Here is a 53989-nt window from a genome sequence, read left to right on the forward strand (position 1 = left end):
GCCGGGCTGCTGGTCCTGGCCACGGCGGGCGCCGGCCACCCCCGGCTGCTGCCGCTGTGCTACCTCCCGCTGATCGTGCTCGCCACCGCCCTGGCCGCCCGGCGGATGGACAACCTGCCCACCCGCGGCGAACGCGTGCGGCTGCGCGAGGTGGCCGGTGACCGGCACACCTGGCTGCTGTGCCTGCTCTATCTGGGCACCTTCGGCTCGTTCATCGGCTTCTCTTTCGCCTTCGGCCAGGTGCTCCAGGTGCAGTTCCACGACCGGTTCGACACCCCGGTCAAGGTGGCCTGCCTCAGCTTCCTCGGCCCGCTGCTGGGCTCCCTGGTACGGCCCCTGGGCGGCGCCTGGGCCGACCGGTTCGGCGGCGCCCGGGTGACCGCCTGCGCCTTCGCCGCCATGGCCGCCGCCGCCGGCCTGATCCTGGCCACCGCCCGCGCCCAGCTGCCGGCCGCCTTCTTCGCAGGCTTCCTCGCCCTGTTCGTCCTCAGCGGCATCGGCAACGGCTCCACCTACCGCATGATCCCCGCCCTGCAACGGGCCGGCACCCTGGCCGCCATCCGGGCCGGCGCCGACCCGCACACCGCCGAGGCCACCGAACGCCGCCGTACCAACGCCCTGATCGGCCTGGCCGGCGCGGTCGGCGCACTCGGCGGCGTACTGATCAACCTCGCCTTCCGGCAGTCCTTCCTCACCAGCGGCAACGGCGACGGAGCCTATGCGGCGTTCCTGGCGCTCTATCTGCTCTGCGCCCTGCTCACGGTCACGGTCTACCGGGAGGGCCGCCTGGCGGCGCGGGTCTAGCGAGGCGATGGTGCGGCGGTGTGCAGCGGGCACTTGACCATGACACCGTGTGAGGCCCTCAACTCGGAGACACCATGTTCACCATCGGAGACTTCGCACGACACGGCCGGGTCTCGGTCCGCATGCTGCGCCATTACGACGCCATCGGACTGCTGCGCCCCGCCCATGTCGACCCGGCCAGCGCCTACCGCTTCTACCAGGCCGACCAACTCGCCCGGCTCAACCGCATCATTGCCCTCAAAGACCTCGGCTTTACCTTGCAGCAGGTCCGGGTGATTCTGGACGAGAAGGTCGGCGCCGAGGAACTGCGCGGCATGCTGCGGCTGCGGCGGGCGGAACTGGAGGCGGCGATGACGGCGGCCGCGGCCCGGCTCGCCCAGGTCGAGGCGAGGCTCCGGACGATCGAGAGTGAGGGACGCATGAGCACCGACGATGTGGTGGTCAAGCACATTCCGGCGGTCCGGGTGGCCGAACTGAGCGGACCGGCCGCCGGCTATCGCCCCGAGGACATCGGCCCGGTCATCACGCCGATGTTCCAGGAGCTGTGCCGCCGGCTGGACGAAGCGGGAGTGACCCCGACCGGCCCGGCCATCGCCTACTACGAGGACTCCCCGGAGGGCGGCGAGACCATCGTGGTGCACGCCGCCATGCCGGTCGCCACCGGCGCTGTCACCGGCCCGTCCGTCACGGTCGTGGACCTGCCCGCGATCGACCGGGCCGCCACCATCGTGCACCGGGGCCCGATGGACCAGGTGCTGACCACCGCCCAGAGCCTGGCCCGCTGGATCGCCACCAGCGGTCACCACTCCACCGGCTACGCCCGGGAGTTGTATCTGGAGTGCCCGGATGACCCCGCGGGCTGGGTGACGGAGCTGCAGGAGCCGATCGCCGCGGACTGACCGCCGGTCCGCCCGTTCCCGCCCGTGTTTCCATTGCGCAATGAAGAATGGGAACTGGGGAGTTGCGGGCGGACGGGCGGACCGCCCGGTCCGCGTCCGGACCGATGATGATGTACCGGAGTGTGTGCGGGTCCTCGCCGAGGTGCACCGAGGTGACGGCTATCCGGTGAACTGGCCGGACCGGCCCGAGGAGTGGCTGGCACCGCCCGCCGCGCTGGGGGCATGGGTCGCCGGACTCGACGGCCGGCTCGTGGGGCATATCAGCCTGTCCCGCGGCGGGGACGGTGACCTCGCCCCCGGGCTGTGGTGCGCGCGCAACGGTATGGAGCGGGAACGGACCGCCGTGGTCAGCCGGTTGTTCGTCGCCCCCCGGGCCAGGGGTTATGGCATCGGCGCCCTGCTGATGGCCCAGGCGGTGCGCGAGGCCGGGCTGCGCGGCCTGCATCCGGTGCTCGATGTGGTGGCCTCCGACACCGCCGCCGCGGCCCTCTACGAACGGCTGGGATGGGAGCGGCTGGCCACCGTCGAGCAGCGGTGGAGCCCGCGGCAGACGGTGGCCATCCACTGCTATGCGGCGGCGGGGAGCCCCTCATGACCGCGGCCCCCATCGACCTCACCGGTCGCACCGCCCTTGTCACCGGGGCGGGCAGCGGCATCGGCCGGGCCATCGCCCTTCGCCTGGCGGAGGCCGGAGCACATATACGCGCACTCGACCTCAATACCGAGGCGGCGGCCGAGGTCGCCGCCCGCACCGGCGGTGAGGCGATCGTCGCCGACCTGTCCGACCTCCCCCGGCTGGACGGGCTGGACCTCACCGCCGACATCGTGGTCAACAACGCGGGCCTCCAACATGTCAGCCCGCTGCCGGAGTTCGAGCCCGAGCGGTTCTCGCTGCTGCTGCGGGTGATGCTGGAAGCCCCGTTCCGGATCATCCGGGCCGCGCTGCCGGGCATGTACGCCAAGGGCTGGGGCCGGATCGTCAATATCTCCTCGGTGCACGGGCTGCGGGCCTCCGCCTACAAGAGCGCCTATGTCGCGGCCAAGCACGGCCTGGAGGGGCTGTCCAAGGTGGTCGCGCTGGAGGGCGGGCCGCACGGGGTCACCTCCAACTGCGTCGATCCCGGCTATGTGCGCACCCCGCTGGTCGAGGGCCAGCTCGCCGATCAGGCCCGGGTCCACGGCATCGGCGAGGACCAGGTCCTGGCGGAGGTGCTGCTGGCGGGGACGGCCGTCAAGCGGCTGGTGGAGCCCGAAGAGGTCGCCGAGACGGTGGTCTTCCTGTGCGGCCCGCACACCGCGGCCATGACCGGCACCTCCCTGGTCATCGACGGCGGCCGTACCGCGGGCTGAACGGCGCCGGAGAGCCGGTCCGTCCGACACAAATTGCGGGTGAATATGCGGCCATTTACGCTCAAAATGCAATTCATGTGACATTAAGGAGCGAGTCATGGGAAAACGGGCGATTATTGCTGACCGTCGAGCGCTGCCCCGGTTCGAGGACGCGGAGGGTCTGGGCCCCCAGGACGGACCGTTTGTGCGCGATCTCGTCGCCGTACTGGAGAAGCACGGAAACCTCGACCGGTTCGGCCTGTGCCTGCTGCACGACCACTTCCCCGTCGCCTCCGACGAGGTGCTGGTGGAGACCCATGACATCGAAGCCCGCACGCTCCGGATACAGGTCGAGAAGGCGGCGACCACCCGGCACACCCGGCCCTCGCAGTGGCGCTTCGCCAAGGCCCGTCCCGGGGCGGCCGGCGAGGCGGCGGAAAGCCACGCCTACCAGGTGATCCTGCAGTGCAGCCCGGTCAGCGGATGCCCAGCCGGCGGAGGCACCTCGCGGTGAGGACGCCCGGTGGACCGCCCCATGACGACGACCGTGCCCAGGGCCGTCCAGGGGCCCACCCACGGTAGCGGCCGCCGCGGCGCATCGGACCTGATGCGCCGCGGCGGCCGTGCGCCCGTACTCGCCGGTCTCCTCCTGCTGTTGCTGGGCCTGGCCTGGTGGGCCCCGGGCTCCGCCCGGGCAGCGGCAAGCGCCGTCGAGGACTGCCACACCGGCCGGCTCGCCGCCGCCCGCGCGGAGGCCGAACTCCACCTGGACAACCATGCCCACTCGGTGGCCAGGGCCGCGAGCACCCTCACCATCCGGACGCCCGTCAACTGGCCTTACGCCAGTGACCTGTTGCTCAGCGCGAGATCCCCCGACTACCAGCGCGCGATGCGCTGTCTGCTGCGGGGGCCGCGGGTTGCCCTGCGCACCGATGAGTGGCGGGAACAGAGTCCGCGGGTGACCGCCGAGGGCTCCTGGGTGAAGGTGCGGTATGACACGCTCTTCTGGTTCCGGCAGGGCGGACAGTACCCCTTCGGACCATGGACGGCCGATGTACGCGGCGACTACTGGAGCCTGTCGCTCACCCCGGCACCCGCTCTGGGCGGCGCCCATTGGGACCGTGTCCAGATCGACCTGGGCGGGCTGGACGCCACCAAGGTGACTCCCCGGCCCAGCAAGGACATTGCGGGACAACTGATCTGGGAGCCCCTCACCCACTCCCGCGGTCCGGGGCAGCCGGTTCGGGTGCAACTGATTCCGCCGTGGCAGCGTGTCTGGACGGTGACCAGTTCCAGCAGTGAGTCATGGCTGCTCACCAACGCGGCCGGCATGACCACCTGGTGGGTGGGCGGATCGGCGGTGGTGGTGTTCGCCGCCCTTCGAGCCCGCCGGCAGCCAGTCGGCCTCGAGGCCACCCCACTGGAACTGAGCAGCAGCACCGCCCTGCTGCGCTGGGGCGTGCTCAAGGCCGCGCTCGGTGTGCTGGTCCTGCTGCTGTACAAGGCGGTTCTGGACCTCACCAAGGCCATGACGGCCGCACCGGACTGGCTGGAGTACACCTTCCGCTGGCCCATCCTGCTGGGGGTGCTGGTGGGCTGGGCCCTGGTGTGGACCGCCCGGCCGAGACGGCCGGTGCTGCTGGCCGCGTCCCTGGTGGCGGTGACCGGCGGGCTGGTGGCCGCCGTGCCCGGACTGTTCGGCCTCCCCCCGCAACTCGCCGCCCCCCAGGGGCCCTTCGACATCACCGCGCTGGCGCTGCTGGCCATGGCGCTGCTGTGGCTCTGGCTGATGGGCCTGATGCAGTGGGGCTGGCTGCTGGCCCATGACGGCGGACTGCTCCGGGCGCCGGCGGCCCCCTGGCGGCTGCGCGGCGCCGGCGCCTGGCTGGCCGCGATCGCCCTGCTGTACCTGGGCTGGGCCCTGTGGGCCGTACAACGCGCCTGGAAACGGGTCAGCTGGCTGAGCGACCAAGGCGTCCCGGCCTACCACACCCAGTACCTGGCCTTTGTGAGCAGGTCCCTGGCCTCCTTCGCCTATCAGCTGCCGACCTGGTTCTACGCCCACACCTGGGTGCTGACCGGCATCGGGATCGTGGCGGTGGTCCGGGCCAGGGACCTGGCGCTGCGGGTGCCCTATGCCAGCCCCACCCCGCTGGACCGGCTGCTGCTCGCGGTGTTCTTCGCCCTGGTGGTGGCCTGGCGCCAGGGCGCCTACGCGGGCAGCCAGCTGCTGGCCGTCATCTGGCTGGTGCTGGACATCGCGGCACTGTACGGACTGCTGGCGGTGGGACAGCGCAGGGCGGTGCTGACCCTGCACTTCGAGGGCGCCCATGGCAATCCGGCGCTCTCCGAGTCGATCACCGACGCGGGCCGCGAGATCCTCATTGCCCGCGCCCGCCGCTACCGGGAGCTGATCTGCCTGCTGCACGGCACGGACCAGACCCATGCCGAGGGCGCCGCCGGCCGGCACGCGCTGGAGAAGGAACTCAGCCGGCTGCACCGCTGGCGGCCGGCGGGCGGGGGCGGCGCAGCCGGTGCCACCCGGGCCTGGCTGCCCAACGAGGTGACGGTGGTGGACGTCGCCCTCAGCTGGGGCCCGCACGCCAAGTGGTGGGACAACGCCCGCCGCGCCGCCGTGCTGGCCGCCGGATTCGGCCTGCCCGCCAGCCTGATCTTCGTCTGGCTGTCCTACTCGCCGGCGGATGTGTGGATGCGTCAGGAGCAGTACTTCTTCGGCCTGCCCGACATGCTGTGGACCTTTGTCTCCTGGGAACTCACCTGGGCGGGCGCGGGCCTGGTGCTGGGCGCGCTCTGGCGCCTGCTGCCCGGCCGGCGCGGCCCGGCGCGCGCCCTGAGCCTGGTGGCCGCCTACGCCCTGCTGATCGGGCTGGGCATCCTGGGTAACCTCCTGACCGACCAGGGCATCGGCAATGTGGCCATCGGAATCTCCCTGATGCTGCTGGTGCTCACCCTCACCAGCCTGGCCATGGACGCGGACACCTTCCGCTCGGAACGGCGCTTCTGGCCCAACCGCGTCGGTCTGCTGCTGTCCATCTACCAGATCAGAAGCTTCTCCGCGCAGATCGCCTACATCCTGGTCCAACTGGTGGCGGTGCTCACCGTCTTGAAGTTCTTCTCCGAACCCAATCTGCGGGGGCTGAAACCCTGACGCCCGGGATCGGGCCGCGGTGGTAGGTCCAGCGACGGGCCACGGCCCCCGACCAAGGTCCGAGGAGTGTTACGGGTGGGGCGTGAGAGCGTGTTCCCATGACCGACTTCGACAGCTGGCCGGCCCATCTCGCCGTGGGCGCCGTGCGGTTCGCCCGGCCCACCGCCAACTACCGGGACATCCTGGCCTTCTACCGCGATGACCTCGGACTGCCCGTGCTCGCCGCCTGGCAGGGCCATGCGGGATACGACGGGGTGGTGTTCGGGCTGCCCGGCGCGCCGGTGCAGATGGAGATCACCCAGCACGGCCGGCCGCCCGCCATCCCCGAACCGCACCCGGAGAACCAACTGGTGCTCTACCTCAGGGATGCGGAGGCCAGGGATGTGGTGGTGCGGCGGCTGGCGGACCGCGGCCACCGGCCGGTGAAGGCGGCCAATCCGTACTGGCCGGAGCGGGGCGCCGTGCTCTTCGAGGACCCGGACGGCTGGCTGGTGGTGCTGGCGCCCTGGGTGTTCGGCAAGGACCCGGTGCCCGCGCCCCGCCCCGTCCAGCCGTGATGTGGCGGCCGGGGCGGGGGCGAGGCGGTGGTCAGCCGGGGATGGTGAGGTCCGGGCGGAGCCGGTTCCAGACCGCGTTGCGCAACTGGCGGCCAGTGGTCCAGCCGGTGTAGGTGATCTCGGCGACCAGCCGGGGCTCCACCCAGTGCGCGTCCGCCGCGCCCACCGGCGAGGCGAAGGGGGAGTCGGCCCGGGGCAGGGCGGAGAGATAGCCGGCCAGCAGGCGGCGTTCCTCCTCGGAGAAACCGGTGCCCACGGCCCCGACATAGCGCAGGCCGTTGCTCTCCGGGATGCCCGCCAGGATGGCGCCGGGCAGGCCGGCGAGCGCCCCATGGCCCTCCGTCCAGCCGCCGATGAGCACCTCAAGGGTGAGCAGGTGCTTGACCTTCCGCCAGCGGGGCGAGCGGACGCCCGGGATATAGAGGGAGGACAGCTCCTTGCAGACCACACCCTCGAAGCCATGACGCAAGGTGGCATCCCAGGCCTGCCGGGCGTGCCCCTCCAGATGGGCGGGAGTGGACCAGTTGGGGCCGTTGAGGTCCAGCGAGGACAGGATGGCCCGGCGCTCCCGGTAGGGGACGGTCAGCAGCGACTCCCCGTCGAGGAACATGATGTCGAAGAGCATCAGATGGCATGGATACCGCATCGCCAGGTGAGCGGTACGGCGCGGGTTGAAGATGCCGATGCGCTGCTGGAGCAGGCCGAAGTCGGGCCGTCCCTGCTCGTCCAGGACCACCACCTCGCCGTCCAGGACCGCCGGCCGGCCCCGCAACCGCTCGCCCAGGGCGGCCAGTTCGGGGTAGGTGACGGTCACCTCGTGCCCGCCCCGGTTGAGGATCCGCAGGCTGCCGTCGCCCGGTGCGTTGAGCACGCACCGGGCACCGTCCCACTTGACCTCGAAGCCCCACTCCGCCTCGCTGTCCACCGGCAGCGGGCCGGGGGTGGCCAGCATGGGCCGGAGGTCCGGCAGAGCGGCGTGCGAGCGCGCGGTGGACCAGGACATGGTGCCCGCGGTCAGCGGGGATCCCGGAGTCTCATCAGGCCCACACCCCGCTGCCGCCGCCCCGCCACTCGATGATCGAGTGATTGTCAACATCCATATCCTCCAGCCCAGCCCGGCGCAGGAACTCCACCAGATCGTCCAGGCCGCGGGCCTTGCCCACCGACTGGTCGTGGATCTTCACCAGCCGCTTCCCTTCCACCAGGGGGTGCACAACGACCGGCGGTTGCTGTTTGTCCATGGCACCAGGCTCCGGGCTGCGGCCCCGGCGCGCACTCCGGGACGGGCGGAAGGGGGCATGGAACCGGCGGGAGGCGTAGGCGGCAGGGCCATCTGGCGGGCATCGCCGACGGCCCGGGCGGTCCACCGCCGCGCGGTCCTCCGCCGGGCCGGTTCAGGGAACGGGGTCGAGGAACTCGTCGAAGCTGTGCGGCAGCCGCTCCCAGGCGCCGCGGCCGGCCCGGTATTCGGCGTCGCTGAGCAGACAGGAGTCCAGCAGCCCGGTCAGCCGGTCGCGGTCCAGACCGGGGGCGGTGAAGCTGAGGTGCTGGCAGCGGTCGCCGTGGGCCGGATGCCAGTCCAGCGCGGCGGCCAGCCGGCGCTCCGGCGGGACCAGCTCCCAGGCGGCATCCGGCAGCGCGGCCAGCCATGGGCCCGCGGACTCCACACACAGCGCGCCGCCCGCCGCCTCCCAGGACAGCAGGGTGTCGGGCCGGTCGGCGAGCCAGAACCGGCCCCGGCTTCGGGTGGCCGCACAGGCCAGGTGCTCCACGGCCGCGCGCAGCCGCTCCGGATGGAAGGGCCGGTCCCGGCACCAGGCGAGGGTGACCACCCCGTGTTCGTCGGCGCTCTGGGGCAGCAGCGCACAGGAAGGATGCTGACGGGCCGCCGCCGCGGCCAGGTTGAACCCGGTCAGCAGGGCCCGGCCCAGGGACGCCTCACCGACCCACGACAGCCGCGCCGCCGGGGTGAGCCGACCGAGCAGGGCCAGATCGGTCCGATCGGCCCGGGTCTCACCTTCGGCCAGCGCGATGACCGTGGGGTACTCGAGCTGCCGGGCGAAGGTGTCGGCCACGGTGCGCCGGTCGGTGGGCGCCGCGGCCAGGCCCACGTCGGCCAGGTCGTCGCCATTGGCCAGACAGGGCAGGACCAGGGCGGGATCCACCGCGGTGGCCACCCCGGTCAGCCGCAGCGACCGGTGCTCGGCGGCGATCACGGCGGCCATGATCTGGGGCTCCACCGAGTCCCACAGCTCGACCACGGCCAGGCGGTGGGTTCCCGCCGAGGCCAGCCGCAGCAGCTCGGGCACCAGATCCTCGCGCAGGGCACAGCAGGCGCAGTTGTTGACCAGCGGGGTGTCGCCGCTGTCCAGCGTTCCGCGCCGGTCGCGGATGGTGCGGCGCACCGAGCCTCCGGCGGCGCCGGAGAGATCGTGGTGCAGGACGATGGCGCCGGGCACGGTGCACAGGATCTCCGCCACCGCCGCCCGCCGTGCGTCGGCGCACAGCCCGCCGACCAGTGCCACAGGCAGCCGTTTCACCGTTCCCTCCGTCCATAGCGGCGTTCGAAGCGCTCCACGCGTCCGGCGGTGTCCAGGACCCGGCGGGTGCCGGTGTAGAAGGGGTGGCTGGCAGAGGAGATCTCCACGTCGATGACGGGGTAGGTGTTGCCGTCCTCCCACTCGACGGTCCGGTCACTGGTCGCGGTGGACCGGGTGAGGAAGGCGAAGCCCGCGGCGCGGTCACGGAAGACCACATGCCGGTATGCGGGGTGGATGCCGGGCTTCATCGCGGTCAGCGCTCCTCTCGGAAGTCGACGTGCCGGCCGGCGACCGGGTCGTACTTACGCAGCGTCAGGCGGTCCGGATTGTTGCGGCGGTTTTTGCGGGTCACATAGGTGTAGCCGGTTCCGGCAGTGGACCTGAGCTTGATGATCGGGCGCAGTTCGTTACGGGCCATGGGCCACACCCTACACGCAATTGGTTTTCATTTTCATCTTGGCTATGGTTGCTGCCACACACCGAGCTCACCGAGCCCAGCGAAGGGAACACCGTGTCAGCCCACTGCCAACTCACCGGGAGCAAGCCCGGCTTCGGCCACCGGATCTCGCACTCCCACCGGCGCACCAAGCGCCGCTTCGACCCCAATGTCCAGCACAAGCGCTACTGGCTGCCCTCCGAGGGGCGGTATGTGCGCCTCACCCTGAGTGCCAGGGCGGTCAAGACGGTGGACAAGATCGGCATCGAAGCCGCAGTGGCCCGCATCCGGGCCCGGGGGGAGCGGGTCTGATGGCCAGGAAGAGCAAGACCGTCAAGAACGAGCAGCGGCGGATGACCGTGGCCCGCTACGCCGTGCGCCGGGCCGCTCTCAAGGCCGTCGTGGCCCACTCGCGCACGCCGGACGGCCAACGCGCGGACGCACTGCGCGCGTTGTGCCGCCAGCCCCGGGACGCCAGCGCCACCCGGGTGCGCAACCGGGACGCCGTGGACGGCCGCCCGCGCGGCTGCTTCCGGGCCTTCGGCCTGTCCCGTATCCGGCTGCGCGAGCTGGCCCACGCCGGGGAACTGCCCGGCGTCCGTAGGCGCGGCCGGTAGCCGGCCGGCCACCCGCCGGTGTGCTCAGTGCTTCTTCTTCCCGTTCTGCCGGGCGAAGGCGGCCTGTGCCACCGGGTGGTTCTCCGCGAGAATCAGCGCATCACCCTTGGCCTGTGCCTGCTCCAACTTCGGCCGGAGCGCGGACTGTTCGGGGGCGTAGAGCACCTGAACGCGCCCGTCCCCGGAACCCCGCTTGCCCACCGGAGCGACGGCCACCTGCTGCCCCGAATCCTCGGTGACCCATAGATCGAAATCCGCCTGCTTGAAGAAACCGATCTCGGTGATGGGACTCGGATAGTGGTGGACCCCGCCGCCGGTGGGCAGTTCGGCGCTGTGGTCCTTACGCTCCAGGGGAACGCTCGCATTGCAGATGGAATCGGTCCAGCGGGCCACCCCGTCGGCGTCCGTGATGGGAGTGTCCAGCAGTTCACGGATACCGAGTTCCTCGACCGCATCGGGAAAAGCGGCGTAGAGGCGGCGGGCGTTCTGGCGCAGCAGGTCGACCCGCTGCGGGTCGGCACAGAATTGCGCGGACCACTCGATGCCGGCGAGGTTGCGGACCATGAACCACCCCTGTGCGTCCTTCAGCCACAGCCCGCCGCCATGGTGGTCCTCGATGGGCTCCGGGCCGTAGAAGGGGTCGTCCAGGGTGGCCATCAGCTCATGCAGGCGTTTCCGGGACTGCACATACTCGGGTGAGTCGGCGCGGGGCGGATGATCCTTGACCCGGATCGTCCAGGGCAGGTTCTCCGACTCGGTATGCGTTTGCGTGGCGTCTGTTCCCGTGCCGTTGTCCGAAGCCATTGTGCATCCCTGCCCTGTGGCGACTCGTCTGGATTTTCAGTCTCGGCCGGGCGCCGAGGGCAGTCAAACGGAGGCTTTTCACAGCCCCCGAACGGGGGACTCCGACCGAGGCGGAGGCTGTCCGGCATTGACGGAACCGGTCTGTTGAATACCCCGCGTCGCCCATCCACCGCTTCGGTCAACGTCATTACCCGGGCCGGGCGTCTACTTCGAGTGCTCCGAGGCCGCCTTGGCGCTGTCCGATGCGAGGAGCTGACGGGCCCGGGTGAGGGCGGAGTCCTGGTGCCGGTTCAGCTCTTCCTCGGTGAAGACCGGAGTGCGCAGGTGCGGCGGGATGCCGGTGCCGTCATAGGTTTTGCCGTACCGGTCGTGGTACTCCTCGTTCGGCAGTCCGACCAGCCATTTCTCCGGGTCGTTGGCCAGTACGCGGAACAGCACATCGGAGAAGACCCCCTGGGTGTTCTCGCCGATCCGGGTCACCTGAGGGGACCGGCCCATCAGTGCCTGGGTGAAGCTTTCCCCCGCGCTGACGGTGCTGCCGCCGGTGAGAAGGGCGACCGGCCCGGTCCAGCGGCGGGCGTTGGTCGCCGGGTGGACGGTGATCGGCTGGGGCCGGGTGAAGCGGCGTGGATCGGCGGGGTCGTTCCGGGCCACCTTGGTGTAGGCGAGGTAGGGGCGGTCGGTGAGGCGGGCGGCGATGCGCAGGCCGAGGGCGTCGGAACCGCCGCTGTTGAGGCGGTTGTCCACGACCAGGCCGCGCATGCCTGTTCCGGCCTGGCTGAAGAGGGCGTCCAGAGCCCGGTCGAGCTCGGCCTGCTCCGCTGCGTAACTGCCGTTGTCCACATACTCCCTGAAGGAGGTGATCCGCAGGTAGCCGATCTTGTCGGGGAGTTCACCGACCGTGATCCTGCCGTTGGCGAACTCCCGTCCGGGGCCGGTCAGCTGTCCGGCGATGACCGGTGTTGAACGATCCATCAGATAGGGACATGGCAACAGGGTTCCGGGACGCCACCCGTTGAAGACGGGATCTCCGTGGTACAGCAGGGCGATATGGGCGTCATTGAGCGGCCGGAGCATCTCGGTGAAGATCTGCTGGAGCTGCTGATCGCTGGTGTCCGGTGTGATGGCGGGCCGGTAACGGTCCCGTACGGCCTGCCAGTCGATGCCCTTGGCCGCGAAGAAGGGGTAGTTCTCGTTGAAGTTCGCCCAGAAGCGGTCGAAGATGGTGAGCGGGTCGTCCGGGGCCGGTCGTCGGCAGGGCTCGGGGAGTGCGGATATGCGGGTCAGATGGCGGGTGCTGACCGAGCCGTCCGGCTGGAGGTCCGCATGTCCACGGCCTTCCGGAGTGACGGTCAGCCAGGCCACCCCGTCGTTTCCAAAGCGGGTGGCGCCGCCGCGTTCCGGGCCGCCGAGCCGGCCGGCATGGGTCCGGCCGGGTAAGCAGCCGACGCGGGTGGTGTCATAGGCGGTGAGCCGGCCGTGGTGGATGGTCAGGACGGTGCCATAGCCGTTCATCCGCCATACGCCGTCCAGCCGCCCGCCCTCGTGCCGTTCCGCCGTGGCCGGCGAGGCCAGGCCGAGGGCGGCCGCCAGGCCACTCCGGCCGTCAGCCATCTGTGCCGGGTTTTCCGCGCACGGTCCATCGGTTCCTCCTTGATCATCGGTCCATGGGGCCCGGACAGTAGATCAAGGAGATCGGGAATTTTCCGGGTGACACTCGGATGGGTGCCGGAAACCCTGATCGCCGGGGCAATTCCGGCTGAAATCCGCCGTATTGGCTGGTGGGGATACCCTCAGCCCAGCGCATCCGTGAAGGCGATCGGCCTGGCCCGGGTCCGGTGATGGTCGAAGATCACGATCTCGTTGTGACCGCGGCGCAGCCAGGGCGCGGGGCAGTAGAGGCGGTGCTGCGGGCCGATCTCCCAGTAACGGCCGAGGTTGTGGCCGTTGACCCAGACGACCCCCTTGCTCCACTGGGACATGTCCACATAGGTGTCGCCGGTGCGCTTCAGGGTCACATCGCAGTGGAAGAAGAGTCCGGGGCGGTCGGGGTCGGTGATGCGGTGGCGCAGCGCGCGGATGTATTCCTCGTCCATAGGCAGCAGGAACACCTCCCAGCCGGTCAGCCGGCCGGACGGAGTTCCCGGGCCGGTGAGTGCGACCGACTCCAGAATGCCCTTGCGATCGGCCATCGCATGGCCGTAGTTGGTGCGGCCCATGCCTTCGACGAGTATGTCCAGTTGGCAGGATTCGGCGGCCGGTGCCGGGTGCAGGATGAGCGGTTCGTTGTTGTTGGTGACATTGAGCCGCCCGGCCAGCGGGAGCGGAATGTACTGGCGGGAAAAGCCGCCCTGATAGGCGCCGTTGACAAAGACGGTCGCGTAGTCGTGGACCCAGGCGATGTCCAGCGTGCCGCCGGTGAAGCCGGGAAGTGACTTGCGGTAGAGGATGAATCCGGAATTCTGGCCGTAGGTCTCCATGGGTCGTGGGTCCACCGTCCGGCTCCCTGGCAGGGGCGCGGGCAGGTTGTCCCAGAGGGAGGCGAAGGGTCTGGGCAGCAGCGCCGGGTCGTCGTGGCGGCTGATGGTGGGAATCGGGTCGGGCACCTTGGGCAGGGGAGCGGGCAGATAGCCCGCTATCAGGTCCCGGTAGGCGGTGTACCGGGCCGTGGCCGCGCCCTGCTCGGTGATGGGGGCGCAGTAGTCGTAGCTGGTGATGTCGGCCTGGTAACCGCCGGAGAGGTCATCGGCATTGGCCCCGGCGGAGAAGCCGAAGCTGGTTCCGCCGTGGATCATATAGAGGTTGAAGGACAGCCGGTTGTCCATGAAGCCGCGGAGCGTTGACGAGAGATCGGTGTCCTGGCCCTGGAAGGTGGCCTCTCCCCAGTGCGTGAGCCAGCCGGGATAGACCTCGCCCGCCATCACCGGTGAAGTGGGGAAGGCCGTGCGCGCGTTGGCGATCGAACCGGCGTCGCCGCCGCTGAGGCCGATCGCGCCGCCGGGCACATCGGTGTGGTTGATCTCCACCTGCCACAGCCCGTCCTCGGTGTAGAAAGGGCCCGGCACACCGCCGTCGACCCAGAGCCGCCGGAGCTCCTCCAGGTAGGCGCGGTCGTTTCCATAGGAGCCGTATTCGTTCTCGATCTGGACCATCAGCACGGGCCCGCCGTGGGTGACCATCAGCGGCCTGATCCGGGGGACCAGCTGCCGGTAGTAGCGGGTGACGGCGGCCATATAGCGCGGGTCGACGGCCGAGCCGACGCGCAGCCGGATATCCGGATCGCGCAGCAGATAGGGCGGGATGCCGCCCAGGTCCCATTCACCGCATACATAGGGACCCGGGCGCAGCAGCACCCACATGCCTTCCGTCTGGCAGAGCCGGATGAACGCCTCGATATCACGGCGGCCGGTGCGGAAGTCGAAGACGCCCGGCCGTTCCTCGATGTGGTTCCACATGATGTAGAGGGAGATGGTGTTCATGCCCATGGCCCTGGCCATCCGGATCCGGTGCCGCCAGTACTCCACCGGGATCCGGGCCGGGTGCATTTCGCCGCTGCGGATCTGGAACGGCTTGCCGTCCAGCAGGAACGCGCTGCCGTCCGAGGCGAAGCCGAATCGGTGCCTGCCCGGGGGGCGTTGGTCCCCGGCGGGTATGGCGAACGCCGGGTTTCCGGTGGCGAGTGCGGCCGCCGCCGGGGTCAATGCGCTGAGGGTGAGGAAACGGCGCCTGTCCATATCGACTCTCCTGGGAGGGCGAGGGAACCCGGCTGGTGCTCTCGCGCATCCTTGAGCCGTTACCGACGGAAGTCAACAGTGCTGACCGTTCAGGTCTGTTGGAGGTTGGTGAGTTGAACCCCTGCCCCCTCCGTCCGGTCAGCGTGGCGCCAGCCCGATGCGGCCGCCGCCCAGGTCGTAGAGCACATCGACCTTGGTGAAGGCGGGCAGCCCGGCCAGGATCAGCGGCTGCGGCTGGACGCCATAGCTGAGCAGCGGGGTGTTGAGCGCGTTGAGCGGATCGCCGAGGGCGCTCTTCTGCGGCATCCGGTACGACCACGTCCAGTTGGCTGATGGCACCGCCAATGACACCTGCCGGCCAAAGGTGTTGACGATATCGTCCTCGATCATCGCCCCCGGAGCCGGGCCGGAGCGCCGGGGGGCCTGCAGGGACAGGGTGGGGGTGCCGGTGTCGAACACCACCGGGGCGCAGGTGGTGCCCAGTACCGAGGCGACGGACAGACACCCCCGCAGCGGCGCCGGATCCCACAGGGTGACGGAGGTCGGTGACGCACCGGGTGCCGTCGCCATGGTCACCGAACGCCGCAGGCTCACCGTATGGAAGCGCTCCAGGGTCTTGCGGTCCGGATTGAGCAGCAGCCGGGGCTGACGCTGGTCGAAGTGGACGATATACGAGCCGTTCTTGCTGAGACCCGCCAGCGGATTGGTGCAGCAGCCGGGCCCGCTCTGCCTGCGGTCGGCCAGGCCGATGCCCAGGATGCCGTCGAAGACCCCGCCGAACTCCTCCGGCGCCCTGCCATGGGCGGCCTCGCAGTGCGGGGTGTCGGCGGTACAGCCCAGCGAGTCGACCAGCAGGATGTTCTCCTCCCAGGCACTGGCACGGCCCAGCCCCACCCTGGCCTGCGCCTCCCGCCCGCTGATCTTGAGGCCGCTGAGGAAGCTGGTGCTCGCGGTGGCACCGGTGGGGGTCGCATTGCCCTTGCCCACCGCCGAGGCCAGCACCTTCAGCCCGGTGGAGCCGGTGTCCACCAGCACATTGAGCTGCTGCGAGCCAATGCGGACGGTGGCCTGCAGCCGGGGCTCGCCCAGCTTGCCCCCCTCACTGCCGGCCGGCAGATAGGTCAGGGGCACCGTCAGCTGCGCACTGCCACCCGAGGGTGTGCTCGTTCCGCCACCGCCGCAGCCGGCCGGCAGCACCGCGGCCAGCAGGGCCCCGACGGCCATCCACCACCGCCATCGGCGACGGCGTACGGGCGGGCCAGGACGCGGCATGGGGCTCACGGAGGGCTCCGGGTCGGGAGACGGCTGCACTGTGCCGCCAGGATCCGGTGCCCACGGCCGGTGCGCCCGCCGGCCACGGCCATCCGGGTCCCGCTACCGGACCCGCGCCCCGCCTGGCCCAGCCGCACAGGCGGCACCGCGCGCCGCGCAGTAGGAAGGAAGGACAACGATCGCGCGACGGGAGGAGCGGCCGGCATGCGGGTCGTCGTCGACCTCAACCGCTGTCAGGGCTACGCCCAGTGCGCCTTCCTGGCCCCCCGGGTCTTCGAACTGCACGGCGAGGAAGCCCTGCTCTACACCCCGGCCGTCCCCGACGGCCAGCGGGAGCGGGTACTGCAGGCGGTGGCCGCCTGCCCGGTGCAGGCCATCATGGCGGGCGAACAGGCCGGCGCCGGTGAACTCTGAACCGAAGGACGGACGGATCGTCATCGTCGGCGCCTCACTGGCCGGGCTGCGCGCCGCGGAAACCCTGCGCGACAAGGGCTTCACCGGCTCGATCACCCTGGTGGGCGAGGAGCCCCAACTGCCCTATGACCGGCCGCCGCTGTCCAAGGCGGTACTCCTGGGCCGGGCGGGCGCCAAGGACTGCGGACTGCCGGGTCGCCGCCCACTGGACGCCCAATGGCGGCTCGGTGTCCGTGCCACCGGGCTCGACGGCGACGCCAAACGGGTCCTGCTCGCCGACGGCGGTCAACTGCCCTATGACCGGCTGCTGATCGCCACCGGAACCCGGGCCCGTCCCTGGCCCAACCCCCAGGAAGCCGCCCTGGAAGGCGTGTTGACGCTGCGCACCAGCGAGGATGCCGGGCGGCTGGCCGGACTGCTGGATGCCGGACCACAGCGGGTACTGGTGATCGGCGCCGGGTTCACCGGCTCGGAGATCGCCTCCGCCTGCCGGGAACGCGGGCTGGAGGTCACCGTCGTCGAACGCGGCCGGGCACCCCTGATCGGCGCCCTGGGCGGCACCGTCGGCACCTGGGCCACCCGGCTGCAACGCGCCCATGGTGTGGACCTGCGCTGCGGAGTGACGGTCACCGCCCTCCACGGCCGCGGCGGACGCCTCACCGGAGCCGAACTCTCCGACGGCAGCCGGGTCGACGCCGAGGTGGCGGTGGTCTGCCTGGGCGCGGTCCGCAACACCGAATGGCTGGCCGACTCCGGCCTGGCCGCCGGCCCTCGCGGGGTGGCCTGCGACGCGGGCTGCCGGGTGTTCAACATGTACGGCATCGTCACCGATGACATCTTCGTCGCCGGTGATGTGGCCCGCTTCCCGCACCCGCTCTTCGAGTACCAGCTGATCGCCCTGGAACACTGGGGCAACGCCATCGCCCAGGCCGAGGTGGCCGCCCACAACATGGTCAGCCCCGGGCCGCGCCGCCGCCCCCACCTGGCGGTGCCCTCCTTCTGGTCCAGCCAGTTCGGCCTCAACATCAAGTCGGTCGGGGTGCCCACCTTCTCCGACCGGGTGGTGCTGGCCCAGGGCGTACCCGAGGAACGCCGCCTGGTGGCGGTCTACGGCTACCGGGGCCGCATCACCGCCGCGGTCACCGTCAACCGCGCCAAATGGCTGGAGCACTACCGGCACCTGATCGAGACCGCCGCCCCCTTCCCACCCGGCCCCGGCGCCGCCGACCACCTCACCGACCAGGAGCCCGTCCCCTCCGACGTCCCGGACCCCAGGGTGCTCTCCCACGGCCCCACCGTCGCCCTCACCGGCCACCTGCCCGACCTGCGACTGACCCTGCTGAAGCCCGCCGGCTGACCCGCACCCCACCAGGAGCCCGCCGATGTCCACGGACACCCTCTTCCGGCGCATCAACGACTACGCCAGCCGCCCCGACCCCTACCCGCTCTACGCCGAGCTCCGGGAGAACGGCGTGGCACGCCAGGAGGACGGCTCCTATCTGATCGGCACCTACGACGAGATCACCGCACTGCTGCACGACCCCCGGATCAGCTCCGATGTCCGCCACCGGGACAACGCGGACGAACTGCTGGCGGGGGAGGAGGCGGCGACCCGGTCCTTCATCGCCCTGGACGACCCCGAACACGACCGGCTCCGCCGCCTGGCCATGCGGCAGTTCGGGCCGCCGCACACCCCCGGCCGGATCGACGCCCTGCGCCAGGAGATCACCGAGATCGCCGAGGACCTGGCCCGGCGACTGCCGGAGAAGGACCGCATCGACATCGTCGACGACTTCGCCTTCCCCCTGCCCGTCACCGTGATCTGCCGCCTGCTGGGCGTCCCGGAGGAAGACGTACCGCAGGTGCACACCTGGGCCGACACCGTTGTCGCCGGATTCGACTTCACCCCCGGCGAGGACTCCGGGGCACGTCGCCGCGCCGCGCTGGAGGCCCGCCAGGCCATGGGAATCTACCTGGGCGAACTCGCCCGGACCCGGCGGGAGAAGCCCACCGGGGACATGCTCTCCCAACTCGCCAACGATCAGGGACCGGACGGACGGCTCACCGACCAGGAGCTGATGACCTCCGCCACCCTGCTGCTGATCGCCGGACACGAGACCACCGTCAACCTGATCACCAACGGGGTGCTCACCCTGGGCCGTCAGCCCGAGGCACTGCAACGCCTGGGCGCGGAGCCCGCGTTGATGCCGAGCGCGGTGGAGGAACTGCTGCGCTATGAACCACCCGTTCAGTTCCTGCCCCAGCGCACCCCGCTGGCCGACATCGACGTGGGCGGCGTCACCATCCCCAAGGGCTCCCCGCTGATCCTGGTACTGGCCGCCGGCAGCCGCGACCCCCTGCGCTTCCCCGACCCCGACCGCTTCCTGCCCGACCGCGAGGACAACCAGCACCTGGGCTTCGGCAGCGGCGTCCACAGCTGCTTCGGCGCACCGCTGGCCCGGCTGGAGACCCAGATCGCGCTCACTGTCCTGCTGCGCCACCTGGGCTCCTGGCGGCTGCTCGCCGACCCGCCCGAGTACCGGCGCAGCCCGGTACTGCGCGGGCCGCGCCACCTTCCGGTCGAGCGGGCGACGCCGCGGTAGAAGACGTCAACGCGCCTTGAACGGACGCGGAGTCGGGGGAGCCGGGGGAGGGTGCGTGCCCGGGCAGGGTCTGGGATATGCCTGCATCATGAACATCCATGAGCGCCGGCCCGTGGTGCCGACGAGATACGGCCAGGTACGAGGCGTGCGGACGGAGCGCGGGGGGACGGCCTTCCGTGGAATCCCCTATGCGGCCTCTCCGGTGGGCGAGGCGCGCCTCGCCCCGCCCCGCCCGCACCCCGGCTGGGACGGCGTCCGGGACGCCGCCCGCCCCGGCCCGGCGGTGCCCCAGGGACCCTCGCGGCTGGAGGCGGTGATGGGCGCCCGCACCCCGGACTGGGACGAGGACGGCTGTCTCACCGTCAATATCTGGACGCCGCCCGGCGGTTCGGCCGCCCGTCCGGTGCTGCTGTGGTTCCACGGCGGCGGCTTCACCAGCGGCTGCGGCGGCTGGGACTGGTACGACGGCCAACGCCTCGCGGAACTCGGCGGCATCGTGGTGGTCACCGCCAACTACCGCCTGGGCCCGCTGGGTTATCTGTACCTGCCGGAGGTTGGCGCGGTGAACCTCGGCTGCCGGGACCAGGCCGCCGTGCTGCGCTGGGTGGGCGACAATATCGCGGCCTTCGGCGGCGACCCCCGGCAGGTCACGGTCGGCGGACAGTCCGCCGGCGCGTTCTCCGCGCTGGCCCTGGCGGTGGACCCGGCCACCGGCGGCCTGGTCCACCGGGTGCTCGCCCAGTCCGGCCCCTGGGGCATCGAGCCCCAGGACCCCGCCGACGCGGCCGCGACGGCCACCGCCTATCTGCGGGTGCTCGGCCTCGACCGGGAGACCGAGGCCGGCCGTGCGCTGCGGGCCCAGCCCATCGAGGACCTGCTGGCCGCCTACGCCCGGACGGCCGCCGAGCACGCCCCGGCCGGCGGTATCGCGCCGCCCATGCTGCCCGTGCTCGGCGGCCCCGGCATACCCCGCGGCCTGCGGCGCGCGGTGGCGGACGGTGCGCTGGCCGGCAAGGCGATCCTGCTGGGCAGCACCGATGACGAGATGACGGCTTTCGCCGCGCACCGCGCGGCGGACCGGGAGGCGGACCTGATGTTCCACGACGGTGTGGACGAGATCGCCGGACACTGCGCCGCCTCCGGCACTCCGGCCCATGTCTACCGCTTCACCCGCCGCCCATACCCGGACCCCGGTGGCCTGAGTGCCACCCACTGCGCGGACCTGCCCTTCGCCTTCGGAAACCTCGACGCCTATCCCGAGGCACCCATGCTCGGGCCCGTCACCACCGCCGACCGCGCGCTGGCCCGGGCCTTCGGCGGGGCCCTCGCCGCCTTCGCCGCCACCGGAACTCCTGAGGGCGAGGGCCTGACGCCCTGGCGTACACCGGTGATGCACTTCTGATTCGTTCGTACGTTCTATTTATGGCGTACGGTAGGGGCATGGTGCTCCAGCTTCAGGGTTCGCTCTTCGATACGGCGGATGACGTCGGACCGCTGCGTCCGCTGGACGAGGCGCGCCGCACCACGCTGGCCCATGGCGCCTGGATCGACCTGCTGCCCGGCTGGCTCGGCGGCTCTGATGCGCTGTTCGAGGCGCTGGCCGGGACGGTGCCCTGGCGCGCCGAGCGCCGGCAGATGTACGACAGCATGGTCCGGGTGCCCAGGCTGCTCGCCCACTACGGGGAGGACGACGAGCTGCCGCACCCGGTACTGGCGGCGGCCCGCGCCGCGCTCAGCGCGCACTACGCCGAAGAGCTGGGCGAACCCTTCGGCACCCTGGGCCTGTGCTTCTACCGCGACGGCCGGGACAGCGTGGCCTGGCACGGCGACCGCATCGGCCGGGGCGAGCGGGAGAACACTATGGTCGCCATCCTCTCCATCGGTGCGCCCCGGCCGCTGATGCTCCGCCCGCGCGGCGGCGGGACCGCCATCCGGCGGCCGGTGGGCCATGGCGACCTGATGGTCATGGGCGGCACCTGCCAGCGCACCTGGGACCACTGCGTGCCCAAGACCAGCAGGCCGGTGGGCCCCCGGATCAGCATCCAGTTCCGCCCGCGCGGCGTCGCCTGAGCGTCCGGCCCCGCCCTCGGTAGCCGCTGCCGGCGCAGCGCCTCCGGCCCGGCCTCACTGTGCCGGCGGGCCGGGTTCGCCAGGCGCCGCCCCCCACAGCAGGAGAACCCGGGTGGCCGCGTCGCTCTCCACGGTGGCGGTGACCTCGGCGAGCCCCGCGCAGCGGGCGGCGAAGACCGACCACAACTCGGAGCCGTACAGCGCTCGGTAGGGCAGTTCCCGGTCGAATCCCCGAGTTTCCACCGGCTCGCCCGCCATATGGGCCCGTTTCCCCTGGATTCCCTGGGACGCCCACTTCTATGACGCCCTCGATGGAATGGCCGCGAGCCCAACTTCCCTCCTCGGAAGGCCATTTCAGAGTGACGCATCGACAGTATCCGGCCCCAGGTGAATTGTCCGCCGACCGGAATGCGGCCCGGCTCTGGCCGGTTTCTGACGCCGTGCGAAGATTCCTCACCCGGTCCGGACGGACCGGTGGACCAAGGGGAGTTTTCTTTGAGACCAACAACAGTCAGATCCGCCATCGGCGTGGTGCTGTCCATCGCCGCGGCGGCCGTGGTGCTGCCCGCCTCCGCCGCCGATGCGGCCACCCGGCCCGCGACCGTGGACAAGGCGACGGCCGCCTCCTTCGGCCACGCCACCGACCTGGTGCTGGCCCGGCGTACCGCCGCCCTGCTGGACGGCGCGGCGGCCAAGCGGGCCGTGCCGTCGGCGGACCGGACCGTGCACCTGTCGGCCGGCGTCACCCGGACCGAGAACAGCGGGCTGTCCGCACTGCGGGCCCGCAAGCAGCGGCTCGCCGCGCTGGGCGAGGCGTACACGGCCGGTGACACCCGGGTCGCCGTGGACCAGGTCCAGGTCAAGGGCAAGAAGGCCACGGTGCGGGTCACCGAGACCACCACGCTGACCTACAAGAAGATCCACGGCGACGAGCCGGCCGGCACCGGCTTCAAGGCCCGTCACCAGGTGAGCTTCACCGCCACCGGTCACGGCAAGTGGGAGCTCACCGGGATCAAGTCCGCCGATGACGGCGCGGTGGCCGTCAATGCCCCGGCGGTGCCCAAGGTCCCGGCCCGGCAGAGCCTGGGCCCGACCCCCGCGGCCAAGCCGGCGGACACCTCCTGGCCCGACCGCCTCATACCCAAGCGGCAGACCCGCTCCGGGTACAACTACGCGGCCATGGCCGCCTACGCGGAGAAGTACTGGCGGAACTACAACCCCGCCTACCGGCAGTTCAACGAGGAAGGCGGTGACTGCACCAACTTCATCAGCCAGGCCCTCAAGGCCGGCGGCTGGAAGCCGGTGTCCGGCGCGGCCGCGGACTACCGCACGTGGTGGTACACCTCCTCCAGTCAGTCGCACTCCTGGGTCGGGGCCAATGAATGGTCCTGGTACGCGCAGAACTCCAAGCGCGTGACCATGCTGCCGAATGTCTTCCAGCTGGAGATCGGCGACATCCTGCAGATGGACTTCGACGGTGACGGGTCCAAGGACCACTCCATGATCACCACCTACAAGAGCAGGATGGGCATTCCCTACCTGACCTACCACTCCACCAACACCTACCGGAAGTCGCTGCTCAGCATCCTGGCGTCGTACCCGGACGCGGTCTACTACGCCTACCGCACCTGACCGCACCGCCCCGCCCCGGCCTCCGGGGCGGGGCCCCCTGTCAACTCGCCTGCGCGCCACAGGGATCCGCCCGAGACAGAACCTGGCTGCGGACGGGCCGAGCCGCCCTGTGATACTTGAGGCGGAATATGTGCTTTGGTGCCAGGGGGTACGAAGTTGTCGAAGAGGACCGTGCATAGTGCGGCTGCTCTGGCCGCCGTGGCCGCGCTGGCCCTCGGCCTGTCGGGCTGTGAGGGAAAGGACGGCGGCAAGCGGGCCGCCGCCTCGCCCGCCGGCGCACCCGCCAAGGAGCCCACCGCCCAGGCGAGTCCGTCACCCGAGGCCACCTGGGACGGCAAGGTCAAGGTGCTGGGCGACGGTTCCACCTCCTACACCGGGCCGCAGCCCCACCAGCCCAAGCCGGAAAAGCTCAAGCCCGGGCAGAAGCCACCGCAGTTCGTGGTCTTCTCCTGGGACGGCGCGCTGGAAGGCGATGACCACCAGTTCTCGCGCTTCCGTGAGGTCGCCAAGCAGAACAACGCCACCATGACGTTCTTCCTCACCGGCATGTATCTGCTGCCCAAGTCCAAGGCGGCGATGTACAAGCCGCCGCAGCACAAACCAGGTGAATCCGCCATTTCCTATGCCACGGACCAGCACATCAGGGACACCCTGGAGCAGCTCCGTGCCGCCTGGCAGGACGGCGATGAGATAGGCACCCACTTCAACGGCCACTTCTGCGGGCGCAAGGGCGGCGGCGACTGGAGCCCGGCGGAGTGGAAGAGCGAGATACAGCAGGCGTATTCGTTTGTCGAGCACTGGAAGACCAACACCGGCTACCAGGACCTGCCGCCTCTGCCCTTCGACTACCAGAAGGAACTGACCGGTGGGCGGGCGCCCTGTCTGGAAGGCCAGAAGAACCTGCTGACCGCCGCGAAGTCCTTCGGCTGGCGCTATGACGCCAGTTCGCCCGGTGACTTCCAGATCTGGCCGTCGAAGATCGACGGGATCTGGAACTTCCCGCTGCAGCTGCTGCCTTATCCGCAGAGCGAGAAGCAGGTCCTGTCCATGGACTTCAACTTCCTCTACAACCAGTCCGGTGACAACACCAAGGGTGATCCCGCGAAGTACGAGCAGTGGCGCAGACTCACCAGGGACGGGTATCTCAACGGATTTGAGCGCGTCTACAACGGCAGCCGGGCACCGCTGTTCGTGGGCAACCACTTCGAGGACTGGAACGGCGGCATATATATGTCGGCCGTCGAGGACGTGGTGAAGTCGGTGTGCAAGCGCGACGGTGTGCGCTGTGTGTCCTTCAAGCAGCTCGCCGACTGGCTGGACGCCCAGGACCCCAAGGTGCTGGAGCGGCTGCGCAAGCTGGACCCGGCGCAGTCCCCGGACTGGGCGAAGCTGGTGAAGTAGCCGGGCCGGCGCCGGGCACAACGGCCCGGCGCCCTGGGCCCGTTAGCGCCCGGTCATGTACCGGGTCCAGATGTCCAGCGGAAGTCCGCTGCCCGGCTGCTTCCTGGACGCGCCGCCCAGGCCGTCGAGCGGCTGCAGCTCCTGGCTCCTGGGGTCGATACGGGCCAGCGAGACGGCCGTGGAGAGCCGGTCGCGGTAACCGACGAACCAGGCCGAGGTGTTGTCCTGGGCGGTGCCCGTCTTGCCGGCGCTCCCCGGCCCGGCCGCCCGGGCCGCGGTCGCCGTGCCCCGCCGGACGGCCTCGTGCAGGGCGTCGTCCACGGCACCCGCCACCGAGCGGGGCAGCACCTGCCTGGCCGCCGGCTTCTCCACCGGGACATCGGCGCCATTGCGGATGAGCCGGCTGACCGAGTACGGATCGCTGTGCCGTCCCCCGGCCGCGAAGGTGGCATAGGCGTCGGCCATGCGGATGGCGCTGGGGGTGGCCGTGCCCAGGGAGAAGGACGGCAGCTTGTCGCCGAGGCTGTCCTCCAGCAGCCCGGTCCGCACGCCCATCTCGCCGGCCTTGTCCAGGCCCACATCCATGCCCAGTTGCATCATGGCGGTGTTGACGGACTTGGCCACCGCGTCCTTCAGCGTGACCTTGCCCCAGGACTTCCCGCCGTCATTGGACGCCTTGACGATCTTCCCCGAGCGGTCCCAGTACGGCCCCTCCGGGGTGAGCAGGCTGATCCGGTCGTCGCCGTTGTAGAGCGTGCCGGGGGTCACCGGCGTCCTGGGCTTGTCGCGTTCGCGCTGGACGCCCTCGTGCAGGGCGGCGGCGTAGACGAAGGGCGTGAAGGCACTGCCGGCCGGCACCACCGAGGAGTTGGCGTCGTTGAACCCCTGCTCCAGATAGTCCGGCCCGCCGTAAAGGGCCACGATGCGACCGTCGGTGGTCACCGAGGCGGCGCCGATGCGTACGTTCCGGTCGGCCGCGCGCCGCTCGGGTGCCAGCTTGGCCCGTACCGAGGTCACCGCCTTGGTCAGGGCCTGGGTCCGCCGCCGGTCGAAGGTGGTGCGGATCTGGTAGCCGCCCCGGTCGAAGTCCTTGGGCGAGACATCGGAGTGCGCGCTGACATAGGCGCGGGCCGTCTCCACCAGATAGCCGGTCTGGCCGGTGAGCCCGGCGGGCCTGGGCGGAGCCTTGGGCTCCGGGAAGCTGGTGTAGCGGGCCCGCTCCTCCTTGGAGAGCCTGCCGCCGGCCACCATCCGGTCCAGCACCCACTTCCAGCGCTCCACCGCGCGCTCATGGTTCCTGGGCCCCAGCGCCGGGTCGTACATGGCCGCGCCCTTGAGCAGCGCGGCGAGAAAGGCGCCCTCGCTGGCATTGAGCTGGGAGACGTCCTTGCCGTAGTAGGCGTGGGCGGCGCGCTGGATGCCATAGGTGCCCCGGCCGTACCAGCTGGTGTTGAGATAGCGCTCCAGGATCTCGTCCTTGCTGAGCTTGTTGTCCAGCTTGATGGCGATGAACATCTCGTTGAGCTTGCGGGAGATGGTCTGCTGCTGGTTCAGATAGGCGTTCTTCACATACTGCTGGGTGATGGTGGAGCCGCCCTGGGTGCTGCCGCCGGTGATCATTTTGCCGATGGCCCGGACCATGCCACTGGGGGAGACACCGCTGTCGGAGTAGAAGGTCTCGTTCTCCGCGGCCAGCGCGGCCCAGCGGACCTGCTCCGGCACCTTGTCGAGCGGGGTGTCCTGCCGGTTGACCTCGCCGGTGCGGGCCATCTCGGTGCCGTCGGCCCAGTAGTAGACGTTGTCCTGCTGGGTGGCGAAGGAGTTGAGGTCGGCGGGTATCCCGGTGCGTATGTACATCACCACCAGAATCCCGGTGATGACCGTGACGCAGCAGCCGAAGAGGCCCAGCGTCTGGCGCCAGGACGGCACCCATCGGGCCAAGCCCGACCGCCCCGGGCGCGGATAGGCAGGACGCAGCGAGATTTTCCGGGCAGCTGCCCCTTTTCGACGTTCGATCACTGCTCGACCCTATGGGATGCGCTCCGGTGGGTATTGCCCTGCTCTGTGCTCCGGGCTCCGAGCTCTGGCCCTGTGCGCCGTCGCCGGGCCGGCCCGCCCGGGCGGATGATGGTAGGGAGGGGCCCGCCACGGGCCCCGGCGCTGCCTGCGCGGTGAGTGGGGCGAGGGCACATGGGCGGTTCCATCTCGCTGGGGAAGCTCTTCGGCATACCGCTGCGCATCCACTGGAGTGCGCCCGTACTGATCCTCTTCCTGGGCACCGGCCTCGCCCGGGGAACGCTGCCCGCCTCGGTACCGGGGCGGTCCGCCGTGGTCTACGGCACCGCCGGGACAGCCGGGGCGGTGCTGCTGACGGCCAGTCTGCTGCTGCACGAGGCCGCGCACGCGCTCACCGCCCGCCGGTCCGGGATCCCCGTCCTGGACATCACCGTCTGGGGGCTGGGCGGGGTGACCCGGCTGGGCCAGGCCGCCTCCCCGCGCACCCAGTTCCTGGTCGCCGTGGCTGGACCGCTGACCAGCCTGGTGGTGGGCGGCCTGGGCATCGCCGCCGGCTTCGCCACCGGTCACCTGCTGCACTGGACGGTGGCCGCCGTGGTGCTGCTCTGGGCCGGCGGGGCCAATGTCCTGCTGGCGCTGTTCAACCTGCTGCCGGCCGCCCCGCTGGACGGCGGGCGGGTCCTGCAGTCACTGATCTGGTGGCGCGGTGGGGACCGCTCCCGCGCCCAGCGCGTGGCCGGCCGCTGTGGGCAGGGCGCCGGGCTGCTGATGATCCTCGCCGGCTGGTACCAGACCGTCCATGGCATGGGCTCGGGCCTATGGCTGATGCTTGTCGGCGGCTTCCTCGCCGTCTCCGCCACGGCGGAGATGCGCCAGGCCGAGGTGCTGGCGGCACTGGCCGGAGTGCGGGTATCGGAGGCGATGACCGCACCACCGCTCACGGCACCCGACTGGCACTCGGTGGCGGACTTCCTGGACACCGTGGCGGCCCGCACCCGGGAGCCCGTCATCGCCCTGCTCGACTTCCAGGGCCGCCCCAGCGGGCTCGTCGAACGGCACCGGCTGCTGATGCTCCCGGCCGCGCGCCGGGCCTCGGTACGCGTCCGCGAACTGGCCGTACCACTGGACCAGTGCGCCGTCGCCGCGCCGGACGACCTGCTGGTGGACGTCCTGGGACGCACCGCCCCGGCGGCCCGGCTGCTGATCCTGGTCCTGGACGAGGACGGCCGGCTGGCCGGCACGGTCACGGCCGAGGACATCCTGCGGGTCGCGCGCCGGCGGCTGCCGCGGGTGTGAGCCGGTGTTCCGGAGCCGGTCGGCTCCCGGCGCGGGGCAAGCCGGGGGAGTTACGGGCCCGGTCGCGCACCTACCGCGGACCGGCTCTCCTCAGTCCCGCGCTCACCGCCCGCCCGGTCCGCGTCACAGCACAGGCCAGCTGCCGCAAGTCCTCCGCCGGGTCCACTGCCGCGAACAGGGAGCCGTTGGATGCCCGGAAGGAGGTGACCTTCGGTTGGACAGCGATGTGCGTGCCCTTGAGCGGCTCACGGGCTTCCCCGGCACGGATACCAGCGCCCCCGGGTTTCGGCCCGGGGGCGGCAATGCCGGATCAGTCCGCGGCCGGGCCGCCCGGCTGGATATTCGCGGACCACTTCTCCTCGATGCGGGCGACCTTCCAGGTCACCAGCGCGACGACCCAGGTGGCGAAGAACAGCCCGACGATGACAAAGCCGACGACATTGAGGTCGAGCCCGCCGATCCAGTCCCAGAACGCGCCATGGAGGTCGAACTTGTCGGCCAGCAGGCCCAGCAGCTCGACGGTGCCGATGATCAGCGCGACGGCCACCGACAGAGCGGTGATGGTGAGGTTGTAGTAGACCTTGCGCACCGGCTTGGAGAAGGCCCAGCCATAGGCGAAGTTCATAAAGGACCCGTCGATGGTGTCCAGCAGCGACATGCCGGCCGCGAACAGGACGGGCAGGCAGAGGATCGCGTACCAGGGCAGTCCGGAGGCGGCACCGGAGCCGGCCAGGACCAGCAGGGCGACCTCGGTGGCGGTGTCGAAGCCCAGGCCGAACAGCAGACCCAGCGGGTACATCTGCCATGGCTTGGTGATCGACTTCATCACCCGGCCCAGCAACCGGTTCATCAGCCCGCGGTTGTTGAGCTGCTCCTCCAGCGCGTCCTCGTCGAAGTGACCGGCCCGCATCTGCCGGAAGACCTTCCAGATCCCGGACAGCACCACCAGGTTGAAGATCGCGATCAGGTAGAGGAAGGCGCCGGAGACGGTGGTGCCGATCCAGCCGGTGATCTGGTGGAGCTGGGAGTTGTCGTCCTGGACGGGTCCGGCCAGCGCCTTGATGCCCAGCGAGAGCAGCAGCGACAGCGCGAAGACGACGCTGGAGTGGCCGAGGGAGAACCAGAAGCCCACCGACAGCGGACGCTTGCCCTCGTGCATCAGCTTGCGGGTGGTGTTATCGATCGCCGCGATGTGGTCGGCGTCGAAGGCATGCCGCATGCCGAGTGTATAGGCGGTGACACCGATGCCGATGCCGAAGGACTTGGTGCCCAGGCTGTAGTGGTGCGGTGCCACGATCGCCACCAGGGTGAACCAGCCCACGATGTGCAGGGCCAGAATGAAGGCGGCCATTCCGCCCATACGGCGCCACTCGGCACCGGTCATCGCTCCCGATATTCGCCGCCAACCGGAGGGACGTATGTCCTGGCTGGCGGTGACAGTGGCGACCATCGAGGCCCCTTCCTGCGTGCATAAACGACGGCACACCGTAGGCGCGGGGATTTCGTAGTTGCAAGTCAGACGCAGCTGCGGGCGGATGTGAGCCGGGGCGGACGGCGCACCGGACAGCTCGCGCGCTGGGCGCTGGGTGGCGGCCGGCCCGCACCTGGGTCCCGGACCTGCCGCCCCCTCGGCAGCCGGGCCCGCACGGAGGATCATCGGTGTCGACCGGCACCGACTCCCGGCAAAGGAACGCGGTATGACGCTCACCCCGCCCCAGGGCTACGCCTACGACAACGACAGCGCACACGCCGGCGAGCAGCACTGCTGCCTGGCCGCCGCCTATGACGACTTCACCGTCCGCCGCCTGTCCCGGATCCTCACGGGGCCCGGCGGGCGCTGCCTGGAAGTGGGCGCCGGAGCCGGCAGCGTCGCCCGCTGGCTGGCCGGGCGGGTGGCCCCCACCGGCTCGGTCCTGGCCACCGACATCAAGCCGCACCATGTGCCGGCCGTCCCGGGCCTGGAGATCCTGACCCACGACATCACCGCCGACCCCCTGCCCGAGAACTCCTTCGACCTGATCCACGCACGCCTGGTGCTGCTGCACCTCCCCGAGCGCACCCAGGTGCTCCAGCGCCTGGTGACCGCGCTCAGGCCCGGCGGCTGGCTCCAGCTCGACGAGTTCGACGAGACCACCTACGGCCCGCTGATCCCCATGGGCGAGTCCTCCACCGAAGCCCAGGCCGCCTACCGCACCTACCTGGAGGCCAAACTGGCACTTCTGACCTCCGCCGGAGTCGACCTGGACTGGGGCCGTCGCCTGCCCACCGCCATGTCCCGGGCCGGACTTGTCGACATCGACGCGGAACCCCACGTCCAGCAGTGGCGGGCCCACTCTCCCGGAACCGCCCTGCAGATCCACAACATCCGCCACCTGCGCGAGCGGTTCCTGCGGACCGGCATCACCGACCAGCAGCTCGCCGCGGCCCGCCAGGCCATGTGCCACCCCGACTTCCTGGCCGCCTCCTGCCTGATGTACTCGGTCCAGGGCCGGCGGCCCTGACCCACCGCAGAGGCTTGTCGCCCCCGCGCGACAGGCGCAGGGTGGAGGTATGAGCACCGGCAGTCCCGAGACCGGGCCGCCGCCCGCCGTCACCACGGCCTGGGTCGTGGACCATCCCGCGCCGGCCGCCGCCCATCCGCTGCGCCGGGTGCAGCGTGCCCTGCCGCCCGTGGGGCCGACGGGTCTGCTGGTGGAAGTGGTGGCGTGCGGGGTGTGCCGAACCGACCTGCACCTCGCGGAGGGCGACCTGGCGCCACGGGTGCCGCAGTGCACGCCCGGACACGAGATCGTGGGCCGGGTACGGGCGGCCGGACCCGCGGCCGAGGGCTTCGCGCCGGGGGACCGGGTCGGTGCCGCCTGGCTGGCGGGCACCTGCGGGGTGTGCCGGTACTGTCGCTCGGGCCGCGAGAACCTGTGCCCGGAATCCCGCTACACCGGCTGGGACATCCACGGTGGCTATGCCGGTCACACGGTGGTCGACGCCCGCTTTGCCTACCACCTGCCGGTGGGGCCGACGGACGCGGAGCTGGCGCCACTGCTGTGCGCCGGCATCATCGGCTACCGCGCCCTGGAACGTGCCGAGTTGCCACCCGGGGGCAGGCTCGGCATCTACGGCTTCGGCGCCTCCGCACATCTGACCGCGCAGCTGGCCATCGCCAGAGGGGCCACCGTCCATGTCCTGACCCGGGCTCCGGCCGCCCGTGAACTGGCCCTGGAACTCGGCGCCGCTTCGGCCGGCGATGCCTATGACGTCCCTCCCGAGCCGCTGGATGCGGCGATCCTCTTCGCACCGGTGGGCGACCTGGTGCCGGTCGCACTGGCGGCACTGGACCGTGGCGGCACGCTGTCGGTGGCCGGTATCCACCTCACCGACATTCCATCGCTGTCGTATGCGCAACACCTCTTCCAGGAACGGAACCTGCGCAGCGTGACCTCCAACACCCGTGCCGACGGCCGCAGTTACCTCGCCGAGGTGTCCCGCTGCCGCCCCGTCGTCCACCTGCGCCGCTACCCGATGGACCGGGCGGATCGCGCCTTGGCCGATCTGGCGGCCGATCGCGTCACGGGCGTGGCGGTGCTGACCGTCTGAGGCCGGCCGGCCGTATGCCGGCCCGGCCGCTCCGGATGTGCCGACGGCATCCTGGCGCAGGCCCACGCGCCAAGGTTTGCCGGACCCGCGTCGCGGCTACACAGCAGGCGCCATGATCTGGCGGAATCTTCCTCATAGCACCAGCGCTTCGGAGGGCGCATGTCGCAGTTGGACGAGCAACGGCAACGCGAGCCGCTGGATGCCTCCGAAAATCCCCGGGTCCGTATGGGCCGCAAGCTCAGGGACTATCTGACCACCACCGATCACAAAACGATCGGCAATATGTATCTGGTCACCTCCTTCGGGTATTTCCTGGCCGGCGGCGTCATGGCCATGTTGATGCGCGCCGAGCTGGCCCGCCCGGGGCTGCAGTTCTTCAGCACCACGCAGTACAACCAGCTCTTCACCCTGCACGGCACCATCATGCTGCTGCTCTTCGCCACCCCGACGTTCACCGGACTGGCCAATGCCATCATGCCGCTGCAGATCGGTGCCCCCGATGTCGCCTTTCCCCGGCTGAACGCGCTGACGTACTGGCTGTTTCTGCTGGGGGGACTGATTGTGCTGTCCGGACTGGTGGTGCCCGGCGGCGCGGCCGCCTTTGGATGGTTCGCCTATGCCCCGTTGAACGGGTCGGTCTATTCACCCGGTGCCGGTGGCGATCTATGGGCGATGGGGCTGGTGCTGGCGGGCCTGAGCACCACCCTGGGAGCGGTGAACTTCATCGCCACCATCCTGTGCCTGCGCGCGCCCGGAATGACGATGTTCCGCATGCCCATCTTCACCTGGAACGTCCTGTTCACCTCGATCCTGGCGCTGCTGGCGTTCCCGGTGCTCACCGCGGCCCTATTGGTGCTGGAGGCCGGCCGGAAATTCGGGTCAAGGGTCTTTGACGCGGCCAATGGGGGAGCGCTGCTCTGGCAGCATCTGTTCTGGTTCTTCGGCCACCCCGAGGTCTATATCGTCGCCCTGCCGTTCTTCGGCATCGTCTCCGAGATCATCCCGGTGTTCAGCCGCAAACCGGTGTTCGGCTATGCGGGGATGGTGGGGGCCACCATCGCCATCACCATGCTCTCGGCCACCGTGTGGGCCCATCACATGTTCGCCACCGGCGCCGTCATGCTGCCCTTCTTCTCGTTTATGTCGTTCCTGATCGCGGTGCCGACCGGAATCAAGTTCTTCAACTGGATCGGGACGATGTGGAAGGGGAGCCTCTCGTTTGAGACGCCCATGGTCTGGGCGGTGGGTTTCCTGGTCACCTTCCTGCTCGGCGGCCTCAGTGGCGTCGTCATCGCATCGCCGCCGCTGGACTTCCACCTCACCGACTCCTACTTCATCGTGGCGCATCTGCACTATGTGCTGTTCGGCACCATCGTCTTCGCCATGTTCGGCGGCTTCTATTTCTGGTGGCCCAAAATGACCGGGAAGATGCTGAACGAGCGGCTGGGAAAGATCCATTTCTGGACCCTTTTCGTGGGATTCCAGGCCACGTTCCTGGTCCAGCACTGGCTCGGCGAGATGGGCATGCCCCGCCGGTATGCCGACTACCTGGCGGCGGACGGATTCACCACGCTCAACACCGTCTCGTCCATCGGCTCCTTCCTGCTCGGCCTGTCCACCCTGCCCTTTCTCTACAACGTCTGGAAGACGGCCGTGTCCGGCCGGAAGGTCGAGGTGAACGACCCCTGGGGGTTCGGGCGGTCGCTGGAGTGGGCGACTTCCTGCCCGCCGCCCCGGCACAACTTCCTGGCGCTGCCCCGTATCCGCTCCGACTCGCCCGCCTTCGACCTCAACCACCCGGAGGTTCCGTCCTTGCCGGGGAAGCGCGGCGGCACACAGCCGACACCGGACACCGTGGAAGGACAGGGCGCATGAAGCTTGAGGCCATTCTTTTCGCGGGGGTGGCCGGGTTCTTCCTGATCACCGATGTGTCGTATATCTGGGTCGCCCGGGAGCCGGCCGGAGGGGCGGCGCTCACCGTCTCCTTTGTGATGTCCTCGGTCATCGCGTTCTTCTGCGCGGTGAACTACCGGCGCAAGGGCCGCAGACCGGAGGATGTGGGGGATGCCGAAATCCGGGAGCGCGCCGGGCTGCTGGGCTTCTTCCCGCCGCACAGCGGCTACCCGCCGGTGACCGCGGCCGGCGCCGCGCTGATGAGCCTGGGCATCGTCTATGGGCTGTGGCTGTTCATCATCGGCTGCGGCATCATGCTGGCCGGGGTCTTCGGCATGGTCTTCCAGTTCCCCGATGTGGAGACCTGACCGCCGGGCGGCTAGGGCCTGTTCCGGGTTGAGATCTAGATTTTCGGATTTCGGCCCCGCGTCGTCCTCCCCGCCGGTAGACGGCTGGTGTGGCGCGGTCTGAAGTGACGGATGACGAGTGGACGTTAATCGTGCCGTTCCTGCCAATAGGCGAGTTCGGCCCGTACCCGAAGCGGCTGCGGGAGCAGTTCGAAGGGGTGGTGTGGCGGTTCCGCACCGGCAGTCCGTGGCGGGACATGCCCACCGATCACGGTGTCTGGACGACGGTTTACCACCGGTTCCTGCAGTGGCGTGACCTGGGCGTCTTCGAAGCCCTGATGAACGGCGTGATCGCCGAGGCAGCCGCGCGCGGACAGGTCGATCTCAGCCTGGTCAGCGTGGACTCCACCGTGGCCCGGGCCCACCACGACGCCGTCGGCATGGTCGTGGACGCCGAGGTCCTCACCGCGCTGGAGAAGGCGGCCGAGGAGGAGAAGGGGCGTACACGCAAGGGAGGAAAAGGGCAGGCCGGGACGGGCGTCGAAGCCGCCGGCCCGGCACGCGAAGAGCGCCGGCGGGTGCGCCGACGGCGACGGATCCGGCTGAAGGTGGCCCTGCTGGGCCGGTCGCGCGGCGGCCTGACCGGCAAGCTCCACCTCGCCGCCGATCGGCGCTGCCGTCCGCTGTCCTTCGTCCTCACTTCCGGCCAGGCCGCCGACAGCCTCCAGTTCACCACCGTCCTGGCCGGTATCAAGGTCCGCGGCCCGGTCGGCCGACCCCGGACCCGCCCGGACGCCGTCGCCGGCGACAAGGCGTACTCCTCTCGCGCCAACCGCACCCACCTGCGGAAACGTAACATCAAGGCGGTCATCCCGGAGAAGAAGGACCAGGCCTCGAACCGCAAGAAGAAGGGCTCACACGGCGGACGTCCCGTCAGCCACGACGCCGATCTGTACAAGGAGCGCAACAGCGTCGAACGCTGCATCAACAAGATCAAGGACTGGCGGGGCCTCGCCACCCGCTACGACAAGACCTCCGCCAGCTATCTCGCCGGACTCCACCTGCGTGGTTCCCTCATCTGGATCCGCAGTCTCCAGCCCCCGGGTGATCTCAAGCTAACTCAAGATCGGGCCCAACACCGGTCCACAGGCTCCCGGTTGCACTCGTCAAGGTGGCTGCTCGATCAGCGGGGGATGGTGTTATGATCCCAGTGAGCCCCGTATGGGCCTACGCATGGAGGTAGCGGCTACTCAGCCATTGCAGAGATCGGCGCGTTCCGTCTCTCGCAGCTCGTCAATCCCTGTCCTGGGATTGCTGCGCCCATCTTCACTGCGTAGGCATGCGGGGTATTTCTGTGCCGATTTCCGGTGGCATGGCCCTCCTTCGCGATCAATCGACGCGGAAAGGCACTGCATGAGCAAGGAACTGGCCGAGACCTGGGAAGCACAGGCCGAGACCTGGGCGGGCTTCGACGTCAACGAGTTCCAGCGTCAGGTCATCGCCGAGTTTCGGGCGAACAACGGGAAGATGAGCGGCATGTTCGAGGGCTGGACATTGGCCGTGCTGACGACCGTCGGAGCCAAGAGCGGCCTGCGCCGGGAGAGCATCCTGGGGTATCTCGAATTCGACGGAAAAGGGATCGTCGTCGCGTCCTCAAATGGCGCTGACAAGCACCCCGCGTGGTACCACAACATCCGCAAGAACCCGATCGTGACGGTCGAGACGGGTAGCGACACCTATCAGGCGATCGCCGGCATCCCGCCGGCCCAGGAGCGTGACAAGCTCTTCGACCGCGTGATCGCCGAGGCGCCGGGGTACGCCGACCACCAGGCCAAGACGACCCGGGAGATCCCGGTCGTCGTACTGCACCGGATCGGCCCCAAGCCCGGCGAGGAGCGGCTCAAGGGCATGGGCGACTGGATCGTTGAGGTGCACGACTGGCTACGCAAGGAGCTTGAGACGCTCCGCGCCCAGGCGGACCAGGTGATCGAGGGTGGCGCGGACACGATCGAGCGGACGCCGCCGGATCTCGCCCAGCAGATGCGTACCCACTGCCTCAACTTCTGCGGGGCGCTGAAGAAGCATCACGGCGGCGAGGGCATGGCCATGTTCCCGATGCTGGCCAAGCAGTTCCCCGCACTCGCTCCGGCGCTGGCGCAGCTCGGCGAGGAGCACAAGGTCGTGGCGCGGCTGCAGGACGACATCCAGCAGCTCGTCGACAGCTTCGTACCCGGTGAAACCGACCCCGTGCAGCTGCGCGCCGACCTGGAGCGGCTGGCGAACCAGCTGGAGTCCCACTTCAGGCACGAGGAGGAGACGATCGTGACGGCGCTCAACGCCACGACCCTGGCTCCCAACTTCGGCTGATCATCCACCAGCCCCCCGGGCCGATCCCTCCCTCGGCCCGGGGGTGTCCGCTGCGCGCCGGGCCCGGCAGGAGCATGCCGCGACCCGGAAAACCCGGTTCCGGTCGCCATCGATAGCAGGCGTTGACTTGTGCTCATGCGGGGGTTGCCCAACTGCGAAGAGGGGGCAGAAAACCGAAAATCTAGATCTCAACCCGGAACAGGCCCTAGTCCCGCTCGGCATCCGGCAGTGGGGCGATCGTCCTGCCGGTGATCTGCAGGCGCTGCTCGGGCGTCGTCGGCATCTCCACCCGGTCGCGGTAGAACCAGTTGCTCAACGCCGCCCGGAGCCGGTGCCGCCTGGGTGCCCGCTTCCCCGGGTCCGGCAGGGGCAGCGGGATGTCCCGCACCAGCAACCGGTAGCGCTGCCGGGCGCCGAGCGGCTGACTGCCCTCGCTGAAGGCACCGTAGGGGTTCTGGCTGATCAGACCGGTCTCCTCGCCCTCCGCCAGCAGCCGGCGGTCATGAGCCTGGAGCGCCAGACAGGCCCGTTTGGTGACCAGGAAGGCGACCACCGGGCCGATGACCAGGGAGATCCGGTAGATCCAGGTCAGGCTCTCCACGGAGACCCGGAAGATAAACGCCGCCACATCGTTGCCGGCCGCCGCCAGCAGCACCGCGTAGAAGACGACCGCGGCAACCCCCAGCGCGGTGCGGGTGGGCCGGTCGCGCGGCCGGTCACACAGGTGATGCTCCATCAGGTCGCCGGTGACCCACTTCTCCAGTGAGGGATACAGGTAGAGCACCAGAAACAGCAGGGCCGGCAGCACGACCGCCGGGAGGAAGACGTTCCACATCAGGGTGTGCCCGGCCACCGTGTTCTGCCAGGCGGGCATCAGCCGCAGGGCACCCTCCAGGAAGCCCACATACCAGTCGGGCTGGGCACCGGTGGACGCCTGGTCGGCACGGTAGGGGCCAAAGTTCCACACCGGGTTGATCTGGGCGAGGGCGCCGAGCACCGTGGTCACACCCGATACCGCCAGGCACAGGCCGGTCGACCGGATGGCGAACTGGGGGACCATGGGCAGTCCCACCACGTTCCGGTTGGTCCTGCCCTGATCGGACCACTGGGTGTGCTTGAGGTAGACGACCATCACCAGATGGGCGCCGATCAGTGCCAGCAACAGCCCGGGTACGAAGAGGACATGGATGATGTACAGGCGGGCGATGATGAGATGGCCGGGGAAGGAAGCTCCCCACAGCAGAAAACTCAGATAGGTGCCCACCACCGGAATGGACATCACAATGGTGTTCGCGGTGCGCAGCCCGGTGCCCGACAGCAGGTCGTCCGGCAGGGAGTAGCCGCAGAACCCCTCCAGCAGGGCGAGCATGAACAGCGTCACCCCGATCATCCAGTTCAGCTCGCGCGGGCGGCGGAACGCTCCGGTGAAGAAGATGCGCAGCAGATGCACCCCGGCCGCGGCGACGAAGATCAGCGCCGCCCAGTGGTGCATCTGACGGATCAGCAGTCCGCCGCGGACATCGAAGCTGATGTGGAGCGTCGAGGAATAGGCCTCGGTGACCAGCAGCCCGCGCAGCGGAGCGTAGCGGCCCTGGTAGACGCCCTCGGTCATGGCGGGGGTGAAGAAGAACGTCAGGAAGCTGCCGGTGAGCACCAGCAGCAGGAAGCTGTAGAGGGCGATCTCGCCCAGCAGGAACGACCAGTGGTCCGGGAATGCCTTCCTCAGCAGTTGGCGCGCCAGCTCGGAAACCGGGGCCCGTCTGTCCAGTGCGAGATATCCGGTATGGACAGCCTGCCGGGCACCGGACCTGATCCGGGCCTTCCGCCTGCGCAACAGCATGCAGCCTGCTTCCTTTCCCGCGGCCCCGCTAGCTGCTACCCGGGCGCTGCCGGACCTACCGTCCGGCTGCTCCGGACGGCCTAAGTACCCGTCAGAGCCGCGATGGGCAGTGGTGCGAAGGGGCAGGAGGGCCCTTACGGGACGCAGGACGCACCGGAGGAATCACACGTGCCACCCAAGGCCGACATCATCGGAGAGCTCACCGCCGACCATCGCGTGGCCCAGCGGCTGTTCGACCGCATCCGCTCGGCGCCGCCGGGCAGTGCCCAACGAGGGGAGCTGGTGGAGCGGGTGACGATGGAGCTGGTGGGCCACACGGCGGTCGAGAAGGAGTATCTGTACCCGGCCGTGCGCGACCACCTCCCGGACGGGGCGCGCTGGGTGGAGCGGGAGCTGGCCGGTCATGACCGGGTGGAGCGGATCCTGCGCGATCTGGAGCACCTGGAGCCGGGCGACGAGGAGTTCGCCCGGCTGCTTCCCCTGCTGGTGGCCCAGGTGACCGCCCATCTGCTGGAGCAGGAGCAGCGGCTGTTCCCCCGGCTGGGTGCCCGCTGCCCCGCACCGGTCCTGGCGGAGCTGGGGGAGAAGGTCCGCCGGAGCCGGCGGACGGCCCCCACCCGCCCCCGCCCCGATATTCCCGATCTCGCGCCGGTCACCAAGGCGGTGTCGCCGGGCCTCGGCCTGCTGGACCGGATCCGGGACCGGCTGACCGGACGCGCCCGGCGTCCGGCGGACCGATGACGGTGCCGCCGGCTACCGGGGATAACGGGAACCGGCGCGCACCCCCGCCATCCGCCAGAGGCGGATCTCCCGGACCAGCCCCGGGAACTCCTTGATCAGGAGGGCCAGCGCGGCCGCTCCGGCCACTACGGCCTGGATGATCAACAATCGCTTGGCCATGGGTATGTGCTCCTTATCGCTCGGCCACCGCTCAACCCGGCGGGAGCTTGGGCATGCTCTTCGAGAGGGCGTCATGCTTCTTCCAGTGGATGCCGGTGGAACGCCGGGCGTCCGCGGTGCCGTCCTCGTGGTGGCCGGACTGGCGCTCATAGGGGCCTTTGTTGCCCTCGCGCATGCCCCGTACATGTGTGGGAGTGTCCGGTTTGGCGTCCGGTTTGCCGGTTCTGATGCGCCCCATGACGCTCTCCTTTCCGTTCGGCGCCGACCGGCGGCGCCGGTCAGCGGCCCAGGGCGGGCCCTTCGGCGAGTTCGGCGAAGAAGTGGTCCACGGCGGGCCACACCCGGCTGCCACCGGAGAGCCCGGTCCACTCCCGGCGGACCAGGGCCACCAGCCGGAAGCAGTCGTCGATGGGCACGATCCAGTGGTGGCGATGGCCCCAGGCGGTGTCCACCAGAAGGGCCTCCACCTCGGCGGTGAGGGTGTCCAGGGGCGGGTGCCGGTCCACGGTGGCCTGCCAGGCGGCCGGGTCGACCTGCCACCGGGTGGCCCCGGCAGGGCTCGGGTAGTGGGCCATGACCCCGCCGTCCGTCCGGGGCACAAAGAAGGCCAGGCCGACCGGTACGCCCAGCTCGCGGGTCGGCACCGGCTCCAGCCGCAGCCGCCGACGGGGGATCAGCAGGCAGGTGTCCCGCCCGGCGCCGTCCTGGGTGAAGAGCAGGGCGCACGCCTGGCAAGCGCACAGCACCTCCTCGCGCGCGGTGGCGTACAGATGCCGGTGCCCGGCCTCCGTCGGGGCATCACACAGGTCACAGCGCTCACTGGCGCCGCGCCGTTCACGGGCGCCATGCCGGACGAGGCGGGCCAGGGCACCGCCGGTCATCCCGGGCCTCCGGTGGCGGCCGCCGGCCGGGCCAGCGCGCTCAGCGGTACAAAGGCGGGCGGTCCGGGGGCGTCCGGCAGCCGTCGCACTTCGGACAGCTCCGGGGCGATGGCCAGCACGGCCTCGCGTACCGCCTGCTCCAGGGCGGCCGAGGTGGAGCGGCACCCCTTGACGGTCAGCCGCACCGTGGCCACCCCCTCGGCGACACCGGCCAGTTCGACCTCCCCGCCCTGCTCCCGGACGGCCGGGCGCAGACCGTCCAGGGCTCGGGCGACCCGCCGTTCGACACCATCCGGATGGAGATCGTGCAGGACCAGCAGATGGCCGACCAGCTCGTCCTCGGCCAGCCGCCCGCCCAGCTCCGGGCCGGCCGTGTCCAGCACTCGGGCCAGTGCCTCGCCATAGACCTCGGTGAGCGTGCCAATGGCGTCCAGCGCGGCCCGGGCCATGGGACCGGGCGCTTCCTCGACGCGTTCCAGCAGGTCATCGACCCGGGCCAGGCGCCGGCCGATGGCCTGGTCGTCAAGGCGGGCGGAGCCCGGGCGGGAGGGGTCAGCCATGAGCCGTCGCTCCATAGACCGGCGAGTGGACCTTCTGCAGGACCTTGCCCTTGCCGAGGTACATATGCACCCCGCACGGCAGACAGGGGTCGAAGCTGCGCACGGTACGCATGATGTCCACGCCCTTGAAGTCTTCCGGCCCGTTCTCCTCGAAGATGGGCTGGCCCTGCACCGCGTCCTCGTACGGGCCCGGGGTGCCGTAGCTGTCGCGCGGGCTGGCGTTCCACGGGGTCGGCGGATAAGGGTGGTAGTTGGCGATCTTCCGGTCCTTGATCACCAGGTGGTGGGACAGCACACCGCGCACCGCCTCATGGAAGCCGCAGCCGATGGCCTCCTCGGGCACCTCGAAGTCGGTGAACACCTTGGTGTCGCCGGCCCGGACCATGGACATCGCCTGTTCCAGGAAGGTGAAGGCCATCGCCGCGGAGTAGGCGACGAAGTAGGCGCGGGCCCGGTCACGTTCGATGGTGTTGCTCCACCGGGGGATCTTCCACTCCAGGGTGGTCTCCGGCAGCTTCTCGCTCTTGGGCAGGGAGATCCGCACGCTGTGCCCGGTGGCTTTGACATAGGAGGTGTCGACCAGGCCGTTGAGCGCGGTGGACCACAGCCGGGCCAGCGGGCCCCCGCCGGTGTCCAGGGCGAGGTGGTCACCGCTGGCACGGTCGAACCAGCGGGGGCTCATCACCCAGCTGTAGTTGCCGTCGAAGTCGCGTTTCTGCGGGGCCGGCAGCGTGGTCTGGTTCCATGGGTGGCGGATGTCGACCGGATTGCCCAGTGGGTCATGGGTGACAAAAGGCTCCTCGTCCCGCCAGTCCTCGTAGAAGGAACTGCCCAGCAGGACCCGCAGACCCAGGTTGATCTCCACCAGGTCGTTGGTGACCAGCTTGCCGTCCACGATGACTCCGGGGGTGACAAACATGGACCGGCCCCAGTCGCCCATCGTCTGGTAACGGTAGTCGCACACGTTGTAGTCCTGCCAGGCACCCCAGCAGCCGAGCATGACCCGGCGCCGGCCCACCTCCTCATAGCCGGGCAGCGCCTCGTAGAAGAAGTCGAAGACATCGTCGTTCATGACCACCGACTGCTTGACGAAGTCCAGGATCCGCAGCAGCCGTGACTGGTAGTCGGTGAAGGTGGTGGGCTCCGGCATGGTGCCCACACCGCCGGGATACAGCGTCGAGGGGTGGACGTGCCGGCCCTCCATGGTGCAGAACATCTCCCGGGTGACCCGGCTGATGCGCAGCGCCTGCTTGTAGACCTCGCCCTCGAAAGGGTTGAACGCCCGCATGATGTCGGCGATCGTCCGGTAGCCATGGATATGACCGTTGGGGGCCGGGGTGCGCTCCGCCCTGGCCAGCACGCTGGGGTTGGTGGCCTTGACCATGGCCTCGCAGAAGTCCACGAAGACCAGGTTGTCCTGGAAGATCGTGTGGTCGAACATGTACTCGGCGGCCTCGCCGAGGTTGACGATGCTCTCGGCCAGCGGCGGCGGCTTGATGCCATAGGCCATCTGCTGGGCGTAGCCGGAGCACGTGGTGTGGTTGTCCCCGCAGATGCCGCAGATGCGCGAGGTGATGAAGCCGGCGTCACGCGGATCCTTGCCCTTGAGGAAGACCGAGTACCCGCGGAACAGCGAGGAGGTGCTGTGGCACTCGGTCACCTCCCGGTTGGCGAAGTCGATCTTTGTGTAGATGCCGAGGTTGCCGATGATCCGGGTGATCGGATCCCAGGACATCTCCACAATCTGCGGTGGCTTGCGCTCCATGGAGCGGGATCCGGCCTCGGTTGCCGTCATGGATTCCTGCCTTACTTGATCGCCGTGCGATGGGAACGGGGCCGCCGGGTGCCGCCTGCCCGGCGCCCCGGCCGCCACCGGGGGTCGTAACCGGTGGTCAGGGCAGGCCCGTTGTGATGCCACTTGGGCTCGTAGTTGACCGCCATATTGGTGATGCCGCGCAGCCGCCGGATGACCGCGCCATAGGGCCGGATGAGCGCGGAGGACAGACTGGCCCCGCTGGGCTCGTCCATAAACGGCATAAAGGCGTCCGGGAAGCCCGGCATGGTGCAGCCGATGCAGATGCCCCCGACGTTGGGACAGCCGCCCACTCCGTTCATCCAGCCCCGCTTGGGCACGTCGCAGTTGACCACCGGCCCCCAACAGCCCACCTTCACCTGGCACTTGGGGGAGTTGTAGTCCTTGGCGAAGTCGCCCTGCTCGTAGTAAGCGGCCCGGTCGCAGCCCTCGTGCACCGTCTTCCCGAACAGCCACTGCGGGCGCAGCATATGGTCCAGTGGCGGCGGGGGCGCGCTGCCGGCGGCATGGTGGAGGACCCAGAGGAGCGTCTCCATGAAGTTCTCCGGCTGGATGGGGCAGCCGGGTACGTTCACCACCGGCAGGCCGCCCTGGGAGGTGAAGTCCCAGCCCAGATAGTCCGCCAGCCCCATACAGCCGGTGGGGTTGCCCGCCATGGCGTGGATGCCACCGTAGGCCGCACAGGTGCCGGCCGCCACAACAGCCCATGCCTTGGGCGCCAGTTGGTCGATCCACCAGTTGAGGGTGAGCGGCTGACCGGTCTCCGGGTCGTTGCCGAATGAGGTCCAGTAGCCATCGCCCTCGATGATGTTCTGGTTGGGCACCGAGCCCTCGATGACGAGGATGAAAGGACCGAGTTCACCACGGGCAGCGGCCCGGAAGGGGGCGAGGAACTCCTCGCCGCCCAGGGTGGGGGAGAGGACCTTGTTGTACAGATTGACCTTGGGCAGCCCGGGAATCAGGCCCAGCACAACATCCTCGATGGCGGGCCGGTCGGCGGCGGTCAGCGAGACGCTGTCGCCGTCACAGCTCATTCCCTCGGAGATCCACAGGATGTCGATCTCGTCGAAACCCTGCCGTTGCTCCCCACGATCCGGCTCTTCCCCGGCGAGCGGGGCGGTTGAGGTGTCGGCGCTCATGTCCTGGGCCTCCCTTGGTCATGCTTCAGCAACTCGATGGCGTCCAAGGCATGCCTCCTCATCGGGGACGGCCGGCAGCGGCTCCACCTCATCCGGCCGGAAATAGCGGAACCGGCCGTACCAGCCATGCAGTTCGGCCCCGGGGTCCTGGTCCAGGGTCACTGCGATCTGATGGCCGCCGTCCACGTCCTGGAAGACCGCGACGACTTCGGCCGTCCGGCCGGCGAGGAACATGTCCTGGGCATCCACCCCGCGCCCGCGCGGACACAGCCGCACCCGGCTGCCCCTGGCCACCGCGACACCGCCGACCAGCACACAGTCGGTGGCCGGACGCAGCCCGTCATCGGCGCCCTCCTCCCACCACGGCCCGGCGTGCCTGCCGACTCCGGCCGCCGCCCCGGGAGTCAGTGAGCGGATCGCGCCATGCAGCCGGGACAGCACCTCCGGCGGCATGGTCTCCACCCGGTCCAGGATCTCCGCGGCCCGCCGGTCAGTGCCCCTGGCCTCACGCTTCTCCGCATCCGTCAGCAACAGGGTGCGCAGGGTGAGGATTTCGTCGATCTCGGCCGCGTCATGCAGGTCCCCCGGGCTCTCGGGAGCCACCTGCGGATGGTCGGGCAGGATGACCGGGGCCGACAACACCAGGTCCGTAGCGCCCGGTTGGCCGGCCAGCACCGGAAAGGTGTGCAGATTGCGGCACCGCGCGGTGTGCTCCGCCGCCCAGGCGGGCGGGTCCGTCAGGGACAGGAAGCGCAGCCCGGCTCCCCCGATGAGCGTGTGGGTGGCCAGCAGCGCATGACGCAGCGCCCGCTCCCGGGGATCGTCCGGGCCGGCACCGTCCCCCGTGTTCCGTGTTGTCACCGTCAGCCGGTACAGGCAACGGTCCGCGTCCAGCAGTTCCGCGGACAGCACCGTGGCGGCCTGAACCGGCCACCGCCGCCGCACCAGCCGGCCGGCGGTACCGTAGAGGTCCTCCGCCTCCTCCCCGCCGGCCGGCCGGATGGGCAGGGTGTGCTCGGCACTCAGCAGCGCGGACAGCGGGACGGCGGCATCCGCCTGTCGCGGCACCGCCTCGTCAAAGGTGAGGTGCACCGCCCCGGTCGTCTCCAGCGCCTCGACCGGCACATACCGTCCGTCCTCCGCCTGGCGCTCCACCTGCCGGTGCTGAAGCTGCAGAAAACGCACCCGGACATGCACCAGGGCATCGGGCGAGTCCGCCTGGCAGACGACCTCGGTGCGCTGCTCCCAGGACTCGGTGGCTCCCGCGACCCCGGCGGGTCCCGTGCGGCGGGCCTCGGCCCAGGCGCGCGGCGTCAGCACACCGAACTGCCAGCGCACCCGGTTCTTCCCGGAGGACCCCCGGTACGGGTAGAGCAGATACCCCTCGTACAGCACCGCGTCCGCCACGGCCCGGGCCCGCTCGAAGCCCGGGTCCGCGGCGGACGCGGCCTCGCCGGTCACCGGATGCTTCACCATGCCGGCCTTCCTCGCTTCTTGGGCCCATGCGCCTTGGCCCACGCTCACATGGCGCGCGCTCCACCGCCCGCCGGGTGCGGCGAATGTGTGACGGCCCGGCCGCCGCTCATGACCGGGGTGCCGGTGGGTACCGGGGGGACGACGCTGCCGCCGCTCGCCCCGCCACGCCAGCCGGACCGGACGGCGAGGCTGCCGCCGGGCAGCGATATGAACCGCCGGCCGCCCGGTCCTGCGATATCCGCTGCCGCGGCCGCTGACCGGAGCCCACGGCGGCCGGCTCAGCCCATAACGAAAACCGCGCCGCAGTCATGGACTGCGGCGCGGCTCATCGGAGGGCTTCCGGCGCCCGGCGGGTGTTACGGCGGCGGACCCGCCACCCGCTGGGTCAGCCCTTGTTGAAGATGACGCTGGCGAAACGCGACCCGCTCGGCGCCGACTGTCCGGGCTTCAGGCGCATCGCGGAGCCCTTGCACTTCTTCTCGGTGTAGACGACCAGCGGCTGCTTGGTCGCGTTCTGTGCGCCACGGGCCTCCTGGCCCATGTCGTAGCACTTGTGGTCCGGCGGGTTCTGGATGGAGTACGCCTTGCCCTTGGGGCCTACCCAGACGAACGATCCGTTCGCGGCGACCGCCGCACCCGAGGTGGCGGTGAGAAGGGCGAGCCCGGCGAGAGCGACGAAGAGCGGACGGCAAAGGCGCATCGGCGTATGTCCTTCGTGAGCGGCGACGATGATCAGTACCCGAACCAACGGTTCAGGCCATCCCAAAGAAACGGCTTGACCCGTTGAAGAGCGGTTTGCCCCAGAACGTGCGATGGATCGCTCACACGTTCGCCGTCCCGGCGTCAGCAGATGCGCGGCAGTTGCTCGCCGAGGGGCGGGTCCACCACCCGGGTGCCGCCGAGCCGGGTGCGGGCCACCACCATGCCGGGGTGACCGGCCACGCACTCGCCGATGACGGTGGCCCCGGTGCCCTGGGGATGGGCGCGCATGGCGTCCAGCAGTGCATCGGTGTGTTCGGGCGGCACAAATGCCAGCAGCCGGCCCTCGTTGGCCACATACAGCGGGTCCAGCCCCAGGAAGCCGCAGGCGTTGGCCACCGGCTCGGGCACCGGGACGGCCTGCTCCCACAGGACCACCCCGGTGCCGGAAGCGGTGGCGATCTCATGGAGGGCGGTGGCCACTCCGCCCCGGGTGGGGTCGCGCAGGACGTGCAGCTCGGGGGTGACGGCGAGCATCGCCGCCACCAGGCCGCCCAGTGGTGCGGTGTCACTGGCGATCTCCACGCCGAACTCCAGGCCCTCGCGCACGCTGAGCACCGCCACGCCATGCAGTCCGATGGGCCCGCTGACGATCACCACATCACCGGGCCGGGCTCGCTGCGGGCGGATGTCCACCCCGCGCTGCACCAGTCCGATGCCCGAGCTGGCGATGAACACCCCGTCGCCGTGCCCGGCGTCCACCACCTTGGTGTCACCGGTGACCACACTGACCCCGGCCGCCCGGGCGGCCGCGCCCACCGCCTGGGCGACCCGCTCCACCACGGCCAGCTCGGTGCCCTCTTCCAGGATGAACGCGCAGGACAGGAAGGCGGCCTGGGCACCGCTCATGGCCAGGTCGTTGACCGTGCCGTTGACCGCCAGGTCGCCGATGCAGCCGCCGGGGAAGAACAGGGGCCGCACCACATGGGAGTCGGTGGAGAAGGCCAGTCGTGCCCCGCCGAGATCCACGGTGGCGGAGTCGGTGAGCCGGCCCAGGATCTCGTTGCCATAGGCGGGCGCGAAGATGTCCGCCATCAGCTCCGCCGACAGCGCGCCACCGCCGCCATGGCCGAGTACGACCACCGACCGGTCCCGCAGGGGCGCCGGGCAGGACCACTCGGAGGGGTCGGGCAGCAGGGGAGTGAGGGGAGCGGGGGAGTCAGCCAACGGAGGTCGCCTCCTTGCCGGTAACGCCAGTTGCGCCGGTGACGCCGGTGACGGCCGCCGCGCCGGTACCCAGGCGGCGGTAGAGGTAGTACGCGGCACAGGCCCCCTCGCTGGAGACCATGGTCGCCCCCAGCGGAGTACGCGGAGTGCACACGGTGCCGAAGGCGGCGCACTCATGCGGCTTGAGCAGCCCCTGGAGCACCTCGCCGCTGCGGCAGGCGGCCGGCTCCTCGGTCCGTACCCCGCCGACCTCGAAGCGGTGCTCGGCGTCGTACTCCCGGTAGGCGGGGGCCAGCCGCCAGCCGCTGCCGGGGATGGTGCCGATGCCCCGCCAGGCGCGGTCGGTCACCTCGAAGACCTCGGCGAGCATCCGCAGCGCGGCGGGATTGCCCTCCTCGCGCACCGCGCGCGGATAGGCGTTCTCCACCCGGTGCTCGCCGCGCTCCAGTTGCCGCACCGCGCGCCGTACCCCCTCCAGAATGTCCAGCGGCTCAAAGCCGGTGACCACCATGGGCACGCCGAACCGCTCGGCGAGCCGGGGGTACTCCGCCGTGCCCATCACGCTGCACACATGCCCCGCCGCCAGGAAGCCCTGGACCCGGCAGCGCGGCGAGCTCATGATCGCCTCGATGGCGGGCGGCACCCGCACATGGGAGGCCAGCAGGCTGAAGTTGCCGATGCCCAGCCGCCGGGCCTGATGGACGGCCATGGCGTTGGCCGGAGCGGTGGTCTCGAAGCCGATGCCGAAGAACACCACCTGCCGGTCCGGGTGCCGGCGGGCGGTCTCCAGCGCGTCCAGCGGTGAGTACACCACCCGCACATCGCCCCCGGCGCTCTTGACCCGGAACAGATCGCCCTCGGTGCCGGGCACCCGCAGCATGTCCCCGAACGAACAGAAGATGACCTCGGGACGGGCGGCGATGGCCAGCGCCTTGTCGATCACCTCCAGCGGGGTGACACAGACCGGACAGCCCGGACCGTGGATCAACTCCACCTGCTCCGGCAACAGTTGGTCGATGCCATGGCGGATGATGGAGTGGGTCTGCCCGCCGCAGACCTCCATCAGCGCCCAGGGCCGGGTGACGGTCGCATGGATCTCGTCCAGCAGCCGCCGGGCGAGGCCGGGATCCTGGAACTCCTCCAGATACTTCATCGGGCCTCCTCGGCCGCACGGCTCCAGGCGTCGCCGAACTCCTCGTCCAGGGCCCCGATGCTCCGGAAGAGCTCCAGGGTCGCCAATGCCGCCTCCTCGTCCAGACGTTGCAGGGCGAACCCCACATGCACAATGGTGTAGTCACCGACCTGAAGGTCCGGCAGATAGGCCAGGCACACGTCCTTGACCACTCCACCGAAGTCGACCTTGGCCATCGGGGTGCCGTCGCGTTCCCCGACGTCCACCACCCTGCCGGGCACTGCCAGGCACATCCGCCTCACTCCTTCCGTCAGGCCCGCCCGGACCGTGCCGCGACCAGGCACTGGCCCAGCGCCAGCCCGCCGTCGCCACAGGGGACGGCCCGGTGCCGGACCACTGTGAACCCCCGTTCCACCAGCCCCCGGTGGCATTCCTCCTCCAGTACCGCGTTGACGAACACCCCGCCGGTCAGGGCGACCGTGCCCACCCCGGTGCGCTCCCGGGCGGCCGTGCACACCGTCACCACCAGGGCCGCCACGGCCAGATGGAAACGGGCCGCGATCACCTCCACCGGGGTCCGCCGGCGCAGGTCCGCCACGATCGCCCGCAGCACCGGCGCCGGGCCGGCCGTCAGCGGCCCGTCCCCGGCCGCCGGGGACACCTCGAAGGCGTACGGGCTTCCGCAGCCGCTCCCCGCCATCACCGCGCGGGCCTCCAGGCCCGCGGCCGCCTCGGCCTCATGGCCCGCCCGGTGGCAGACCCCCACCAGCGAGGACACCGCGTCAAAGAGGCGGCCCATGCTGGAGGTCGGCACACAGGCCACCCCACGCTCCAACTGCCGTGCCAGCAGCCGCCGTTCCTCCTCCGCGCAGGCGTCCACACAGGGCAGCCCGGACTCCCAGGGCAGGCCGGCGGACCGCAGATGGGACAGCGCCATCCGGCAGGGATTGCGGACCGCGGCGTCGCCGCCCGGCAGCGGGACATAGGCCAGATGCGCCAGGCGGCGGTAGCCGGTGTAGCCGGCGAGCATCAGCTCGCCGCCCCACACGGCACCGTCCTCGCCATAGCCGGTGCCGTCGAAGGCCACCCCGATGACCGGGGTGGTGCCGTCCAGGCCGGCGTCGGCCATCGCGGAGGCGATATGCGCATGGTGGTGCTGCACCAGGCGCAGCGCACGGCCCGCGGCATGGTCACGCGCCCAGGCCGACGAGCGGTAGCGCGGATGCCGGTCGGCCGCCAGCAGTTCCGGATGGACCCCGGTCAGGGCGGTGAGGTGGTCCAGGGCCCGCTCGAACGCGGTGAGCGTGGCCAGCTCGCCCAGGTCGCCGATGTGCTGGGACAGCCAGGCGGAGCGTCCCTCGGCCAGACAGAAGACATTCTTCAGATCGCCGCCCACCGCCAGCACCGGCGGCACCTCGAACGGCAGGGCCACCGGCTCCGGCGTATAGCCACGCGACCGGCGCACCGGCAGACAGCTGCCGTCGGCCCGTACCCGAACCACCGAGTCATCGCAGGGCACCCGGATGGGCCGGTCATGCCCGAGCCGGGCGTCGGCCAGCCCGGCCAGCCGCAGCGCGGCCACCTCATCGTCGGTCACGATCGGCTCACCGGAGCGGTTGCCGCTGGTCATCACCAGCGCCCGCGGCCCCGGCGGGTCGCCGGGCAGCCCGAACAGCAGCCGGTGCACCGGACTGTAGGGCAGCATCACCCCCACCCCGGGACTGTCCGGGCAGACGGCCCCGGCCAGGCGGACGGCGGGGGAGAACCCGGGCGCGCGGGCCAGCAGCACCACCGGCGCCCGCGGCCCGCTCAGCAGCCGGGCCTCGGACTCGCTCACCGGGGCCAGGGCGCGCGCCGTCGCCAGGTCGGCGACCATCACCGCGAACGGCCTGCCGCCACGCTCCTTGGCCGCCCGCAGCCGGCCCACCGCCGCCTCGTCCTCCGCGTCACAGGCCAGGTGATAGCCGCCGACGCCCTTCACCGCCAGCACCCCGCCGCCGGCCAGCAGCTCCCGGGCCGCCGCCAGGGCGTCCGCCCCCCGGCACCGGTCGCCGGGCCGCTCCAGCAGCAGCCGCGGCCCGCAGTCCGGGCAGGCCACCGGCTGGGCGTGGAACCGCCGGTCGGCCGGGTCCGCATACTCCCCGGCACACCGCTCGCACAGCGGGAAGCCGGCCATGGTGGTCCGGGGACGGTCATAGGGCAGGCCGGTGACGATGGTGAAACGCGGCCCGCAGTGCGTACAGGTGATGAAGGGATGCCGGAAGCGGCGGTCCCGGGGGTCGCTCAGCTCGGCCAGACAGGCCGGGCACAGGGCGACATCCGGCGGCACCAGGGTGCGCCCCGCGCCGGACGCCGACGGCCGGATGCTGAACCCGCTCGTCCCCAGCGCCCGCAGCCGGTACCGGGCCACCGAGGACACCACGGCCAGCGGAGGCGCCTCCCGGCCGAGCCGCTCCCGGAAGACCTCCACCGACTCCGGCGGGCCCTCCACCTCCACCACCACACCGTCCGGGTGGTTGGCCACATGGCCGGACAGCGCCAGCCCATGGGCCAGTGAGTGGACGAACGGGCGGAAACCCACACCCTGCACCGTGCCGCGCACCACCAGCCGGTGCCGGACGGGCCCCTGGGCGTCCTGAACGGTGGTCACGTGCGGGGCACCGCCAAGCCGTCCGGGTGGTGCGCGGGCCCATGGCCGTCCGCCGGGGCGTCCGCCATCACCGGCCGGTGGCACACGCCCTCCGCCGCCACCGCCAGCACCCGGTCCACCAGCGGCCGCACGCCGTCGCCGGTGCGGGCGGAGGTGCGGACCACCTCCACCCCGGGATTGACCCGGGCGAGGTTCTCCCGGAAGAGGGCCTCGTCGAAGCCGACCGCCTCCGCGATATCGGCCTTGGTCAGCACCACCAGATGTGCCAGCCCGAAGGCAGCCGGGTACTTCAGCGGCTTGTCCTCGCCCTCGGTCACCGACATCAGGGTCACCCGCAGGGTCTCGCCCAGGTCATAGGAGGCCGGGCAGACCAGATTGCCGACATTCTCCACATACAGCACCCGGGTGGCCTCGGGCAGCCAGCCCTCCAGATGCGACCGGAGCTGGGCCGCGTCCAGGTGGCACAGTCCACCGGTGAGCACCTGCCGCACCGGAACACCGGAACGGGCCAGCCGCCGGGCGTCGTTCTCGGTGGCCAGATCGGCGGTGAGCGCCGCCACCGGCACCCCACGGCCGGCACTCACCGACAACACCCGCTCCAGCAGAGCCGTCTTACCGCTCCCCGGACTGGACAGCAGACTGACCAGCACCGTGCCCCGGCCGGCCAGCTCCTCGCGCAGGGCACCCGCCAGGGTGTCGTTCTTCGCCAGGACCGCCTGGCGCACATCCACCACACGGCACATCACACGCTCGCCTCCTCCAGCTCAATGGCGGTGATCTCCAACTCCCGCCCACACAGCAGGCGTTCGGACGGCTGGTCACAGCGGGGGCACCACAGGAAGGGCGGCACGCCCACCGCGAAGTCGGCCGCGCAGGGCTCACAGCGGGCACGTGCCGGAACCTCCTCGACGACCAGCCGGGCGTCCGCCAGCGCGGTGCCCTGCCGGGCCACCTCGAAGGAGAACGACAGAGCGTCCGGCACCACCCCGGCCAGCTCGCCCACCCGCACCCGCACCGCTTCCACCCGGTCCGCGCCATGCCGCCGGGCCAGCTCCCCGGCCCGTTCCACGATCACGGTCGCGATCGACAGCTCATGCATCCGGCTTCCGCTCCGTCATCGCGCATATCACCCGACGATCCCTCCTGAGGGGTCCACGGTGCCCAGCGCCGCCGCCGCGCGGCGGCCGCGGCACGGCCGGTGCTGCCATGCGGCCCCAGGTATTCGCCCGGCCAGCGCAATCCAGGGCGTCCGGGCCGGGGCGAAGGGACGGCCCCGGCCACCGGTCGGCGAGGATCGGCCGGGGGGTCCGTACTCGGTCACGCATCCGGAAAGGCCGGTTCCCATGCGGATTCTGCTTATCGCCAGCGCGTTCAACAGCCTCACCCAGCGGGTCTTCGCCGAGCTCGGCGACCAGGGCCACACCGTGCGGACGGCCGTGGCCGACGGCGCGGACGCGGTACGCGCCGCGGTCCTGCGGCACCGGCCCGAGCTGGTGCTGGCGCCCATGCTCAGGACGGTGATCCCCGAGGACGTGTGGTCCAGACACACCTGCCTGGTCGTCCACCCCGGACCGCCCGGCGACCGGGGCCCCTCCGCCCTGGACTGGGCCCTCCAGGAGGGCGCCGCACACTGGGGAGTGACGGTCCTCCAGGCGGAGGCGGACATGGACGCCGGGCCGGTGTGGGCCGAGGCCGGCTTCACCATGCCGGCCGGCGTCGGCAAGAGCGACCTGTACCGCGGCGAGGTGGCGGACGCCGCCCTGCACGCGGTGCATCTGGCGGTGGAACGCTTCGGCTCCGGCGGCTTCACCCCCCGGCCCCAGGACGGACTCGCGGTACGCACCCGCCCGCCGATGCGGCAGAGCGCACGCCGCATCGACTGGGACAGCCAGCCGACCGATGCCGTGCTGCGCGCCCTGCGGGCCGCCGACTCCTGGCCGGGCGTACGCGATGAACTGGCCGGAACCGAGTGGTATCTGCACGGTGGCCACCCCGAGGACCGGCTGCGCGGCCGGCCCGGCACGGTGCTGGCCACCCGGGCCGGGGCGATCTGCCGGGCCACCGCCGACGGCGCGGTGTGGATCCCCGAACTGCGCCGGTGCCGGACGGCGCACGGCGAGGCGGGCATCAGACTGCCCGCCACGGTGGCGCTGGGCGAACTGCCGCCGGACGTACCGGAGATGGCCGCACCACTGGAACTGTCCGGCCACCGGCGGACCTTCAGCGACATCCGCTACGAGGAGCGGGGCGAGGTCGGCTTGCTGCGCTTCCGCTTCCCCGGCGGCGCCATGAGCACCAGGCACTGCCGACGGCTGCTGAGCGCCTACCGGGCCGCCTGCCGGCGCCCCACCTCGGTACTGGTGCTCGGCGGGGAGCGGGACTTCTTCTCCAACGGCATCCACCTCAATGTCATCGAGGCGGCGCCCGATCCGGCCGCCGAGTCCTGGGACAACATCAATGCCATGGACGACCTGGTGGAAGCGATCCTCACCACCACCGACCGGCTGGTGGTGGCCGCCCTGGCCGGCAACGCGGCGGCGGGCGGGGTGATGCTGGCGCTGGCCGCCGACGAGGTGTGGTGCAGGGCCGGTTCGGTGCTCAACCCGCACTACCGGCTGATGGGGCTGTACGGCTCCGAATACTGGACCTACACCCTGCCCCGGCGTGTGGGCGGCGAACAAGCGGCACGGCTGACCGGGGAAGCCCTGCCCGTCAGCGCCCAACGGGCCCTGGAATGCGGCCTGGTGGACCGAGTGCTGCCCACCACCGTGGAGCGCTTCGCCCCCGCGGTGGCCGAACTGGCCCTGGATCTGACCCGGGACACGGACGTAGCGGTGCGCATCGCCGCCAAGAAGGCCGTCCGTGAACGCGATGAGGCGCTCAAGCCGCTCGCCGCCCACCGCGCCGGGGAACTGCGCGCCATGCGCGAGACCTTCGACGACCCGGCGGCCCCCTATCACGCCCTGCGCTCGGCGTTCGTCCGCAAACGCCCGGCGCCGGCCGGTATGGCGGGACGCGCATGACCGCCGGAGGATCCGCCGGCCGGGTGCTGGTCGCCGGAGTGGGCAATATCTTCCTGGCCGATGACGCCTTCGGCCCGGAACTGGTCACCGCGCTGCGCGACCGTCCGCTGCCCCCGGCCGTGGACCTCGCCGACTTCGGCATCCGCGGCATGGACCTGGCCTACCGGCTGCTGGCCGGCTATGAGACGGCGATTCTGCTGGACGCCGTCCCGCGCGGGGGGCGCCCCGGCACCTTGTATGTACTCGAAGTGGACGCGCCCGCCGCCGATGCGCCGCCTCCGGCGCCGGAGGCCCATGGCATGGACCCGGTCAAAGTGCTCGCCTGGGCCGGCGAGTTGGCCCGGGCCGAAGGCCTCACCCTGCCCCGGGTACTGGTCCTCGGCTGCGAACCGCTGGTGCGGCTGCGCGGCGACGAGCCGGAGATTCCCACCGGCCTCAGCGCGCCGGTGCGCGCGGCGGTGGGGGAGGCGGTGCGGTTGCTGGAGTCACTGCTGGCGGAGGCGCTGGGGCGCCCCGTAAGCGGCGCGAGGAACCGCGCGACCAGCCACCGATGGCCGGTTGGCTGACCTGCTCGGACACGAAGTCCTGCCCGCCTGACCGGAGTTGCACACCCCTGCACTTGCCTCGCTCGGGCGCAACGCCGACGGCTGGAGACGGATGCCCGGCCACCGGCGTCGCGCCCGGGGATCAGTCCGTCCGGCCCAGTGCCAGCGCGGCCCGCTTGACGGCCGAGGCCACGGCCTGGGTCGCCGCCGCGTTGAAGACGCTGGGGATGATGTAGTTCGCGTTGAGTTCGTCCTCGGCGACGACATCGGCGAGGGCGCCGGCGGCGGCCAGCATCATCTCGGTGTTCACGGT

At 70.6% G+C, this 53989-nt stretch carries 52 protein-coding genes and 1 pseudogene (1 of these 53 only partly in view); 26 read left to right on the plus strand and 27 right to left on the minus strand.

Annotation, left to right across the window (positions count from 1 at the left end; genetic code table 11):
* The 7 genes from nirD to ACIHFE_RS21220 all read left to right on the plus strand — a co-directional run.
* Nucleotides 1-804 carry the 3' portion of a nitrite reductase small subunit NirD gene (gene nirD, locus ACIHFE_RS21190; protein WP_400108730.1) on the plus strand. The gene continues 879 nt to the left of window position 1, outside the view, so the window shows 804 of its 1683 coding nt (coding positions 880-1683); its start codon lies beyond the left edge, outside the window; the stop codon is at nt 802-804.
* A gap of 74 nt (nt 805-878) precedes the next feature.
* Nucleotides 879-1703: a MerR family transcriptional regulator gene (locus ACIHFE_RS21195; protein ID WP_400108731.1), complete on the plus strand. Its 825-nt coding sequence runs from the start codon at nt 879-881 to the stop codon at nt 1701-1703.
* A 40-nt stretch (nt 1704-1743) separates the two neighbouring features.
* The gene (locus ACIHFE_RS21200; protein ID WP_400108732.1) at nt 1744-2298 is read left to right on the plus strand and encodes a GNAT family N-acetyltransferase; all 555 of its coding nucleotides are present in this window, start codon (nt 1744-1746) and stop codon (nt 2296-2298) included.
* On the plus strand, nt 2295-3053 hold the full coding sequence (locus ACIHFE_RS21205) for a 3-hydroxybutyrate dehydrogenase (protein ID WP_400108733.1): 759 nt from the start codon (nt 2295-2297) through the stop codon (nt 3051-3053). Before ACIHFE_RS21200 ends, ACIHFE_RS21205 begins: the two co-directional genes overlap by 4 nt.
* A 97-nt stretch (nt 3054-3150) precedes the next feature.
* Nucleotides 3151-3546, plus strand: coding sequence for a hypothetical protein (locus tag ACIHFE_RS21210; protein ID WP_400108734.1), 396 nt, complete (start codon nt 3151-3153; stop codon nt 3544-3546).
* Nucleotides 3547-3567: 21 nt separating this feature from the next.
* The gene (locus tag ACIHFE_RS21215; protein WP_400108735.1) at nt 3568-6201 is read left to right on the plus strand and encodes a DUF6185 family protein; all 2634 of its coding nucleotides are present in this window, start codon (nt 3568-3570) and stop codon (nt 6199-6201) included.
* Nucleotides 6202-6299: 98 nt separating this feature from the next.
* Entirely contained in the window at nt 6300-6758 is a 459-nt protein-coding gene (locus ACIHFE_RS21220; protein ID WP_400108736.1) for a VOC family protein, read from the plus strand.
* Between the two features lie 31 nt (nt 6759-6789).
* Here the strand turns inward: ACIHFE_RS21220 and ligD are convergent, their stop codons facing one another.
* From ligD to rpmG, 5 genes are all read right to left on the minus strand, one after another.
* Nucleotides 6790-7761 (minus strand): non-homologous end-joining DNA ligase, encoded by a 972-nt coding sequence (gene ligD / locus ACIHFE_RS21225; protein WP_400108737.1) that lies wholly within the window; start codon nt 7759-7761, stop codon nt 6790-6792.
* A gap of 34 nt (nt 7762-7795) precedes the next feature.
* Nucleotides 7796-7999 carry a hypothetical protein gene (locus tag ACIHFE_RS21230; protein ID WP_400108738.1) on the minus strand — a complete coding sequence of 68 codons (204 nt, stop codon included), beginning with the start codon at nt 7997-7999 and terminating at the stop codon, nt 7796-7798.
* A gap of 153 nt (nt 8000-8152) precedes the next feature.
* Nucleotides 8153-9289 carry a CobW family GTP-binding protein gene (locus tag ACIHFE_RS21235; RefSeq protein WP_400108789.1) on the minus strand — a complete coding sequence of 379 codons (1137 nt, stop codon included), beginning with the start codon at nt 9287-9289 and terminating at the stop codon, nt 8153-8155.
* A gap of 5 nt (nt 9290-9294) precedes the next feature.
* Nucleotides 9295-9546, minus strand: coding sequence for a type B 50S ribosomal protein L31 (locus tag ACIHFE_RS21240; protein ID WP_400108739.1), 252 nt, complete (start codon nt 9544-9546; stop codon nt 9295-9297).
* A 5-nt stretch (nt 9547-9551) separates the two neighbouring features.
* Nucleotides 9552-9716, minus strand: coding sequence for a 50S ribosomal protein L33 (gene rpmG, locus ACIHFE_RS21245; RefSeq protein ID WP_014150502.1), 165 nt, complete (start codon nt 9714-9716; stop codon nt 9552-9554).
* Between the two features lie 93 nt (nt 9717-9809).
* Here rpmG and rpmB point away from each other — a divergent pair, with 93 nt between their 5' ends.
* Nucleotides 9810-10046, plus strand: a complete 237-nt coding sequence (rpmB, locus tag ACIHFE_RS21250) for a 50S ribosomal protein L28 (RefSeq protein ID WP_400108790.1) — start codon at nt 9810-9812, stop codon at nt 10044-10046.
* Nucleotides 10046-10351, plus strand: coding sequence for a 30S ribosomal protein S14 (rpsN, locus tag ACIHFE_RS21255; protein ID WP_400108740.1), 306 nt, complete (start codon nt 10046-10048; stop codon nt 10349-10351). The genes rpmB and rpsN overlap by 1 nt, the downstream gene beginning before the upstream one ends.
* Before the next feature lie 24 nt (nt 10352-10375).
* Here the strand turns inward: rpsN and ACIHFE_RS21260 are convergent, their stop codons facing one another.
* From ACIHFE_RS21260 to ACIHFE_RS21275, 4 genes are all read right to left on the minus strand, one after another.
* A complete protein-coding gene (locus ACIHFE_RS21260; RefSeq protein ID WP_400108741.1) occupies nt 10376-11155 on the minus strand; it encodes a DUF6424 family protein in 780 nt (259 codons plus the stop codon).
* A 204-nt stretch (nt 11156-11359) separates the two neighbouring features.
* On the minus strand, nt 11360-12769 hold the full coding sequence (locus ACIHFE_RS21265) for a S41 family peptidase (protein ID WP_400108742.1): 1410 nt from the start codon (nt 12767-12769) through the stop codon (nt 11360-11362).
* A gap of 179 nt (nt 12770-12948) precedes the next feature.
* Nucleotides 12949-14889 carry a beta-galactosidase gene (locus tag ACIHFE_RS21270; protein WP_400108743.1) on the minus strand — a complete coding sequence of 647 codons (1941 nt, stop codon included), beginning with the start codon at nt 14887-14889 and terminating at the stop codon, nt 12949-12951.
* Between the two features lie 138 nt (nt 14890-15027).
* Entirely contained in the window at nt 15028-16113 is a 1086-nt protein-coding gene (locus tag ACIHFE_RS21275) for a DUF3443 family protein (RefSeq protein WP_400108744.1), read from the minus strand.
* 252 nt (nt 16114-16365) lie between these two features.
* On the opposite strand from ACIHFE_RS21275, the gene ACIHFE_RS21280 reads away from it, so the two are divergent.
* The 5 genes from ACIHFE_RS21280 (at nt 16366) to ACIHFE_RS21300 (ending at nt 21248) form a co-directional block, all read left to right on the plus strand.
* Entirely contained in the window at nt 16366-16575 is a 210-nt protein-coding gene (locus tag ACIHFE_RS21280; RefSeq protein WP_400108745.1) for a ferredoxin, read from the plus strand.
* Entirely contained in the window at nt 16565-17932 is a 1368-nt protein-coding gene (locus tag ACIHFE_RS21285; RefSeq protein WP_400108746.1) for an NAD(P)/FAD-dependent oxidoreductase, read from the plus strand. Before ACIHFE_RS21280 ends, ACIHFE_RS21285 begins: the two co-directional genes overlap by 11 nt.
* Before the next feature lie 25 nt (nt 17933-17957).
* Entirely contained in the window at nt 17958-19178 is a 1221-nt protein-coding gene (locus ACIHFE_RS21290; protein WP_400108747.1) for a cytochrome P450, read from the plus strand.
* An 88-nt stretch (nt 19179-19266) separates the two neighbouring features.
* Nucleotides 19267-20580, plus strand: coding sequence for a carboxylesterase family protein (locus tag ACIHFE_RS21295; RefSeq protein ID WP_400108748.1), 1314 nt, complete (start codon nt 19267-19269; stop codon nt 20578-20580).
* Nucleotides 20581-20618: 38 nt separating this feature from the next.
* Entirely contained in the window at nt 20619-21248 is a 630-nt protein-coding gene (locus ACIHFE_RS21300; protein ID WP_400108749.1) for an alpha-ketoglutarate-dependent dioxygenase AlkB, read from the plus strand.
* A gap of 54 nt (nt 21249-21302) precedes the next feature.
* Here the strand turns inward: ACIHFE_RS21300 and ACIHFE_RS21305 are convergent, their stop codons facing one another.
* Nucleotides 21303-21491, minus strand: a complete 189-nt coding sequence (locus ACIHFE_RS21305) for a hypothetical protein (RefSeq protein WP_400108750.1) — start codon at nt 21489-21491, stop codon at nt 21303-21305.
* A 252-nt stretch (nt 21492-21743) separates the two neighbouring features.
* Between ACIHFE_RS21305 and ACIHFE_RS21310 the strand changes: the two genes are divergently transcribed.
* Both ACIHFE_RS21310 and ACIHFE_RS21315 read left to right on the plus strand, forming a co-directional pair.
* Nucleotides 21744-22880 carry an amidase domain-containing protein gene (locus ACIHFE_RS21310; protein WP_400108751.1) on the plus strand — a complete coding sequence of 379 codons (1137 nt, stop codon included), beginning with the start codon at nt 21744-21746 and terminating at the stop codon, nt 22878-22880.
* Between the two features lie 171 nt (nt 22881-23051).
* Nucleotides 23052-24281, plus strand: a complete 1230-nt coding sequence (locus ACIHFE_RS21315; RefSeq protein ID WP_400108752.1) for a hypothetical protein — start codon at nt 23052-23054, stop codon at nt 24279-24281.
* Between the two features lie 42 nt (nt 24282-24323).
* Here the strand turns inward: ACIHFE_RS21315 and ACIHFE_RS21320 are convergent, their stop codons facing one another.
* The gene (locus ACIHFE_RS21320) at nt 24324-26222 is read right to left on the minus strand and encodes a transglycosylase domain-containing protein (protein ID WP_400108753.1); all 1899 of its coding nucleotides are present in this window, start codon (nt 26220-26222) and stop codon (nt 24324-24326) included.
* A 249-nt stretch (nt 26223-26471) separates the two neighbouring features.
* Here ACIHFE_RS21320 and ACIHFE_RS21325 point away from each other — a divergent pair, with 249 nt between their 5' ends.
* On the plus strand, nt 26472-27593 hold the full coding sequence (locus ACIHFE_RS21325) for a site-2 protease family protein (protein ID WP_400108754.1): 1122 nt from the start codon (nt 26472-26474) through the stop codon (nt 27591-27593).
* A 310-nt stretch (nt 27594-27903) separates the two neighbouring features.
* On the opposite strand, the gene ACIHFE_RS21330 is transcribed toward ACIHFE_RS21325, so the two are convergent.
* Nucleotides 27904-28977, minus strand: coding sequence for a HoxN/HupN/NixA family nickel/cobalt transporter (locus tag ACIHFE_RS21330; protein ID WP_400108791.1), 1074 nt, complete (start codon nt 28975-28977; stop codon nt 27904-27906).
* 313 nt (nt 28978-29290) lie between these two features.
* On the opposite strand from ACIHFE_RS21330, the gene ACIHFE_RS21335 reads away from it, so the two are divergent.
* The 6 genes and pseudogenes from ACIHFE_RS21335 (at nt 29291) to ACIHFE_RS21360 (ending at nt 35791) form a co-directional block, all read left to right on the plus strand.
* Nucleotides 29291-30094 carry a class I SAM-dependent methyltransferase gene (locus tag ACIHFE_RS21335; protein WP_400108755.1) on the plus strand — a complete coding sequence of 268 codons (804 nt, stop codon included), beginning with the start codon at nt 29291-29293 and terminating at the stop codon, nt 30092-30094.
* A gap of 49 nt (nt 30095-30143) precedes the next feature.
* Nucleotides 30144-31184 carry a zinc-binding alcohol dehydrogenase family protein gene (locus ACIHFE_RS21340; protein ID WP_400108756.1) on the plus strand — a complete coding sequence of 347 codons (1041 nt, stop codon included), beginning with the start codon at nt 30144-30146 and terminating at the stop codon, nt 31182-31184.
* 159 nt (nt 31185-31343) lie between these two features.
* Nucleotides 31344-33059 (plus strand): cytochrome c oxidase subunit I, encoded by a 1716-nt coding sequence (ctaD, locus tag ACIHFE_RS21345; protein ID WP_400108757.1) that lies wholly within the window; start codon nt 31344-31346, stop codon nt 33057-33059.
* Nucleotides 33056-33445 carry a cytochrome c oxidase subunit 4 gene (locus tag ACIHFE_RS21350; protein ID WP_400108758.1) on the plus strand — a complete coding sequence of 130 codons (390 nt, stop codon included), beginning with the start codon at nt 33056-33058 and terminating at the stop codon, nt 33443-33445. Before ctaD ends, ACIHFE_RS21350 begins: the two co-directional genes overlap by 4 nt.
* Before the next feature lie 89 nt (nt 33446-33534).
* Nucleotides 33535-34518: pseudogene (locus ACIHFE_RS21355) on the plus strand (IS5 family transposase); the annotation flags it as partial.
* A 319-nt stretch (nt 34519-34837) separates the two neighbouring features.
* Nucleotides 34838-35791 (plus strand): nitroreductase/quinone reductase family protein, encoded by a 954-nt coding sequence (locus tag ACIHFE_RS21360; protein WP_400108759.1) that lies wholly within the window; start codon nt 34838-34840, stop codon nt 35789-35791.
* 205 nt (nt 35792-35996) lie between these two features.
* Here ACIHFE_RS21360 and ACIHFE_RS21365 read toward each other — a convergent pair whose 3' ends face one another.
* Nucleotides 35997-37631 (minus strand): cytochrome bc complex cytochrome b subunit, encoded by a 1635-nt coding sequence (locus ACIHFE_RS21365; RefSeq protein WP_400108760.1) that lies wholly within the window; start codon nt 37629-37631, stop codon nt 35997-35999.
* A 168-nt stretch (nt 37632-37799) separates the two neighbouring features.
* Between ACIHFE_RS21365 and ACIHFE_RS21370 the strand changes: the two genes are divergently transcribed.
* A complete protein-coding gene (locus tag ACIHFE_RS21370) occupies nt 37800-38372 on the plus strand; it encodes a hemerythrin domain-containing protein (RefSeq protein ID WP_400108761.1) in 573 nt (190 codons plus the stop codon).
* Nucleotides 38373-38384: 12 nt separating this feature from the next.
* Here the strand turns inward: ACIHFE_RS21370 and ACIHFE_RS21375 are convergent, their stop codons facing one another.
* The 14 genes from ACIHFE_RS21375 to hypA all read right to left on the minus strand — a co-directional run bounded on the left by ACIHFE_RS21375 (nt 38385) and on the right by hypA (nt 51207).
* Complete coding sequence (locus ACIHFE_RS21375) at nt 38385-38531, minus strand: hypothetical protein (protein WP_400108762.1); 147 nt, start codon at nt 38529-38531, stop codon at nt 38385-38387.
* 31 nt (nt 38532-38562) lie between these two features.
* On the minus strand, nt 38563-38769 hold the full coding sequence (locus ACIHFE_RS21380) for a hypothetical protein (protein WP_400108763.1): 207 nt from the start codon (nt 38767-38769) through the stop codon (nt 38563-38565).
* A gap of 40 nt (nt 38770-38809) precedes the next feature.
* On the minus strand, nt 38810-39412 hold the full coding sequence (locus ACIHFE_RS21385) for a DUF5947 family protein (RefSeq protein ID WP_400108764.1): 603 nt from the start codon (nt 39410-39412) through the stop codon (nt 38810-38812).
* Nucleotides 39409-39972: a NifU family protein gene (locus tag ACIHFE_RS21390; protein ID WP_400108765.1), complete on the minus strand. Its 564-nt coding sequence runs from the start codon at nt 39970-39972 to the stop codon at nt 39409-39411. The genes ACIHFE_RS21385 and ACIHFE_RS21390 overlap by 4 nt, the downstream gene beginning before the upstream one ends.
* Nucleotides 39965-41767, minus strand: a complete 1803-nt coding sequence (locus ACIHFE_RS21395; protein ID WP_400108766.1) for a nickel-dependent hydrogenase large subunit — start codon at nt 41765-41767, stop codon at nt 39965-39967. Before ACIHFE_RS21395 ends, ACIHFE_RS21390 begins: the two co-directional genes overlap by 8 nt.
* 11 nt (nt 41768-41778) lie before the next feature.
* Nucleotides 41779-42924, minus strand: a complete 1146-nt coding sequence (locus tag ACIHFE_RS21400; RefSeq protein WP_400108767.1) for a hydrogenase expression protein HypE — start codon at nt 42922-42924, stop codon at nt 41779-41781.
* A gap of 18 nt (nt 42925-42942) precedes the next feature.
* A complete protein-coding gene (locus tag ACIHFE_RS21405; protein WP_400108768.1) occupies nt 42943-44400 on the minus strand; it encodes a hypothetical protein in 1458 nt (485 codons plus the stop codon).
* Between the two features lie 385 nt (nt 44401-44785).
* Nucleotides 44786-45100 carry a hypothetical protein gene (locus ACIHFE_RS21410; RefSeq protein WP_400108769.1) on the minus strand — a complete coding sequence of 105 codons (315 nt, stop codon included), beginning with the start codon at nt 45098-45100 and terminating at the stop codon, nt 44786-44788.
* Nucleotides 45101-45243: 143 nt separating this feature from the next.
* Nucleotides 45244-46326, minus strand: a complete 1083-nt coding sequence (gene hypE, locus ACIHFE_RS21415; RefSeq protein ID WP_400108770.1) for a hydrogenase expression/formation protein HypE — start codon at nt 46324-46326, stop codon at nt 45244-45246.
* Complete coding sequence (hypD, locus tag ACIHFE_RS21420) at nt 46319-47479, minus strand: hydrogenase formation protein HypD (protein ID WP_400108771.1); 1161 nt, start codon at nt 47477-47479, stop codon at nt 46319-46321. Before hypD ends, hypE begins: the two co-directional genes overlap by 8 nt.
* Nucleotides 47476-47751 (minus strand): HypC/HybG/HupF family hydrogenase formation chaperone, encoded by a 276-nt coding sequence (locus ACIHFE_RS21425; protein ID WP_400108772.1) that lies wholly within the window; start codon nt 47749-47751, stop codon nt 47476-47478. The genes hypD and ACIHFE_RS21425 overlap by 4 nt, the downstream gene beginning before the upstream one ends.
* 17 nt (nt 47752-47768) lie before the next feature.
* Nucleotides 47769-50108, minus strand: coding sequence for a carbamoyltransferase HypF (gene hypF, locus ACIHFE_RS21430; protein WP_400108773.1), 2340 nt, complete (start codon nt 50106-50108; stop codon nt 47769-47771).
* Nucleotides 50105-50851 carry a hydrogenase nickel incorporation protein HypB gene (gene hypB, locus ACIHFE_RS21435; protein WP_400108774.1) on the minus strand — a complete coding sequence of 249 codons (747 nt, stop codon included), beginning with the start codon at nt 50849-50851 and terminating at the stop codon, nt 50105-50107. The genes hypF and hypB overlap by 4 nt, the downstream gene beginning before the upstream one ends.
* Nucleotides 50851-51207, minus strand: a complete 357-nt coding sequence (gene hypA, locus ACIHFE_RS21440) for a hydrogenase maturation nickel metallochaperone HypA (protein ID WP_400108775.1) — start codon at nt 51205-51207, stop codon at nt 50851-50853. The genes hypB and hypA overlap by 1 nt, the downstream gene beginning before the upstream one ends.
* A 244-nt stretch (nt 51208-51451) precedes the next feature.
* On the opposite strand from hypA, the gene ACIHFE_RS21445 reads away from it, so the two are divergent.
* Nucleotides 51452-53131: an enoyl-CoA hydratase-related protein gene (locus ACIHFE_RS21445; protein WP_400108776.1), complete on the plus strand. Its 1680-nt coding sequence runs from the start codon at nt 51452-51454 to the stop codon at nt 53129-53131.
* On the plus strand, nt 53128-53697 hold the full coding sequence (locus ACIHFE_RS21450; protein WP_400108777.1) for a hydrogenase maturation protease: 570 nt from the start codon (nt 53128-53130) through the stop codon (nt 53695-53697). The genes ACIHFE_RS21445 and ACIHFE_RS21450 overlap by 4 nt, the downstream gene beginning before the upstream one ends.
* Nucleotides 53698-53989 lie beyond the last annotated feature (292 nt).

Source organism: Streptomyces sp. NPDC052396, from assembly GCF_044593195.1.
Lineage (GTDB): Bacteria > Actinomycetota > Actinomycetes > Streptomycetales > Streptomycetaceae > Streptomyces.

Bases quoted from the DNA above. Each gene is read 5' to 3' on its own strand.
- ACIHFE_RS21195 (WP_400108731.1), top strand. From the start codon at position 879: ATGTTCACCATCGGAGACTTCGCACGACACGGCCGGGTCTCGGTCCGC.
- ACIHFE_RS21200 (WP_400108732.1), top strand. From the start codon at position 1,744: ATGAAGAATGGGAACTGGGGAGTTGCGGGCGGACGGGCGGACCGCCCG.
- ACIHFE_RS21205 (WP_400108733.1), top strand. From the start codon at position 2,295: ATGACCGCGGCCCCCATCGACCTCACCGGTCGCACCGCCCTTGTCACC.
- ACIHFE_RS21210 (WP_400108734.1), top strand. From the start codon at position 3,151: ATGGGAAAACGGGCGATTATTGCTGACCGTCGAGCGCTGCCCCGGTTC.
- ACIHFE_RS21215 (WP_400108735.1), top strand. From the start codon at position 3,568: ATGACGACGACCGTGCCCAGGGCCGTCCAGGGGCCCACCCACGGTAGC.
- ACIHFE_RS21220 (WP_400108736.1), top strand. From the start codon at position 6,300: ATGACCGACTTCGACAGCTGGCCGGCCCATCTCGCCGTGGGCGCCGTG.
- ligD (WP_400108737.1), bottom strand. From the start codon at position 7,761: ATGTCCTGGTCCACCGCGCGCTCGCACGCCGCTCTGCCGGACCTCCGG.
- ACIHFE_RS21230 (WP_400108738.1), bottom strand. From the start codon at position 7,999: ATGGACAAACAGCAACCGCCGGTCGTTGTGCACCCCCTGGTGGAAGGG.
- ACIHFE_RS21240 (WP_400108739.1), bottom strand. From the start codon at position 9,546: ATGAAGCCCGGCATCCACCCCGCATACCGGCATGTGGTCTTCCGTGAC.
- rpmG (WP_014150502.1), bottom strand. From the start codon at position 9,716: ATGGCCCGTAACGAACTGCGCCCGATCATCAAGCTCAGGTCCACTGCC.
- rpsN (WP_400108740.1), top strand. From the start codon at position 10,046: ATGGCCAGGAAGAGCAAGACCGTCAAGAACGAGCAGCGGCGGATGACC.
- ACIHFE_RS21260 (WP_400108741.1), bottom strand. From the start codon at position 11,155: ATGGCTTCGGACAACGGCACGGGAACAGACGCCACGCAAACGCATACC.
- ACIHFE_RS21265 (WP_400108742.1), bottom strand. From the start codon at position 12,769: ATGGCTGACGGCCGGAGTGGCCTGGCGGCCGCCCTCGGCCTGGCCTCG.
- ACIHFE_RS21270 (WP_400108743.1), bottom strand. From the start codon at position 14,889: ATGGACAGGCGCCGTTTCCTCACCCTCAGCGCATTGACCCCGGCGGCG.
- ACIHFE_RS21275 (WP_400108744.1), bottom strand. From the start codon at position 16,113: ATGGCCGTCGGGGCCCTGCTGGCCGCGGTGCTGCCGGCCGGCTGCGGC.
- ACIHFE_RS21280 (WP_400108745.1), top strand. From the start codon at position 16,366: ATGCGGGTCGTCGTCGACCTCAACCGCTGTCAGGGCTACGCCCAGTGC.
- ACIHFE_RS21290 (WP_400108747.1), top strand. From the start codon at position 17,958: ATGTCCACGGACACCCTCTTCCGGCGCATCAACGACTACGCCAGCCGC.
- ACIHFE_RS21295 (WP_400108748.1), top strand. From the start codon at position 19,267: ATGAACATCCATGAGCGCCGGCCCGTGGTGCCGACGAGATACGGCCAG.
- ACIHFE_RS21300 (WP_400108749.1), top strand. From the start codon at position 20,619: ATGGTGCTCCAGCTTCAGGGTTCGCTCTTCGATACGGCGGATGACGTC.
- ACIHFE_RS21325 (WP_400108754.1), top strand. From the start codon at position 26,472: ATGGGCGGTTCCATCTCGCTGGGGAAGCTCTTCGGCATACCGCTGCGC.
- ACIHFE_RS21330 (WP_400108791.1), bottom strand. From the start codon at position 28,977: ATGACCGGTGCCGAGTGGCGCCGTATGGGCGGAATGGCCGCCTTCATT.
- ACIHFE_RS21335 (WP_400108755.1), top strand. From the start codon at position 29,291: ATGACGCTCACCCCGCCCCAGGGCTACGCCTACGACAACGACAGCGCA.
- ACIHFE_RS21340 (WP_400108756.1), top strand. From the start codon at position 30,144: ATGAGCACCGGCAGTCCCGAGACCGGGCCGCCGCCCGCCGTCACCACG.
- ctaD (WP_400108757.1), top strand. From the start codon at position 31,344: ATGTCGCAGTTGGACGAGCAACGGCAACGCGAGCCGCTGGATGCCTCC.
- ACIHFE_RS21350 (WP_400108758.1), top strand. From the start codon at position 33,056: ATGAAGCTTGAGGCCATTCTTTTCGCGGGGGTGGCCGGGTTCTTCCTG.
- ACIHFE_RS21360 (WP_400108759.1), top strand. From the start codon at position 34,838: ATGAGCAAGGAACTGGCCGAGACCTGGGAAGCACAGGCCGAGACCTGG.
- ACIHFE_RS21365 (WP_400108760.1), bottom strand. From the start codon at position 37,631: ATGCTGTTGCGCAGGCGGAAGGCCCGGATCAGGTCCGGTGCCCGGCAG.
- ACIHFE_RS21375 (WP_400108762.1), bottom strand. From the start codon at position 38,531: ATGGCCAAGCGATTGTTGATCATCCAGGCCGTAGTGGCCGGAGCGGCC.
- ACIHFE_RS21380 (WP_400108763.1), bottom strand. From the start codon at position 38,769: ATGGGGCGCATCAGAACCGGCAAACCGGACGCCAAACCGGACACTCCC.
- ACIHFE_RS21385 (WP_400108764.1), bottom strand. From the start codon at position 39,412: ATGACCGGCGGTGCCCTGGCCCGCCTCGTCCGGCATGGCGCCCGTGAA.
- ACIHFE_RS21390 (WP_400108765.1), bottom strand. From the start codon at position 39,972: ATGGCTGACCCCTCCCGCCCGGGCTCCGCCCGCCTTGACGACCAGGCC.
- ACIHFE_RS21395 (WP_400108766.1), bottom strand. From the start codon at position 41,767: ATGACGGCAACCGAGGCCGGATCCCGCTCCATGGAGCGCAAGCCACCG.
- ACIHFE_RS21400 (WP_400108767.1), bottom strand. From the start codon at position 42,924: ATGAGCGCCGACACCTCAACCGCCCCGCTCGCCGGGGAAGAGCCGGAT.
- ACIHFE_RS21405 (WP_400108768.1), bottom strand. From the start codon at position 44,400: ATGGTGAAGCATCCGGTGACCGGCGAGGCCGCGTCCGCCGCGGACCCG.
- ACIHFE_RS21410 (WP_400108769.1), bottom strand. From the start codon at position 45,100: ATGCGCCTTTGCCGTCCGCTCTTCGTCGCTCTCGCCGGGCTCGCCCTT.
- hypD (WP_400108771.1), bottom strand. From the start codon at position 47,479: ATGAAGTATCTGGAGGAGTTCCAGGATCCCGGCCTCGCCCGGCGGCTG.
- ACIHFE_RS21425 (WP_400108772.1), bottom strand. From the start codon at position 47,751: ATGTGCCTGGCAGTGCCCGGCAGGGTGGTGGACGTCGGGGAACGCGAC.
- hypB (WP_400108774.1), bottom strand. From the start codon at position 50,851: ATGTGCCGTGTGGTGGATGTGCGCCAGGCGGTCCTGGCGAAGAACGAC.
- hypA (WP_400108775.1), bottom strand. From the start codon at position 51,207: ATGCATGAGCTGTCGATCGCGACCGTGATCGTGGAACGGGCCGGGGAG.
- ACIHFE_RS21445 (WP_400108776.1), top strand. From the start codon at position 51,452: ATGCGGATTCTGCTTATCGCCAGCGCGTTCAACAGCCTCACCCAGCGG.
- ACIHFE_RS21450 (WP_400108777.1), top strand. From the start codon at position 53,128: ATGACCGCCGGAGGATCCGCCGGCCGGGTGCTGGTCGCCGGAGTGGGC.